45 protein-coding genes, 1 pseudogene and 1 riboswitch (2 of these 47 only partly in view) are annotated in these 57,671 nt (G+C 57.7%); of the genes and pseudogenes, 37 read left to right on the forward strand and 9 right to left on the reverse strand.

Annotated elements, in window-relative coordinates:
• From MSL71_RS13880 to MSL71_RS13940, 14 genes and pseudogenes are all read left to right on the forward strand, one after another.
• Positions 1-291, forward strand: the 3' portion of a protein-coding gene (locus tag MSL71_RS13880; protein ID WP_180141293.1) for a GspH/FimT family pseudopilin. The gene continues 210 nt to the left of window position 1, outside the view; only the last 291 of its 501 coding nucleotides appear in the window; its start codon lies beyond the left edge, outside the window; its stop codon occupies positions 289-291.
• A gap of 11 nt (positions 292-302) precedes the next feature.
• A complete protein-coding gene (locus MSL71_RS13885; RefSeq protein ID WP_180141295.1) occupies positions 303-1,004 on the forward strand; it encodes a prepilin-type N-terminal cleavage/methylation domain-containing protein in 702 nt (233 codons plus the stop codon).
• Positions 1,001-1,426, forward strand: coding sequence for a type IV pilus modification PilV family protein (locus tag MSL71_RS13890; protein ID WP_180141297.1), 426 nt, complete (start codon positions 1,001-1,003; stop codon positions 1,424-1,426). Before MSL71_RS13885 ends, MSL71_RS13890 begins: the two co-directional genes overlap by 4 nt.
• A gap of 44 nt (positions 1,427-1,470) precedes the next feature.
• Positions 1,471-2,115 (forward strand): PilX N-terminal domain-containing pilus assembly protein, encoded by a 645-nt coding sequence (locus MSL71_RS13895; protein ID WP_180141299.1) that lies wholly within the window; start codon positions 1,471-1,473, stop codon positions 2,113-2,115.
• 16 nt (positions 2,116-2,131) lie between these two features.
• Positions 2,132-5,080: a pilus assembly protein gene (locus MSL71_RS13900; protein WP_180141301.1), complete on the forward strand. Its 2,949-nt coding sequence runs from the start codon at positions 2,132-2,134 to the stop codon at positions 5,078-5,080.
• Positions 5,081-5,087: 7 nt separating this feature from the next.
• Positions 5,088-5,489: a hypothetical protein gene (locus MSL71_RS13905; protein ID WP_180141303.1), complete on the forward strand. Its 402-nt coding sequence runs from the start codon at positions 5,088-5,090 to the stop codon at positions 5,487-5,489.
• 211 nt (positions 5,490-5,700) lie between these two features.
• Positions 5,701-6,753, forward strand: coding sequence for a histidinol-phosphate transaminase (gene hisC / locus MSL71_RS13910; protein ID WP_180141305.1), 1,053 nt, complete (start codon positions 5,701-5,703; stop codon positions 6,751-6,753).
• Positions 6,754-7,966: 1,213 nt separating this feature from the next.
• Entirely contained in the window at positions 7,967-8,476 is a 510-nt protein-coding gene (locus MSL71_RS13915; protein ID WP_180141307.1) for a GspH/FimT family pseudopilin, read from the forward strand.
• A gap of 40 nt (positions 8,477-8,516) precedes the next feature.
• Entirely contained in the window at positions 8,517-9,152 is a 636-nt protein-coding gene (locus MSL71_RS13920; RefSeq protein WP_180141309.1) for a prepilin-type N-terminal cleavage/methylation domain-containing protein, read from the forward strand.
• 29 nt (positions 9,153-9,181) lie between these two features.
• A pseudogene (locus MSL71_RS26935) lies at positions 9,182-9,304 on the forward strand (type IV pilus modification PilV family protein); the annotation flags it as partial.
• Between the two features lie 9 nt (positions 9,305-9,313).
• Positions 9,314-9,592, forward strand: coding sequence for a type IV pilus modification PilV family protein (locus tag MSL71_RS13925; protein WP_246317793.1), 279 nt, complete (start codon positions 9,314-9,316; stop codon positions 9,590-9,592).
• Positions 9,593-9,662: 70 nt separating this feature from the next.
• Positions 9,663-10,175 carry a PilX N-terminal domain-containing pilus assembly protein gene (locus tag MSL71_RS13930; RefSeq protein WP_180141313.1) on the forward strand — a complete coding sequence of 171 codons (513 nt, stop codon included), beginning with the start codon at positions 9,663-9,665 and terminating at the stop codon, positions 10,173-10,175.
• 120 nt (positions 10,176-10,295) lie between these two features.
• The gene (locus MSL71_RS13935; RefSeq protein ID WP_180141315.1) at positions 10,296-14,399 is read left to right on the forward strand and encodes a PilC/PilY family type IV pilus protein; all 4,104 of its coding nucleotides are present in this window, start codon (positions 10,296-10,298) and stop codon (positions 14,397-14,399) included.
• Between the two features lie 74 nt (positions 14,400-14,473).
• Positions 14,474-14,815 carry a hypothetical protein gene (locus MSL71_RS13940; protein WP_180141317.1) on the forward strand — a complete coding sequence of 114 codons (342 nt, stop codon included), beginning with the start codon at positions 14,474-14,476 and terminating at the stop codon, positions 14,813-14,815.
• Positions 14,816-15,294: 479 nt separating this feature from the next.
• Here the strand turns inward: MSL71_RS13940 and MSL71_RS13945 are convergent, their stop codons facing one another.
• From MSL71_RS13945 to MSL71_RS13970, 6 genes are all read right to left on the reverse strand, one after another.
• Positions 15,295-16,506 (reverse strand): dicarboxylate/amino acid:cation symporter, encoded by a 1,212-nt coding sequence (locus tag MSL71_RS13945; RefSeq protein ID WP_180141319.1) that lies wholly within the window; start codon positions 16,504-16,506, stop codon positions 15,295-15,297.
• Between the two features lie 488 nt (positions 16,507-16,994).
• Positions 16,995-18,431 carry a sigma-54-dependent transcriptional regulator gene (locus MSL71_RS13950; protein WP_180141320.1) on the reverse strand — a complete coding sequence of 479 codons (1,437 nt, stop codon included), beginning with the start codon at positions 18,429-18,431 and terminating at the stop codon, positions 16,995-16,997.
• Positions 18,432-18,434: 3 nt separating this feature from the next.
• Positions 18,435-20,099, reverse strand: a complete 1,665-nt coding sequence (locus MSL71_RS13955; protein ID WP_218951033.1) for a transporter substrate-binding domain-containing protein — start codon at positions 20,097-20,099, stop codon at positions 18,435-18,437.
• Positions 20,099-21,418, reverse strand: a complete 1,320-nt coding sequence (gene mtaB / locus MSL71_RS13960; RefSeq protein WP_180141321.1) for a tRNA (N(6)-L-threonylcarbamoyladenosine(37)-C(2))-methylthiotransferase MtaB — start codon at positions 21,416-21,418, stop codon at positions 20,099-20,101. Before mtaB ends, MSL71_RS13955 begins: the two co-directional genes overlap by 1 nt.
• Before the next feature lie 154 nt (positions 21,419-21,572).
• Positions 21,573-22,676 (reverse strand): tRNA 2-thiouridine(34) synthase MnmA, encoded by a 1,104-nt coding sequence (gene mnmA, locus MSL71_RS13965; protein WP_180141322.1) that lies wholly within the window; start codon positions 22,674-22,676, stop codon positions 21,573-21,575.
• Positions 22,676-23,101, reverse strand: coding sequence for an NIL domain-containing protein (locus tag MSL71_RS13970; protein WP_180141323.1), 426 nt, complete (start codon positions 23,099-23,101; stop codon positions 22,676-22,678). Before MSL71_RS13970 ends, mnmA begins: the two co-directional genes overlap by 1 nt.
• A gap of 442 nt (positions 23,102-23,543) precedes the next feature.
• Between MSL71_RS13970 and MSL71_RS13975 the strand changes: the two genes are divergently transcribed.
• From MSL71_RS13975 to MSL71_RS14010, 8 genes are all read left to right on the forward strand, one after another.
• Positions 23,544-25,037, forward strand: a complete 1,494-nt coding sequence (locus tag MSL71_RS13975; RefSeq protein ID WP_180141324.1) for an ATP-binding protein — start codon at positions 23,544-23,546, stop codon at positions 25,035-25,037.
• The gene (locus tag MSL71_RS13980; RefSeq protein ID WP_180141325.1) at positions 25,024-26,403 is read left to right on the forward strand and encodes a sigma-54-dependent transcriptional regulator; all 1,380 of its coding nucleotides are present in this window, start codon (positions 25,024-25,026) and stop codon (positions 26,401-26,403) included. Before MSL71_RS13975 ends, MSL71_RS13980 begins: the two co-directional genes overlap by 14 nt.
• A gap of 268 nt (positions 26,404-26,671) precedes the next feature.
• The gene (locus MSL71_RS13985) at positions 26,672-28,000 is read left to right on the forward strand and encodes a short-chain fatty acid transporter (RefSeq protein ID WP_180141327.1); all 1,329 of its coding nucleotides are present in this window, start codon (positions 26,672-26,674) and stop codon (positions 27,998-28,000) included.
• A gap of 57 nt (positions 28,001-28,057) precedes the next feature.
• The gene (locus MSL71_RS13990) at positions 28,058-28,723 is read left to right on the forward strand and encodes a CoA transferase subunit A (RefSeq protein ID WP_180141329.1); all 666 of its coding nucleotides are present in this window, start codon (positions 28,058-28,060) and stop codon (positions 28,721-28,723) included.
• On the forward strand, positions 28,716-29,378 hold the full coding sequence (locus MSL71_RS13995; RefSeq protein ID WP_180141331.1) for a 3-oxoacid CoA-transferase subunit B: 663 nt from the start codon (positions 28,716-28,718) through the stop codon (positions 29,376-29,378). Before MSL71_RS13990 ends, MSL71_RS13995 begins: the two co-directional genes overlap by 8 nt.
• Before the next feature lie 281 nt (positions 29,379-29,659).
• The gene (locus MSL71_RS14000; RefSeq protein ID WP_180141334.1) at positions 29,660-29,869 is read left to right on the forward strand and encodes a hypothetical protein; all 210 of its coding nucleotides are present in this window, start codon (positions 29,660-29,662) and stop codon (positions 29,867-29,869) included.
• Positions 29,870-29,927: 58 nt separating this feature from the next.
• Entirely contained in the window at positions 29,928-30,854 is a 927-nt protein-coding gene (locus MSL71_RS14005) for a metal ABC transporter solute-binding protein, Zn/Mn family (protein WP_180141336.1), read from the forward strand.
• Positions 30,855-31,364: 510 nt separating this feature from the next.
• Positions 31,365-32,747 carry a sensor domain-containing diguanylate cyclase gene (locus MSL71_RS14010; RefSeq protein WP_180141338.1) on the forward strand — a complete coding sequence of 461 codons (1,383 nt, stop codon included), beginning with the start codon at positions 31,365-31,367 and terminating at the stop codon, positions 32,745-32,747.
• Positions 32,748-32,865: 118 nt separating this feature from the next.
• Here MSL71_RS14010 and MSL71_RS14015 read toward each other — a convergent pair whose 3' ends face one another.
• Together MSL71_RS14015 and fusA are read right to left on the reverse strand one after the other, a co-directional pair.
• The gene (locus tag MSL71_RS14015; RefSeq protein WP_180141340.1) at positions 32,866-33,552 is read right to left on the reverse strand and encodes an AAA family ATPase; all 687 of its coding nucleotides are present in this window, start codon (positions 33,550-33,552) and stop codon (positions 32,866-32,868) included.
• 122 nt (positions 33,553-33,674) lie between these two features.
• The gene (fusA, locus tag MSL71_RS14020; RefSeq protein ID WP_180141342.1) at positions 33,675-35,762 is read right to left on the reverse strand and encodes an elongation factor G; all 2,088 of its coding nucleotides are present in this window, start codon (positions 35,760-35,762) and stop codon (positions 33,675-33,677) included.
• Positions 35,763-36,434: 672 nt separating this feature from the next.
• A riboswitch (TPP riboswitch) is annotated at positions 36,435-36,537 on the forward strand.
• Positions 36,538-36,822: 285 nt separating this feature from the next.
• Between fusA and thiS the strand changes: the two genes are divergently transcribed.
• The 12 genes from thiS (at position 36,823) to MSL71_RS14080 (ending at position 50,648) form a co-directional block, all read left to right on the forward strand.
• Complete coding sequence (thiS, locus tag MSL71_RS14025; protein ID WP_180141344.1) at positions 36,823-37,023, forward strand: sulfur carrier protein ThiS; 201 nt, start codon at positions 36,823-36,825, stop codon at positions 37,021-37,023.
• Complete coding sequence (locus tag MSL71_RS14030) at positions 37,023-37,802, forward strand: thiazole synthase (protein WP_180141346.1); 780 nt, start codon at positions 37,023-37,025, stop codon at positions 37,800-37,802. The genes thiS and MSL71_RS14030 overlap by 1 nt, the downstream gene beginning before the upstream one ends.
• The gene (thiH, locus tag MSL71_RS14035; RefSeq protein WP_180141347.1) at positions 37,802-38,902 is read left to right on the forward strand and encodes a 2-iminoacetate synthase ThiH; all 1,101 of its coding nucleotides are present in this window, start codon (positions 37,802-37,804) and stop codon (positions 38,900-38,902) included. Before MSL71_RS14030 ends, thiH begins: the two co-directional genes overlap by 1 nt.
• Positions 38,902-39,522, forward strand: a complete 621-nt coding sequence (gene thiF, locus MSL71_RS14040; protein WP_180141348.1) for a sulfur carrier protein ThiS adenylyltransferase ThiF — start codon at positions 38,902-38,904, stop codon at positions 39,520-39,522. The genes thiH and thiF overlap by 1 nt, the downstream gene beginning before the upstream one ends.
• 81 nt (positions 39,523-39,603) lie before the next feature.
• A complete protein-coding gene (gene thiE / locus MSL71_RS14045) occupies positions 39,604-40,236 on the forward strand; it encodes a thiamine phosphate synthase (RefSeq protein ID WP_180141349.1) in 633 nt (210 codons plus the stop codon).
• Position 40,237: 1 nt separating this feature from the next.
• Positions 40,238-41,542, forward strand: a complete 1,305-nt coding sequence (gene thiC / locus MSL71_RS14050) for a phosphomethylpyrimidine synthase ThiC (protein ID WP_180141350.1) — start codon at positions 40,238-40,240, stop codon at positions 41,540-41,542.
• Positions 41,543-42,152: 610 nt separating this feature from the next.
• On the forward strand, positions 42,153-43,169 hold the full coding sequence (gene dctP / locus MSL71_RS14055; RefSeq protein ID WP_180141351.1) for a TRAP transporter substrate-binding protein DctP: 1,017 nt from the start codon (positions 42,153-42,155) through the stop codon (positions 43,167-43,169).
• 3 nt (positions 43,170-43,172) lie between these two features.
• Complete coding sequence (locus MSL71_RS14060) at positions 43,173-43,652, forward strand: TRAP transporter small permease (RefSeq protein WP_180141353.1); 480 nt, start codon at positions 43,173-43,175, stop codon at positions 43,650-43,652.
• Positions 43,653-43,654: 2 nt separating this feature from the next.
• Entirely contained in the window at positions 43,655-44,935 is a 1,281-nt protein-coding gene (locus MSL71_RS14065; RefSeq protein ID WP_180141355.1) for a TRAP transporter large permease, read from the forward strand.
• Positions 44,936-45,647: 712 nt separating this feature from the next.
• Complete coding sequence (locus MSL71_RS14070; RefSeq protein WP_180141357.1) at positions 45,648-48,818, forward strand: VPS10 domain-containing protein; 3,171 nt, start codon at positions 45,648-45,650, stop codon at positions 48,816-48,818.
• 89 nt (positions 48,819-48,907) lie between these two features.
• A complete protein-coding gene (locus MSL71_RS14075) occupies positions 48,908-49,390 on the forward strand; it encodes a PepSY domain-containing protein (protein ID WP_218951034.1) in 483 nt (160 codons plus the stop codon).
• A gap of 13 nt (positions 49,391-49,403) precedes the next feature.
• On the forward strand, positions 49,404-50,648 hold the full coding sequence (locus MSL71_RS14080; protein ID WP_180141361.1) for a carbohydrate porin: 1,245 nt from the start codon (positions 49,404-49,406) through the stop codon (positions 50,646-50,648).
• A 388-nt stretch (positions 50,649-51,036) separates the two neighbouring features.
• Here the strand turns inward: MSL71_RS14080 and MSL71_RS14085 are convergent, their stop codons facing one another.
• Positions 51,037-54,144, reverse strand: a complete 3,108-nt coding sequence (locus MSL71_RS14085; protein ID WP_180141364.1) for a DUF5714 domain-containing protein — start codon at positions 54,142-54,144, stop codon at positions 51,037-51,039.
• Positions 54,145-54,784: 640 nt separating this feature from the next.
• Here MSL71_RS14085 and MSL71_RS14090 point away from each other — a divergent pair.
• The 3 genes in view from MSL71_RS14090 to MSL71_RS14100 are tightly spaced (at most 34 nt apart) and all read left to right on the forward strand, a layout consistent with a single transcriptional unit that may run on beyond the window.
• On the forward strand, positions 54,785-56,686 hold the full coding sequence (locus tag MSL71_RS14090; protein WP_180141366.1) for a TolC family outer membrane protein: 1,902 nt from the start codon (positions 54,785-54,787) through the stop codon (positions 56,684-56,686).
• Positions 56,687-56,720: 34 nt separating this feature from the next.
• Complete coding sequence (locus MSL71_RS14095; protein ID WP_180141368.1) at positions 56,721-57,377, forward strand: transglutaminase-like cysteine peptidase; 657 nt, start codon at positions 56,721-56,723, stop codon at positions 57,375-57,377.
• Positions 57,374-57,671: the 5' portion of a bifunctional diguanylate cyclase/phosphodiesterase gene (locus MSL71_RS14100; RefSeq protein WP_180141370.1), read on the forward strand. Its footprint extends 1,646 nt past the window's final position; only the first 298 of its 1,944 coding nucleotides appear in the window; the start codon lies at positions 57,374-57,376; its stop codon lies beyond the right edge, outside the window. Before MSL71_RS14095 ends, MSL71_RS14100 begins: the two co-directional genes overlap by 4 nt.

A 57,671-nucleotide genomic window follows, 5' to 3' on the forward strand; every position in this document is an offset into this window, starting at 1 on the left:
GGAACGGGTCCCAGCGGGACTTACGCCGCCTTTGTGGATGAAGACGGGGACAGGGTCCAGGACACCGGCGAAAGGGTTATTGCCTCCGGGAGCCTGTCGAATCAGGTCACCATCGGCAGTGCCCGGTTTGATTTGGGGGGAACAGGAACCCTGGACAAACTGCAAACCCACTTTGACAGCCGTGGGCTCACCACCGGACGAAACGGTGAGGTCCGAATGACGAACGTTTACGGCAAAGCGGTGCGCGTGGTTCTCAACAGCGCCGGCAACAGCCGGGTTGAAATGATGTAAGGATGCACAGGATGAACGCGATGACCTGTCGGAAGGGCTTTACACTTCTCGAATTGCTCGTGGCTATGGCAATCTCCGTGATTATCGTTGCAGCGGCGTACTTTTTCTACAACACCCAGGTCCAAACCCGGTTGACCCAGGAACGGGTCCTCGACATTCAGCAGAATCTGAGGGCTGCCATGGTCATGATGGGCTCTGATATCCGTATGGCGGGCTACGACCCCGAGGGGACCACCGATGCGGGGATCACGGCTGCAACGGCCTCCACGTTGACCTTCACCACCTCGGTTGAGGCGGAAGCCAACGGCGTGGACGACGACGGGGACGGGGACACCGACGAAGCGGACGAAGCCTCCCGGCCCATGACCCTTGAAACCATCAGCTACACCCTGAACGACGAAGACGGAGACGGCGATCAGGATTTGGTGCGTGTGGTCGGAACGAGCCGGGTCGTTGTGGGGGAAAACATGGAAGCCCTGGAGTTCAACTACGTCCTTGACGACGGAAGCACTGTCTCCGTCCCAACGGATCGAGAACGTGTCATTGCCGTGCGCATGGCGCTTCTGGCGCGTAGCCGGACCAAAGATTCGGGTTTTTCCAACAGTGTAACGTACAGGGGCTACACCAGTACGTGGGGGCCATACAATGACGGGTATCGGCGTCGCCTTCTGAGGCGAACGGTGCGCTGCAGAAATCGGGGGATAGACGAATGACGAAACCGGTGCGCTGCACTTCCATTGGACACGACGAGGCGGGGATGACCCTCATTGAGGTGATGGTGGCTTCGGTGATTCTGCTGGTGGGGCTTCTGGGACTTGCCCTGATGCAGGTTCATGCCATGAAGGCAAATGCCCAGGCCCGCTCCATGACGGAAGCTGCCAATTATGCAAGCGATCGCGTGGAGCAGATCATGAGCGCTGTGTGGACGGAAGAGACCGTTGACAGCGATCTGGCCGCAAACGACCCGGATACACCGGAAGACATGCATACCGCCACCGCCGACGGGTACACCGTCAACTGGGTCGTGACCGATGCCTCGGACAAAATGAGCAAGACCGTCAACCTCACGGTGCTCTGGACGGAAGAGGGGAAAACACATCGGGTCTCCCAGGTGGTGGTGAGGACAATGCATTGAATATTCATATCATCCACAGGCCTCTGACGCGGAAAGGAGGGCCCATGACGCAGGACATAGAACGGGGCGCGTACCCCTCGGGAGAGGAGGGCAGTGCCCTGCTTGTGGTCCTGGTGCTTCTTGTGCTGGTGACCGTTATTTGCATATCGGCCATGAACAGCTCCGTCACGGAATTGAAGATTGCCGGCAACGACAGGGTGAGCAAACGCAATTTCTACAATGCGGAAGCGGGCCTCTTTGACGCCGTGGCCATGTTTGACCGGATCTATGCCAACGAGGCGGACTCGGAGGGGAACCGGCTCTACCTGAAGGATTCCACCCATCTGCCATTAAGGGACCGCGATCCGAGAAACGGCGGGGTCGAGTTTGCCTCTCCGGTGACAAACGATGCGGGGATTCCCGTGGCCTGGATCGAGGTGCGTGCCATTTTGCTGCTGGCCAACAAGCAGGCAAGCACGTTGTCGGCAGCCGCCGAAGACATTCCCTCTTTGGCCCATATCGGGCCAGCGCCCAAGGGGTCTGAAAAGGGCGTGTACCGAACGCGGCGGTATGCTGTTACCGCCACAGCCATCGATCCCACGGTTTACAGTGCCGCCAATCCCAAGGCGTCGCTGACGGGCGTGGTTCTTCAGTGCGGTGTGGATATGCAGGAAGAGCTGGTTAAAGTGGAACATTTGCAGGGAATTTGATCCCACGGAGGAAACAATGAAATTCAGGCATGCTCTCATCTTGTGTTGGCTGGTTCTCACCTGCCCCCTGACCGCCCTGGCCGACGATATTGCCATCTACGGCACCCAGTCCGTGACCATTGAACCCAACGTGCTGATTATTTTCGACACCTCGGGCAGTATGTCTGAAACCGTCGAAGGCAGTGCCCCCTCCGACGGCGTCAGCGATACCTATGATCCGGACACGGTCTACTCCGGTTCGCACCCGAGCAGGGCCGTGTATTACAAGTCCGGTTCTCGCTGGAAGTTGTACAGCAATGATGTGGACGACATCGGCAACGACGCCATTGAGGCAACCTTGTTGAGCGTCGGGTATGCAGAAGTGACCATGCGCTCGGGGCGGCGACAGTGGAAAACATGGATGCGCATCGGCAACTACAGGAATTTTCTGGAGCGGCCCGTGGCCTCTGACAGGACACGATTGGAAATTGCTCAGGATGTGGTAAAGGAGCTCCTCGCCGAGACCACCGGGGTCCGCTTCGGCCTGATGAAGCTGAACAGCTGCGACGGAGGTCGCCTCATCTCGTCCTGCGGCACGGACAATTCGGTCATCTCCTCCAAAGTCGATGACCTCACCGCCAATGGTGGTACCCCCCTTGCCGAAGCCCTTGCTGAAGCCGGGCTCTACTTTGCAGGAAAGACAGGCTATTTCAGCCATACCAGTTCAAATTATGTCAGCCCCATCGAGTACTCCTGCCAGAAGAACTACGTGATCCTTTTTACCGATGGAGAGGCCACCTGCGACGAATCCAGTCTCCTCTACGGAACAAACAAATACATGGGCAAGACCATCGGGGACTACGACGACGACGACAGGGATCTCAACGCCGACGGCAGTGTCCATCGTTACCCCTCGGACGACTCCTACTACGGGACCACCGATTTCCTGGATGACGTGGCCATGTTCCTTTACAACGAGGACCTGGTGAGCTCCATGGGGACGGGGACCTCTTTTGCCAAGCAGAATGTCATCACCCACACCATCGGGTTTACCCTGGATCACGACCTGCTCAACCGGGCGGCCATTGACGGTGGGGGAACCTACCATACGGCCTCCAGGGCTTCGGATTTGAAAGAAGCTTTTCAGCAGATCATGAGCACCATTGCCGAAGAGTCCTCCACCTTCGTGGCCCCGGTGGTGCCGGTAAACCGGGAGTACCGGACGGCAGAAGCCGACTCCATTTACCTTGCCTTTTTCAAACCCGTTCAGGCTGGCGACTGGAAGGGGAACCTTAAGAAGTACACCCTCTCCGAGTCGGGCGATGTCCTGGATGCCCTGGGCAACAACGCAGTCAACACCGACGGCACCATGAAAGAGAACAGCAGGTCCCTTTGGACACAGGCGTCCAGCGATGGTGCCGATGTGTTGAAAGGGGGGGCGGGTGAGCGAATTCAGGAACAGACTTCCCGCAATTTTTATACGTATACGGGGGGCAGTGAGAAGAGCCTGACAAACATTGCCAACCGGTTTGATGCCTCCAATTCTGATTTGCTGGACCTCGGGGTAACCACCGATGCCATTACCGCGGTGAAGGAGGGCGTTGGTGGGTGGCCCATCGGTTCCATTATTCATTCCGAACCGGTGGTGGTGCATTACTCCACCAGCTCGTCGGTGATCTATTTTGGCTCCAACGACGGGTTGTTCCGGGCCATCAACGACGCCAACGGGGAAGAGCTCTGGGCCTTTGTTCCACCCGGTCAGCTGGATCGGCTGGACCGGCTTTCTGATAACAATTACGATTACTATGTGGACGGTTCTCCTTCCGTCTCCTACGGTAGCCTCATGAGCGGTACCACCCTGTTCTCACCGGATACCCTTCTGGTGGGAGAACGCAGGGGCGGGTACAGGTATTACGCCCTGGATATCTCATCGTACAGTGAGCCCAAGTGGAAATATGAGGTGACAACGGCAGGGGGCGAAGCCCTGGGACAGACCTGGGGGCGGCCGGCCTACTGCCGTATCAAGTTGAGCTCCACCACCGATGCCAAGGTGTTTGTCATGCCCGGGGGCTACAATCAGGTTAAGCAGGAGGCGAGCTCTGGCGTCGGCACCGTTCCGGAAATGGGCCGGGCTCTGTTTGCCGTGAAAGCCTCGGACGGCAGCTTTACCGGGCTTAAGGTCAACCACGGTAACTTTAACAAGATGACCCACAGCATCGTGGATCTGTATACCGTGGATACCGATGCCGACGGCATCACCACTCGCGTCTATGCCGGGGATATGGCAGGGCAGGTGTTCGTGGTGGCCGACGATGTGCTGGACACCGTAAGAGACGGGAGCCGCGTGGTGGAGGCCAAGGCTCCGGATGGTACCTGGGCGTATCGGAACCGTTTGTTTTCATGCGATTCCGGAAAGCTTTTCTATGCGCCGGTACCGGCGGAGGTGTCCGGGGTGGAGACCCTCTATTTCGGCACCGGTAACCGGGCCAACCCCCTGGGCACCGAGTCCAACCGGTTCTATGGGGTTCGGAACACCCTCTGGGACAGTGATTTGACGGACAGCGACCTGGTCAATGTCACCGATGAGTCTGCTTCGTACGCAGATGTCTTGAAAACCAAAAAAGGGTGGTATTTCAACTTTCCCAATACCAACGAGAAAGTTGTTTCCAGGGCCCTTGTGAATTCGGGGGTCGTGTACTTCACGACCTATACGCCTACCTCGGAAAGCAGTTCCGATTCAGATGCGGATCCGTGTGCAGGGGCAGGGGCCCGCGGTGTCGGGCGACTTTACGCGGTGAGCGCCTTTGACGGCAAGGCCGTAACCACCTGGGGCGGATCCACGAAAAGCCGGTCCACCGAGCTTCCGGGGAACCTTCCCATCGCCAAACCCATATTTAACGGAACGAAGATCCAGGTGGGGCCCATGAACTGGGACGCAGCCAAAGATGACCGGGTTGATTATTTTTACTGGAAACAAACACGTTAGGAGGCGGATGATGCTGAAACAAATCGGAGTTGTTCTCCTGGCAGCGGTGATTGTAACTGCCGGTGCGGCCGCCGTTGCCTGGGCAGGGGATTCCCGTACCCTTGTTCTTGAGGTGCCTGCCTCAATGGACCGGGGGGCAAACTCCAGGGCATATGACGACAAGCGGGTGGTAGAAAAAATGGCGCAGGTGATGGAGGTCTCTGCCGACGGCACATGGATGCTCATCGGTGAGTCCACCTTTGTGATCGGTTCCTGGTTCCATGACGGCACCCGTACCAAAACGAAGCTCCTCGATGCGTCGGGGAATGCGGCGAAGCTTTCTCGCTTCAAGCGTCGGGACCGTGTCTATGTTAAAGGCGTGGCCCGCAAGGACGGCACTCTTTTTGCCTATGTGATCCAAAAGCGATAAGCCGTTTTGCTCTTTCAATCATGGGGGGCAGGGCCAGGGCAATGGACGGGCCGGGGCTTTTTGGTCATGCCCCCGTGGGGTTGCCTTGCCGGGACGTATGGTCGGTGCTATAAAGGATGCTCTAAAACGCACGAGACACCACCTGTTCCGTTGGCCAGACGGCTGACGGGGCAGGTTTTCGACCATGACGACAGATGGGAGCCCCACCAGAATGTACTCCGAACGTTTCACGAAGCTGACCCCTTATGTTCCCGGCGAACAGCCCCAGGATCGCAGTTACATCAAGCTCAATACCAACGAAAACCCCTATGCCCCGGCACCGGGTGTGGCCGAGGCGCTCCGATCCTATGATGTGGAGAACCTCCGACGATATCCCGATCCCAATGCAGACGCCCTGTGCCGTCTCATCGCAGAGACCCACGGTATCAAGCGGGAGCAGGTGATGGTGGGCAACGGGTCCGATGAGATCCTCTCCTTTGTCTTTTTCGCCTTCTTTGATTCGTCCAGGGGGCCCCTTCTTTTTCCTGAGCATACCTACAGCTTTTACCCCGTGTACTGCGACTACTACGGCATCGATTACAAAAAGGTGGCCCTGGATGGGGATTACCTCGTCAACATCGATCGTTTCCTGGCTGAGCAGGGGTGCGGGCTTATTTTTCCCAACCCCAACGCCCCCACTGGGATGCTTCTCTCCCTGGATGAGGTGACGCGCCTTATGGAGCGCTGGCCAGAGGATCGCGTGGTGGTGGTGGATGAGGCCTACATCGACTTCGGGGGCGAAAGCGCCGTTGCCCTAATCGACCGGTTCCCCAACCTCCTGGTGGTGCGGACCTACTCCAAGAGCTACTCCCTGGCCGGAAGCCGCCTGGGGTGGGCCATGGGCAGCGAGGAGCTGATCCAGGCCCTTTATGCGGTGAAGGACTCCTTCAACTCCTACCCCGTGGACACCCTGACCCAGAAAGCGGGCATGGCCGCCATGGCGGACCGGGAATGGTTTGACAAAACACGCAGCATGGTCATGGCCGAGCGGGAACGTGTCTCCGAGGCCCTCTCCGCTAAGGGGTGGAAGGTGCTGCCCTCTGAAGCCAACTTTGTCTTTGCAGGGGCCCCGGATCGCGACGGCAAAGCCGTCTACGAAGGCCTCAAAGCCCAGGGCGTGCTGGTGCGTTTCTTTAACAAAGAGGGGCTGACCCCCTTTGTGCGCATCACCATCGGCACGGCCGAGGAGAACACGGCACTTCTCCACGCTGTGGATTCCTTGTAAGCGTGCGTATGGGTGGCCTCCCGCCATCCTGCTGGGCAGGTTACGGCTCACCTCCGGGGAGGGCCGTGGAACCGATTTGCCTTCCCGCCTTACCTTTCAAAAAACCTTGCCTTTCAGCTGGTAGAAAGCTGCCGTAACTATTCAGGTCACGTTTGCCTCCGGCGGTCCAGCCGGGGGCAAAGCGTTTGACAAACAGGTTTGGGTTCATGTTGTGAGAATTTTTGCGAATGCTTTCACCTCGGGCCACGAAGGGAAAGCATTCGCAACCTGGCGGCGAAGGCAGGGCCGGTATGGCGAAACGATTCACATCAGGTTTTTTCGTGACAGCTAATATGGTGCACCCGTTCCCGCATGGGAGACGGGTTTTTTATTGGGCGGCATCACCAAGGGTTCAGGCCTATGTTTCAGGGCTTACCCACCGGGGGCGTGGCAGGTTCGCAGATCCCTGTCCCGGATATTCCATGAGAAAACAAGCAGCCAAGATAAAAGCTATATGATTTCAGAATGCTATAATAAAAAAACAGCTATTTTGAAAATGTAAAATGTAAATCAGGGTTTGCTGTTTGATTTTCTCACCCTTCAGGCGAGTCGGGTGTATTCATCTGCTGCGTTATCAGAGCCTTGAGGTAAAAAACTACATCTGCAGCTCCGATGCCTTGCACATGAGCCCACTCGACTCGTGAAATATCCGGGCTATGGGTATTGCCTTTCTTTATGGTGTTTTCTGCGCCTCTCCGGTTTTTTCCAAAAACGTCATGTTTGTCATTTTATTCCTGGGACCCTTCAGCCTTCGCCGGATTCCTTCCTTGATGATCTATGCGCGGGCAAGAAATAAGGCATTCCCCCGGGCCGCCTGTCTGATGCCCCTGAGTTTATCTCCCATCTTTTTTTTCTCTTTTTTTCTAACTGCGGAGAAGCAGGATATATGCGGCTCTTGATTCATTTACTGAATGAGACACTGTTTGAATAACCCCTCGCAACGTCTTCTGAGTAAAAAACATATTGTCAAACAAGTTGTTTGACTATAATAATGGTTTTAGAATTGTCGAATGGACGTATGGGTTTTTGAGCTATGGCAAGGAACAAAGTTTCTCTCAAGGTAACATCCTTTAGCGCTTAGTTTTCAGGCGTTTCGTGTGAAAAGCTGCTTTTATAATTGAAATAAATATAAGGCATGCCGTGTGAATACTTTCGGAATGGAGAGGCGTTTATAATGAATTCATGCAGATCAATCAAACATGAGGAAAGAACTGCTGGCGGAACCACTGGTTTTACTTTATTGGAGCTGATGGTCACCGTGGCGATTGTCTCTATTCTTGCTGCTTTGGCTGCACCGCAGTTCGCTGCATGGGTTGAAACCAGCCGATTGAAAAACGGCAGTGCCGATGTTCGCTCGGCGCTGGTGCTGGCCCGCTCCACGGCCATCGCGAAGAACGCATCTGTTGTCGTGGCGTTTACAACTGGGAGCAACAGTGGGTACACGGTGTTTGTCGATAACGGAAACTTGGTTCACGATTCAGGCGAGGACGTTGTGAAGCAGGGGAAGATGCCGTCCGGCATTACCGTTTCCGATACGGAATTGCCCGATGAAAAGGCCTGTTTTAACGCCCGAGGGCTTCCTGCCAGTTCGGGAATCATCTCCGTCACCAACACGGGGGGCGTCAAGATCCATAATGTGATCCTTGCAGCTGCCGGGGGGGTGAAAATTGAAGCGGGGTCCTGAAGAGAACGCGCGATGTCCTCAATCAACCGCAACCCTTTCAATGAACACCGGGCTTACGTTGCTGGAACTTCTCATTGCGCTGGCCATCGGCTCTGTGGTGATCTCGGCGGTCTATGCCGTTTATATCAGCCAATTGCACTCGGTAAATACCCAGGACAAAATTGTCGCCATGCGCCAGAACTGGCGGGCCGGGCATTATGTCCTGGGCAGGGAGCTGATGAAAGCAGGGTACTGCAGCGATATTGTCAGTGAATTTCAGCCCGGTTTTACGCGGGCAACCAAGAGTGCGCTGACCTTTACCTATGTTGAAGAAGGTACGGATAACCTGGTCTCCGTGGCGTTTGATCTCGTTGCAGACGACGGGGTAAAGCGCATTGTCCGCACCGTTTCAGGGGTCGCAGCACCCATTGCCGACGATATTGAAACCCTGCAGTTTATCTATGTACTGAAAAGCGGGAGCACCACCTGGGCACCCGAAGCCAAACACCTGAATGACATTCGAAGCATCAGGGTAACCATCGTGGCGAGAACGGAAAGCTCCGTGGAAGGCTACCCGACGCCCACTGCCTTTGCCCTTCCTTTTCCGGACGATCATACGGAAAATACCCTGAATTTCTCTTCTGACGGGGTCTATCGGCAAATGGTCACGGGGGTCTTCAATTGCCGGAATATGTAAAGACAAATAGAAAGGTGATGCGATCAATGATGGAGACGATACCGTGTCGGCCCACAAACGTGAGTTCTCATGGCTCTTCATGGGCTGCTGACGGGTTTACCCTTATCGAAGTAGTGGTTGCTCTGCTTATTCTCGCGGTGGGTATCCTGGGAGCGGCATCCATGCAGATTACTGCCATCAAAGGTAACGGGACGGCCTATAAAATCACCGAGGCCTCCATGGTCGCTTCCGAGCGTGCCGAACAGCTTCTGGCCCTTGACTTCGGCTCAGCCGACCTTGCGGACGGCTCAGAAAAGGTCGACGGGTTTGGGGTGGAGTGGGTTGTTGTTTCGCCGACAACCGATCCCGACAGGCGGGATATCACGGTGACCGTTGCATGGAAAGAGGGGGACAGGGACCACTCCTTCGATTATCGGTTTTTAAAGGCCCGGGGCATTTGACCCCTCCAAAAGCCATTGTGTGTCTGTGCCATCAAGCACATGGACCATTTATTTGAATCGGGAGAATTCGATGTGTTGCAGGTATGCCCATGGGGAAGGTGAGGAGGGATCGGTCCTTCTCATTGCGTTGGTCGTTCTTTTTCTGGTTGCTCTGTTGGGGGTCAATGCGCTGACAACAACCCAGACCGAGCTCAAGATTTCCGGCAACGATCAAAGCTACACCCGGAATTTCTACCGGGCGGAGTCGGCCATCAAAGAGGCCGCACTGGCCCTCGAACATGCAGATGACGTCGATCCGGCAACGGCCGGGTTGTCGTGGCTCTCCGACGGAATCAATGAGGAGACGTGTTTTAAGCCGGAACAGGACGCATGGCAAACCTCAGGATCGGATACCAACGCTGCGGTGTCCACATTCTATACGGACGGAAAAGCCGCATTCTGCGGTTTGCGCATGGGGGTGGCTTCTGGCTCCAGCCTGGATATGACCTCCCCGCTCAAATGGGAATACGTGATTTACGGACGTTCCGTGCTCTCCTCCGGCAAGGTCGAGATGGCGGCGGGCTATTGTAAAAAGACGAATTGACGGAGGGGATGCATGGGGCTCGCTGATATTTGGAAGGCTTGCAGGAAGATGGCTCAACGATGGTGTTTGCCGGTTGTTTTGGGGTGCCTGTTCCTTTGTGTGATGGGGGGGAGCGCTTCGGTGGAGGCTGAAACGGGCTTTGCCGATGTTATCGCCCATGCCCACGATCTGGGCACGTTGACCGATGCGGGTATCGTGAGGGATGGGGTTCTTGAGCCTCGTTACTGGCGTTTCGACAAGGATTATTATTCATTTTCCGTGAACACCCCCGGAACGGTCACGATATATGCTAAGGCCCCGGATTCTAATCCGAGTCTGGAGACCGTGGGGTATCTCTATAGTACGGACGACGATGATTTGATGCTGGAGAGTGACAATACCGGTGGAAAGAAGGGTAACTTTCGGATTGAATGGTATTTGGATACTGCCGGATCGTATTATACCATGCTTCGCGGGGTAAAAAAGAGAAAGAATATCGGTGCGTACCGGCTGGTTCTGGAGTTTGAACCGGATGAGCCGACGCATTATTGGGACGGCGATGGAGACGGATGGGGTGACCCGAACATCACCACGGCTTCCCCAGTCGGTGGCGGGTGGGTGACTCAGTCCGGTGATTGCAATGACACGAACCCCGCGATCCATCCGGGTGCCGAGGACAATCAGTGCGACAGCATGGATAATGACTGTGACGGCCTCACGGATGAGGACGCCCCGGATTCGGCCAAGGTCCTCTACTATGACGACATGGATGGTGACGGGTATGGTGATGCCGATAACACGCATCTTGCCTGCACCATACCCGAGGGGGCCGTGTGGGTGACCACGGCCGGTGATTGCGATGATTCGGATTCATCCGTCAACCCCGATGCCATCGATATCTGCGGGGATGGTGTCGATCAGGACTGCTCCAGCGCGGACAGGGTTTGTGGAACCAGCACGGTGTGCGTGGACATCGCCGATGCCCCGTTGACGACCCAGGTTGCGGCGGCACCCCCGCTGGTGATGTTTCTCTTAGACGACTCGGGGAGCATGGATTTTGATATTCTCTGCGATACCGGTTCCTTCAAGTTTATGAATAAAGGAGACGCCAAGAGTTCCGGGTATATCCTAGGTGACAATAATGTGGCCCGTGTCGACTCGTGGGCTCACGATGTGAGTACATGCTGGAAAACGCAGTGGTCGGGGTACAATAAAGTCTATTACAACCCGGAGGTGACCTACAAGCCCTGGCCCCTCTACACCAACGCCAATCCCCAGAGTACGAGAAAACATCCCTATTTTAATTATGGAACCCGTGACATGGATGCTGCCGGCGATTTCGCCGTGATTTATGGTGTGGATTTGAGTTATGCCCACTATTATCAGACATCCGGTGACAAGGTGTATCTCGTTAATCTGAGCGGGGGCGCGGCAGAGTACTATGAGGTGACGGACTCTGGGGACGAGCACTATTACGAGGTAGCGTCGTTGACGCTTCTCGACTCCGTGCCTTCGGCCATCGCCGTTACCGATTACCAGGCCGCCCTTCAGAACATGGCCAACTGGTATCAGTACAGCCGAAACCGGGAACTTGCCGCCAAGTCGGCGGTAGCCCAGGTGATCAGCGAGGTCAGCGGGGTCAAGGTGGGGCTTTATGCCATCAACAACGGGTCGGTGTCCGGGGTAAAATCGATTCATGTCGATGGAACTGACCTGACCGATACCCTGCTGCAAAAGCTCTATGCCATCGACTCCGAAGGGGGCACCCACCTGAGAAACGCCCTTTATAACATCGGGGCGTATTACGACAAGGCCTCAGGAGACGGAGGTATAGGGACGTCACCTTTTGACTCTGAAGAAAATGGCGGGACGTGCCAGAAAGCATTCACCATCGTGATGACCGATGGGTACTACAATGGAGATTTTGACTATTCCGTGGGCAACGCGGACAAAAACTCCACATCCGACACGTCCACCTGGGACGGGGTGCCGTATGCCGACGAATCGTCTGATACCCTTGCCGACATCGCCATGCATTTTTACGAGAGGGACCTGCGCACCGACCTGACTGACAACGTGCCGACTACCGTTAAGGATACCGCACAGCACCAGCACATGGTGACCTACACGGTTGCCTTCGGGGTTTCGGGCACCTTGAAAGACAGTAATTACGACTGTCCGAAGGACTGTCCGGGTATGAAGGATGAACTGGCATGGCCCGCTCCCACATCGGACAAGACTAAAATTGATGATTTGTTCCATGCAGCGGTCAACGGCCGGGGAAAATTCATGACAGCCGGGAACAGCGAGGCCCTTGCCAACGCCCTGGTGAGTGTGATCGGTGATATCCAGAACCAGGTCATGAGCGGGGCGAGCGTGAGCATGAACTCCCAGGAACTGAAACAGGATACCAAGTTGTACCAGGGGTATTTTGATTCGTCGAACTGGACCGGGAACCTGAAAGCCTTTGACCTGGGAACGGATTCAGCCGGGAAGCTGACCACGACCAAGGCCTGGGACGCCCAGGAGGTGATGGCGGCCAAGTCCCTGACCTGGTGGGACTCATCGCGATGCATCCTTACCAATGGGGAGAGCGGCGGCACGGCGTTTCGGTACGACAACCTGTCCGACGTGCAGAAGGAGAGCCTTTCCCAGGGCATTTTGGATTTTGTCCGGGGCGACTCCAGCGGGGAAAAGGCCAAAGGCGGAACATATCGCGACCGGGACGGGCTTGTGCTGGGTGATATCGTGAATTCGTCGCCGACGTATGAAAACGGCGTGGTCTACGTGGGGGCAAATGACGGCATGCTTCACGCCTTTGATTCTGCCGACGGCAACGAGCTCTTTGCCTATATTCCTTCCTTTGTCACCGAGAATCTGGCCTACCTCGCCGATTCCGAGTACACCCACACCTATTTTGTGGACAACACCGTTCAACTCCGAACCATCAAAAACGGCATCTCCGCAAAGACCTGGCTGGTGGGTGGGCTGGGCAAAGGGGGCAGGGGGTATTATGGCATGGACATCACCAACCCCACGAAAATTTCAGAACATCAGATCCCCGCAATCTGGGAGTATCCGGCGTATGGGGAGACGGATTCTGACATGGGCTTCAGCTACAGTGCGCCTGCCATCGTCAAGGCCAACACCGGTCAGTACATCATTCTGGTCGGCAACGGATACGACAGCCTGAACGGAAAGGCCGTTTTGTATGCGCTGAACATGAACGGTTCTCTGTTTACCGCCATTGGCACCAACGAGGGAAGCGCTGTGCCCGCCGATGGAAAATGCAATGGCCTGAGTTCTCCGGTGCCCATTGATACGGACTTTAACGGCACCGTGGATATCGTCTATGCAGGGGATATGCTGGGAAACCTGTGGAAGTTCGACCTTTCGTCCTCAAGTGCCGGGGCCTGGCATGTTGCCTACGGTGGTCACCCCCTGTTTACCGCAAAGAACAAGGACGGTGAGATACAGCCCATTTTGGGAAAACCGGCCGTCATGTCCCATTGTGACAGGAGTCGCAAAGGGGTCATGGTCATTTTCGGGACCGGTCGTTACCTTGCCAATGAAGATCCCTCCAATACGGACACTCAAAGCATCTACGGCATCTGGGACTGGGCGGATGAGTGGGAATCTCCGGATTCCCGATACCTGGGAACGTTGCAGCAGCCCACAAGCAACGCCGCCGAGCGGACCCTTTCGCATTTTACAGACGCCACTTTATTAAAGCAGTCCGTGACATCATCTGCTTCGTCGGCCTTGCTCCACTCAACCTCCCACGACATTGACTGGCTGGTGCCCGAAGAGTGGGTGAAGGCGGGAGCTTACGAGGGCGGGACCCATGTGGGGTGGTTCCTGGACCTGCCGTTGACCGGTGAGCGCGTGGTGACCAAGACCCAGTTGCTCGACGGCAAAGCCATCGTGGCCTCCATCGTTCCCAAGCTCTCTCCCTGCACGGCAGGGGGTGGGTCCGTGTTTTACACGCTCAATGCCTGCGATGGGTCTCAGCCGGACGAACCCTTTTTTGATTCCGATGGCGACGGGGATGTGGACGATGCCGACGGCACGCTTTCGGGCAGGCGGTTTAAAGATGATATCTATTACTCCCCTGCGATTCTCAACCGAAGAGGGGAGAGCACGGATGTTCTTATTTATGGTGAGGATGACGGCGACGGCACTGCCCAGTCTATGGCTATCCCGAACGAGGTTCTGGGGCTTTATTACTGGCGGTTTGTGGAGTGATGATGCCGATTTTACGGGGAAACAGAGCCCCATGCCATCACCAATGCAGAGGATTTTAAAAAGAGGATATGATCATGAAGAAATCGGTCGCTTACGTCATGGCCCTGGCGTTTTTTGTTGTGGGGTTTTATTCGAACGGGTTTTTTTCCCCGGGGCTGGCCTGGGCTCGGAAGTCACAGGGTGAGTACGTCATGGCCTACGTGAAAAGTATAAGCGGAGGATGGTACACAGGAAAAATTGATCACATCGATGCCTGGATTGTCACCATGGGTGATGTGAACCACTCCTTTGCCAAGGATGTCCTTTTTGTGTCAAAGGACGGATTTAAAGTTTCCAGGCGAAATTTTCATAAAGGGGATACAGTGAAAATGCTTCTGGACTCACATTTTGAATGCTCTATTTTGCTTAAACTATAAATCCTTTTTGGCCAGACCTTGCCTCCGGCAAGGGTGCCCTCTGAGTCTACCTCCTTGGTCAAATGGTAAGGTGCTCCCGTTTCAAACCGCGCCTGCCATTTGACCTCCCCACCTTATTCTTTACCTCTCTCTTTTCATTCATTTAGCCCGAATAGTTCACGAGAAAACCATGGGATCGAAGCAATGGCACCTTATTATAAATGAGGTGGTTATCGTGAAATATCCGGGTTAGAGAAAGGCCGCAAGGGTGCAAAAAAGAAAAGGGGCCTCCACCGGTTTCCCGGGAAGGCCCCTTTTCTCTTTCACTTCTCTATGGGGATAGAAGAAAGTGTGTCAGTGTTCTGAGATGTGTATGAAAAATCAGGAGGGGATAGTTCGATTCGTTGCGGGATGGGGACCCCGCAAGGTCTCGAAGTCCGGTCCGTGGAATGGGGACTCCGCGGGCCGGACGCTCCTGGGTTTTCCTTTTTGGGTTGAGGCTATACCGCCTCGGTGGCGTCGAAGATCTCCTTGTCGAACTCACCTTCGCTCTTGGCAACGATCAGGGAGGTCATGGCGTCGCCGGTGACGTTGACACTGGTACGTGCCATGTCGAGGATTCGGTCGATACCCGCGATGAGGGCGATCCCTTCCATGGGCAGGCCGATGGAGGAGAGGGTCACCGAGAGCATGATGAGACCCGCGCCGGGTACGCCGGCCGTTCCGATGGAGGCCAGGGTGGAGGCGAGGATCAGGGTGATGTAGTTGGACATGGTCAGGTCGATGCCGCTGGCCTGGGCCACGAAGAGAGCGGCCACGCCCTGGTAGATGGCGGTACCGTCCATGTTCACCGTGGCGCCCATGGGAAGAACGAAGCTTGAGACGCTCTTGGAGACGCCCAGGTTCTCCTGGGTGCAGCGGATGGTCACGGGAAGGGTGCCGGAGCTGCTCGTGGTGGTAAAGGCCACGGCCTGGGCGTCAACGATGCCCTTGAAGAACTTGGCGGGGCTCAGGCGTGCAACAAGGCCGACGCCGGAACCGTAGACAAAAATAACATGGACAATGGCGCCGATGTAGACGGCCAGGATCACCTTGAGCAGGGGCAGCAGCGTGGATGCGCCGTACTGTCCCACCACATAGGCCATCAATGCGAAGACGCCGTAGGGGGCGAATTCCATGACAATGGCGGTGAGGGTGTACATGATCTCTGCCACGGATTCGCAGAGTTTCTTGAAGGGCTCAGCCTTCTCGCCGGTGATGTTGATGGCGATGCCCAGGAAGATGGCAAAACAGATGACCTGAAGCACATGGCCGCTGGAGAGAGCGCCCAGGGGGTTCTTGGGAACGATGGACACCAGGGTGTCGATGAAGGGGGGCGCCTGCTTGGCGGAGACGGCCTGTCCCATGTCGATCATCATGCCCGCGCCGGGCTGGAGGATGGTGCTCACCAGGAGGCCGATGCAGACGGCAAAGGCTGTGGTGACAAGGTAGATGGCCAGGGTCTTGAGGCCGATGCGACCCAGCTGCTTGCTGTCCTTGAGGCTGGTCATGCCAACGATAAGGGACGAGAAGATAAGCGGGATGATAAGCATCTTGATGGCGTTGATAAAGAGCGTGCCGATGGGTTTTACCAGTGCCGCTTTTTCCTGAAAGATAAGTCCGGCCACAATACCTAAGCCCAGACCGATCATGATTTTCATCCAAAGTTTCATATGTCCCCCTGCCTGTTACACGTTACGAGTTCTGGCGACCCCCGGAAAGCAATGACACAACGGTGCACAAGTGAGCGCTTTCGAAATCCGAATTGATTTTAAGGGCAGCATTCCATCCTGATGACCGGAGAAACGGAAAACGCAAATAAACCGTGACTCCGGTGCTGAGTCAGTTTTTTTAAGAGCAAGGTCGATGCCAAGATGTACTAATTTTCGTAACAAACTGATTGGATGGATGAAATATCTTATTTTGCAGAGCTTGGGATATGCGTGAGGGGCTATAACCAAAGGAATAGATGGCGGTGTCAGATTGTGGAAAAGCTCAAAAAACAGGGGATGACTTTCTTATATAACAAAAGTTATGGCTATAATTTTGGTTATACCCCTTTTGGGCTGACCAGTAGAAAATACGTTTCGTTTCCTGTTTTTTGGCTCTTTCATTCTTTCCAGCTCGGATGCGATTGCCGCTGGGGCCCAGGGGCCATTGTCTACTCATCCTGCTTTTCCCTGAGCTGCTTCATGCGCTTGCTCAAGGCTGGCTGGGAGATTCCGAGGATTCGGGCGGCGATGCTCTGGTTGCCTTCGGCCCGGTCCATGGCCTCCATCACCAGGAGGCTGGAGGCATCGGCCAGGGTGGGCAGGGGGTCCAGGCCCGAAAAGGGGTTGCCGTCCGTTTGCCTGGAGACAGCCTGTGCGGCGGGGTGGTGCGGAGCATGTCCTTCCATGGCCTCTTTAAAGGATGCCATGGAGAGAGTGCCGCCTCCGTGGCGGGCCACGGCGTCAAAGACCATGGATTTTAGTTCCCGGATGTTGCCGGGGAAGTGGTAGGTGGCCAGGAGCACCGGCAGCTCCGGGGGATAGACCGGGATTTTTTTGCCGGTCTCTTCGGCGGCCATGGCAAGGAAGGTGTCCAGAAGGACAGGGATATCGTCTTTTCGCTCCCTTAAAGGGGGCATATGGATGTGGTGGGTCTGGAGACGGTAGAAGAGGTCCTTGCGGAAGCGACGCTCTTTGCTCTCTTTTCCTTTGATGGTGAGGTCCTGGTGGGTGGAGCAGACCACCCTGGCGTTGATTTTTTCCGAATGGTCGCTTCCCACCGGGTAGTAGTCCCCGTCCTGGAGCAGGCGAAGGAGCTTCACCTGGGAAGGGGCGGAGAGGTCGCCGATTTCGTCCAGGAAAAGGGTGCCCCCCGAGGCCTTTTCCACCATGCCTGCACGCCGTGCATCGGCTCCGGTAAAGGCGCCCCGCACATGGCCGAAGAGGGTGTCGGAAAAAATGGTGTCGTCCAGCCCGGCCACGTTCACCGCCACCATGGGGCCGGGTGGGTTGCAGACCCGGTGGATGGCCCGGGCCACGAGCTCCTTGCCCGTTCCGCTCTCTCCGGTGATGAGGACCGGCTGGCGCGAACTTGCAAGGGATTCGATGTAGCTGAAGATGGAGATCATGTACCGGTTGGCCGTGGCGATATGGCTGAAGGCCTCGGGGTTGCTCGGGGCCTTGCTGATGGTGGAGCGGATGGCCCGGTTCTCCCGTTTCAGCTCCCAGAGGTTCACGGCGTTTCTCACCGTGGCCACGATGCGTTCCTCAGCGCCGGTTTTGACGATGTAGTCGTTGGCGCCCATCTTCATGCACTGCACGGCAAGGCTGACCTGGTTCATGCCGCTGACCACCACAATCACCGTGTCCGGGGACTCTTCCCGGATTACGGAGATCAGCTCTTCACCGGGGATGTCGGGCATCATGAGGTCCAGGAGCACGATCCCGATCTCTTCGTCTGCCAGGATGTCGCGCACCTTGCGTCCGTCGCTGAGCTTGCGCAGGTTGGTGAATCCGGCGCGCTCCAGCAGGAGCCCTAGGCTGCGGAGCCACGAGGGCTCGTCATCAATGAGGAGAATGGGGAAATCATGGGTCAACACACCGGTCATGGGTTACTCCTTGTCCAGGGCGGGGAGTTCAAGTGTGGCGGTGGTGCCCCGGCCCGGCTGGGATTCGAAGGTCAGTTTGCCTTCATGGTTTCTGACAATGCCCGCCGAGACCGACAGCCCGAGGCCGGTGCCGCCCACCGACCGCTTGGTGGTGAAAAAGGGATCGGTGAGGTGGTCCAGATGCTCTGGGTCGATGCCCGAGCCCTCATCGGTCACCGACAAGGTGACGATGCCTTTGGCCGGGTCGCTGTCGGTTTTCAAGAGGATGGCGGATTCCGTGGATTCCAGGGCCTGGCAGGCATTGAGTAGCAGGTTGATGACCACCTGTTCGATGCGCTGGGGGTTTGCCTGGATGGGAGGGATGCCTTCACGGAGTTCCATGCCCAGGTGCCGTGTGGCCTTCTCCACGGTGGGACGGACAAGCCTCAGGGCGTTGACGGCGATGGTGTTGAGGTTGGTCTCTTCCCTTTCATCATCGCTCTGCCTGGAGAAATCCCGGAGGTCCTCCACAATGGTTTTGATGTGACGGGCGGCGTCGTTGGTCTCGTCCAGGATCAGGGGGATCTCGTCTCGCATGCGGGAGTAGGGAAGGCCTGCCACCTTGAAATCGCCGTGTTCCCTGTAGTGCTGCTCCAGCACGGGGTGCATCTCCTTGAAGGCGGCCACCAGCAAAGGGATGTTGAGAAGGAGCAGGCCGTTGGGGTTGTTGAGTTCGTGGGCGATGCCCGAGACCAGAAAACCCAGGGAGGCCATCTTGTCGGCCTGGAGGAGCTGTTTCTGTCGGGTCTCCAGCTCCCGGGTGCGCAGGGCAACCTCCCGTTTGAGAGTCCGGGACCAGAGGATGTTGCCCACCACCACCAGAATCATGAAGGAGAAGAGCAGGCCGGCGGCGATGACAAGTTTCCGTGTGGGGATCCCCGGGGAGAGGACACCGAGCCAGCGGTTGTGGATCTCCCGGAGGCGGCCGGTTTTTTTTAAGATGGCAAGGCCCTCGCTGATCTGTGCCATCAGCTCTGTGTTGTCCTTTAAAGTCGCGTAGCAGTAGAGCTGAACCGCCACCGGGTTTCCGCGTTTGCGGATGTTGGAGAGCTTGTGTTCCCGGATGTAATAGAGCCCGGGCAGGTTGGCCACGATGGCGTAGTCGTAGGTGCCGGACGCCACCATGCGCAGGGCGTCGGTCTGGTAGGGGACGGGCACCGGGGTGATGGACAGGGGGCTTTGCCTTAAGGTCTCGTGCATGATTCCGTCGTGCTGCACAAGGACCTCTTTGCCCGTAAGGTGGGAGAGGCTGCCCACGCCTAAGGTCTCTTCCCGGGTAAAGATGGAGTGGTGGATCAGGGTGTAGGCCTGGGAAAACTCATACCGGCGTGCCCGCTCGTCGGAGTAGGAGATGCCCTGCATCACATCCACCTCTCCTTTTTTAAAGGCCTCCATGATCTCTTCCCAGGGCCCCAAGCGAATCTCGATCTCCATGCCCATGACCTCGGCAAGGGCCCGGGTCAGCTCCACGGTAAAGCCCGTGGGGTTCCCGTCCTGATCCAGGAACTCGTAGGGTGGGTACTGGGCGTCTCCCCCGAAGACGATGCGCTCCGGGGGGGCTGCCTGGGCCGGGGCTCCGGCCAGGAGCAGGGCAAGACACGCCATGAGAAAGAGACCGCGCCGAATCATCAGCTCTCCTCTCGTCTCCCCGTGAGGTGACCGTCGGGGGTGACGGAGTCCAGGATCACCGGCACCAGCTGGTTCATGAGGCTGTCGTCTCCTTCAAACTGCACCGGGATGTAGTTTGAGGTCACCCCTTTGAGAAGACCCGTGTGATGATCACGTTCCCGCTCCACAAGGACCTCGGCGCGGGTTCCCACCGCCGCGTCCATGAACCGTTTTTTTGCGGTCTGGCCGATGGCGCGCACCCGTGCGGTGCGGTGCTTCATGGTCTCCTTGTCGAGGCGTCCGTCAAAGGTGGCCGCAGGGGTCTTTGCCCGCGGGGAGAAGGGAAAGACGTGGAGATAGGCCAGGGGCAGGGACTCCAGGAACGCGCAGGTGTTCTCGAACTGCTCTTCGGTTTCACCGGGAAAGCCGATGATGACGTCCGCCCCGATGGCTGCCGACGGAGAGAGGGCATGGATCCGGGTTACCAGCTCGCGGAAGCGTTCGGTGGTGTAAGGGCGCTTCATGCGGGAGAGCACGGTGTCGTCCCCGCTTTGAAGGGGAATGTGGACGTGGTCGCAATAGAAGGGGGACCCGGTGATGATGTCGATGACCTCGTCGGTGATCTCCATGGGCTCCATAGAGCTCAGGCGGACCCGCTTCACCGCTTTTTCCTCTGCCAGGCGCTTGAGCAGGGCGGAAAAGCTGGTGGGCGGGGTGAGGTCCTGTCCGTAGCAGCCGATGTGGATGCCGGTGAGCACCACCTCCTGGTACCCGCGAGCCCCAAGGGACGCCAGCCGGGAAACGGCCTCGGCCATGGGCATGCTGCGGGAGCGGCCCCGGGTGTGGGGCACGATGCAGTAGGAGCAGAAAGCGTTGCAGCCGTCCTGGACCTTCAGCAAGGGGCGGGTGCGGGTGCCCAGGGCGTCCACATCAATGCCCTTGAACTCGGTTTCTCGGCAGCTCTTGTTCCGGTCCTCGGAGAAGTGGGCCTCTCCTTTTTCATAGAGCGCGATGATCAGCTCGGGGAGCTTGTGTTTTTCCGTGTGGCTGATGACGGCATCCACGCCGTCGATCTTTTCGATCTCTTCGGCTTCGGTCTGGGCGTAGCATCCGGTGACCACCATCTTGGCGGAGGGGTTTTTTCTGATGGTCTGGCGGATGTGGTTCCGCGACTCCACCGAAGCCTTGCCGGTGACGGTGCAGGTGTTGATGATGCAGACGTCTGCGGCTGCGGGCTGTTGGGTTTCCTGCCAGCCCCGGGAGCTAAGGGCCATGCCCACGGCGTCGGATTCAAACCGGTTCACCTTGCAGCCCAGGGTGTTGATGAAATAGCGTGGCATAATATCGACCTGTGATGGTCGCCATGGAGCCCATGGCGATGTGGTTTGGGTGTACATAAAACGCACGTGATCCCGTGCCGTGTCTTTCGCCTTGGAAAGGGCGCAGGGCATCACGTGATCAAGGCATGGGGAAGGCGGTGAGGCCCTTTGGACCCTATCGGGTAATCCAGCCGCCGCCGAGGACCTCGTCCCCTGCGTAGAACACGGCCCCCTGGCCCGGGGTGACCGCAGATTGCGGGGCATCGAACATAACGGTGGCACCTTCCCGGCTCGGATCCAGCTCAATGCGGCAGGGGCTTCCCCTGTGGCTGTAGCGGATCTTGCAGGTGGCCTCAAAGGAGTCTTCGGTGGGGGGGCGGACCCAGTTGAGTCGGGTCACTGTGCAGGCCTCGGACAAGAGATCCTCTTTTTTGCCCACCACCAGGCGGTTTGCCTCGGGCTCCAGGGCCAGGACGTAGTAGGGGTAAGGGCCCGGGCAGTTGATGCCCCGGCGCTGCCCCACGGTAAACCCGTGGAGGCCCAGGTGCCGTCCGACCTCGGTGCCGTCCGGGGTCACGATGGGGCCCGGCTCCATGGCAAAGCCGGGGCGGGACTGGAGAAAGGCTTTGTAATCGCCGTCCTGGATAAAGCAGATGTCCTGGCTCTCTCCCTTGGCAAAGGAGGTGAGTCCTTCCCGGGCGGCCTCTTTCTTGATCTCTTCCTTGCGCAGGCCTCCCAAGGGAAACACGGCCTTTGCGAGGCGCTCCGGCGGTACCATGGCGAGGAAATAGGACTGGTCCTTGAAAGGGTCTTCGCCTTTTAAAATGTGAAGGCCGCCATTCTCGTCGGTGCGGGTGCGGACATAATGCCCTGTGGCAAGGTCCCGGGCGCCTAAAGATTCGGCCACGTCCAGAAGGTAACCGAATTTGACCGTGGGGTTGCAGAGAAGGCAGGGGTTGGGGGTGAGCCCGTCCCGGTACGCCTTTTCAAAGTGGGAGACCACCTCTGCCTCGAACCGATCTCTGATGTCGATGATGTGGATGGGGATGTCGAGCTGCTCCGCCACATGGTTCATGGCGGGAATAGCCACCCGGCAGCTTTCCGAATGAAGGGTCAGCCGCGGGGACGGGCTTACGGCCTGGTGCGCCGCCCTTACGGGCTCGTAGCCGGTGATAAAATGGATGCCGACCACCTTGTGGCCTGCCTTTTTAAGAAGCCAGGCCGCATACAGGGAGTCGATGCCCCCGCTTACTGCGACGGCTGTGGTGTGGCTGTTCATCAGAAGAAATTCTTGTCCTTGGGATTGGCCTTCATGGCGTGGGACGGGCAGGTGGGAACACAGAGTTCACAGGCGCTGCATTTTTCAAGGTCGAAGATCACCTCCATGGAGGGACGTTCGATGGCCAGTGCCCCGGTGGGACAGACGGCGGTGCAGGCCCCGCAGTGGGTGCATCGCGCCTCGTCGCGGGTCACTTCCTGATCCGAGCGGCTCACCTTGATGCCCTTGCTTTTCAGGTATTCCAATCCGTTTTTGAAGTTTTCCCGGGTGCCCTTCAGCTCAAGAACCATGATCCCTTCCCGACGGGGGAAGATGTTGGCATGCAGGATGGCAAAGGTCAGTTCATAGTCTCTGGCAAGGTAACAGACCACCGGCTCGGGGGAGGCCTCCTTGGGGAACTTAAGAATCAGTATTTTTGATTGCACGGGTCGGGTCTCCGAGGTTGTTGCTCTGGTAAAAAAGTTCACCGGCGAATCGAGTTCGGTTCACACCGGCTCATGGGGACACGACAATTCCTGCAGGCGACCTGGGCGTCAGGCCCTTGGGATGCCCAGGGTAAGGGGTCGGTCCCTGATTGTAAAGCTCTCTATCGTACCGGGTCTGGTGGGGGGTGTCAATATCGCCACGGTTTCCCTGTCTCGGCTCAATGTTCATATGGCCATCTGCATGTTGATTTTTGTGCTCATTGTTTTTACAGGGAAACAACCTCTGATATTTATAGGGTAAATATCGGCCATGGGGGTGTGAAAAGTGTTTACAAGCACAGGCCCCTTGGGTTTAATAGAAACGAGGTGCCGTTTTTGACCGCGGCTCCAGGCTGAAGCGTCCCAACCGGCAACCCCCCATCATCCCAACGGCTGTGTTTGCATGAGACGTATACCCATCCGGATTTTCATCTTTCTTTTTGTCTCCATTATCATTGCGATCTCTTCCATCGGCACCGGGTTTGTCCTGATGCGTGAGGCAGAGTACTCCCTGCTTCAGGAAAAGCAGCGCAAGCTCTTTGCCCTGACGCGCATGCTGGACGCCAGCCTGGCCGGATCCTTCGAATCCATCCTTGAGGCCGATGGCCTGACCAAGGTTTCCCGGGCCGCCCGCATCGGTGCGTTGAACCGACGGCTCAGGGAGATCACGGATCGGGTGGCCCTGTCCGAGCCCGGCGTGGGGGTGGGGTACTACTCGCGGGACCTGGACGCCATCATCACCTATGGTCCCAGCAAAACCCTGGGGCACAAAGTGGGGCAGAGCATCAGTGCGGATCACAAGGGGCGGTTCGTCATGGCCACGGGCATGGCACGGGTACAGACAGCCGCCCTGGTCCGCGGTGAGATCATGAACTGCATGCTCCCCATCAACAGGGACGGTGAGATCATCGGCTACATCTGGGCCAACGAGCTCATGGACGACATCAACGACCAGATCCGCAAGATGCTCTATCGTTTTTATGTGGCCATTGCCGCCGGTATCATTTTTTCCTTTGCCGGCACGGGCTTCATCGCCCATGCCGTGGGGCTGAGGATCCGGGAGATCAAGCGGGGCATAAAGACCATTGAAACCGATGTGACTCACCGCATCGCCCCCATGGGCGGGGAGCTGGGGGAGGTGGCCGTCTCGGTCAACGAGTTTGCCGAGGTGCTGGAGTCCAGGCGGCGCCTGGAAGAGCAGATGCAGAGAACCGACCGGCTGGCAGCCCTGGGAGAGATTGCAGCAGGTGTGGCCCACGAGATCCGAAACCCCATGACCTCCATCAAAGGGTTTGTCCAGCTCATCGAAACCGGGCTGGAGCCGGATGACACCAGGCGCAAATACACGGGCATTGTCACGGCGGAGGTGGATCGCCTCAACAAGATGGTCCGGGAGCTTCTCTACTATGCCCGCCCGTCCGAATCCCTGAAGCTTGCCGTGGACATCAACGGCATCCTGGCCGATACCCTGCTTCTGGTGAACCTCAACGCCAGCCGACAGGATGTGCAGATAGAAACCGTTTACGGAGAGGGGCTGCCGCAGGTGGTGGTGGACCAGGAGCAGATGAAGCAGGTCTTTCTCAATATTTTGATCAACGCGGTGCAGGCGGTGGAAACCCGGGGCCATGTCCGTGTGGAGAGCATGGCCGTTGACCGGGGGGTCGCCGTGGTGGTGGAAGACGACGGAAAGGGCATCGAGCCCTCACAGGTCCCGCGGCTGTTCGACCCCTTTTTTACGACACGGAGTAACGGCACTGGCCTGGGTCTTGCAGTCGTTCAGAAGATTGTGGACCTTCATCACGGGGTGGTGGAGGTGGAGAGCCGACCGGGAAACGGGACCCGGTTTACGGTGGTGTTGCCGGTGACGACCAGAGGGGAGGCCCATGGGAACGGATAAGAAACGCGTGCTGGTGGTGGATGATGAGGCCCATGTCCGGATTCTCCTGTGCGAGGTCCTTAAAATGGAGGGGTTTGCCTGTGTGGATGCGGTCAATGGCAAGGATGCCCTGGCGCGCATGGAGTCGGAGTCGGTGGATCTTGTGCTCATGGACATCCGCATGCCGGAGATGGACGGCATGGAGGCCTTTCGGGTGATGCGGGACTCCTGGCCCGAGGTGCCGGTGATCATGACCACGGCCTTTGCCGGGGTGGACACCGCCGTGGAGGCCATGAAGCTGGGGGCGTACAACTACATCTCCAAGCCCTTCAACAACGAGGAGATCATCCTCAACGTCCGGCGCGCCCTGGAGATCCAGAGCCTGACCCGTGAGGTGGAAGACCTGAGGCGGGTGGTGAGGACCCGGTACTCCATCAACAACATCATCGGCACATCGACCGGTATGCAGGAGGTGTTTAAAAACATCGGCCGGGTGGCTCCCACCAACTCCACGGTGCTCATCCAGGGCGAGAGCGGTACGGGTAAGGAGCTGGTGGCACGGGCCATTCACTACAACAGCCGTCGGAGCCAGGGGCCCCTGGTCAACCTCAACTGCGCCGCCATCCCCGAAGGGCTCCTTGAGAGCGAGCTCTTCGGCCATGAAAAGGGCGCCTTCACAGGGGCGGTGGGACCCCATCCCGGCAAATTCGAACTGGCGGCGGGCGGGACCATTTTTCTTGATGAAATCAGTGAGATGAGTCCGAACCTTCAGGCAAAGCTTTTACGTGTTCTCCAGGACCGGACCTTTCAGCGCGTGGGGGGAACCCGGACCCTTGACGCCGATGTCCGCGTGATCGCAGCCTCCAACAAGGACCTTGCCGAGGCCATCCGCCAGGGGAGCTTCCGGGAAGACCTCTACTACCGCCTCAACGTGGTTCTGCTGGATATCCCGCCGCTGCGGGATCGGCGGGAAGACATCCCCCTTCTTGTGGATCATTTCATTGCCCGGTCCAACAAGGAGACGGGGAAACAGGTCCAGCAGATCTCCCACGGGGCCCTGGACCAGCTCATGGCCTATCCCTGGCCCGGGAACGTGCGTGAGCTCGAAAATGCCGTGGAGCGGGCCGTGGTCATGGGGCAGGGTGGGGTGATCATGGCCGAAGACCTGCCTGTCTCGCTCCGGGGCGGAGCCCCCGGCACGGCAGGGCCCGGGCTGCCGGGGCAGGGAAGCTCCCTGAAGGAGAAGATGGACGCCGTGGAGGCGGACATCCTGCAACGCGCCCTGGACGACACCGGCTGGAACCGGGTAAAAACAGCCGATATGCTGAAAATGAGCCGCAAGGCATTGATTTATAAAATTGATAAGTACGGATTGACACAACACTGACGGTTCATCTCTTTTCGATCTCCTCTGCTTGACAGGGCTGTGTAAACCTTACACAGCCCTCTCCCGAAGTTTGCACACCTTATCCATCTATCCTCCTGATCAGACACCTGGGCTATGCCTGTATCCTTTATTAAACAGGGCTGTTGTGGCTGAAGTCCACGGCTTGGCATGCATGGTGCTAACCCTGTGGCAAGAGTTGGGTTTAACCGTGGGTGCGGCACCGTCACAAGGGTGTTTCGGGCCGCATCACAACAAGGGAGGAATCACCATGATAAGAGGTCTCGCTGCCTTTTTCAGCAAAATCGTCCGTCGCTGGCTGCCGGATGCGTTTCTGTTTGCCGCCATCCTCACATTTCTCGTGTTTATTTTCGGCATGATCTTTCAGGGCCAGTCCCCTGTCTCCATGGTCAAGTACTGGGGGGAGGGGTTCTGGAAACTCCTCGCCTTTGCCATGCAGATGGTGCTGGTGCTGGTCACCGGCCACACCCTGGCACGGACTCAGCTGGTGGAGTCGTTTTTGAAGGCCATCGCAGGGGTGGCCAAAACACCGTCCCAGGCCATCACGGTGACCACCTTCGTGGCCCTGGTGGCCTGCTGGGTCAACTGGGGGTTTGGTTTGATCGTGGGCGCACTCCTGGCCCGTGAGATGGTCAAGAAGGTCAAGGGGGTCCATTACGGTCTTCTCGTGGCCTCGGCCTATACCGGTTTCATTGTCTGGCACGCCGGGCTCTCCGGGTCCATTCCCCTGAAGGTGGCCGATGCCAAGGGCTTTATGGCGCAGATCACCGGCGGCATGCAGATCCCCGTATCCGAGACGATCTTTTCCTGGCAGAGTCTTTTGATCTGCGTGATCCTTCTTGCCTCCCTTCCCATCATCAACCGGATGATGATGCCCAAGGCCGAGGACGTGGTGGAGGTCGATCCCGCCCTTTTCGCCGATGAGGACGAGGAAGAGCCCCTGAAGCCCCGATCCGAAATGACGCCTGCCGAACGGCTGGAAAACTCCATGGTGATATCCATGCTCCTGGGCGCCATGGGTTTCGGGTACATCATCTACTACTTTGTCACCGGCGGCAAGCTGGGGCTCAACAGCGTAAACCTCATCTTTCTCTTTGCCGGTATCATCCTGCACAAGACCCCGGCCAAGTACCTTCGCGTGATGAACGACGCCATCAAGAACACCGGCGGCATCGTGCTGCAGTTCCCCCTGTACGCAGGTATCATGGGGATGATGGTCCATTCGGGCCTGGCCGCCTCTATCTCCCAGTGGTTTGTGGAGGTCTCCACGGTCACCACCTTCCCCTTCTTCACGTACCTTTCCGCAGGCATCGTCAACTTCTTCGTGCCCTCCGGCGGCGGTCAGTGGGCCGTCCAGGGTCCCATTGTGATGCCTGCTGCACAAGAGCTGGGGGTTCCCCTGGGGAAAGCGGCCATGGCCATTGCCTGGGGTGATGCCTGGACCAACATGATTCAGCCTTTCTGGGCCCTGCCCCTCCTGGGGATCGCCGGGCTCACCATCCGGGACATCATGGGCTACTGCACCGTGGCCCTGCTCTGGGGAGGTCTTGTCACCTCGGTGGTGCTGATGTTCCTTTAACAACGCTTACGCTTCAAGACTTTGAGGACATATCTAACGGCCTTTGGAGGCATAACGATGAACAAGGTAAAGACGCTGGACCAGGCGGTCCGGAGCATAAAAAACGATGATGTGATTATGGTCGGCGGGTTTATGACCGTCGGCACCCCTGAGCTGCTCGTGGACGCGGTGGTGGCCAAAAACCTGACCGGCCTGACCATCGTCTGCAATGACGCCGGCGTCCCCGGGGAGGGGGCGGGCAAGTTCGTGCGCCAGGGGTCGGTGAAGACCTTTTACGCCTCCCACGTGGGGCTCAACCCCGAGTTCGGCAAAGCCATGACCGAAGGCCGCATTGAGGCCGTCCTCGTGCCCCAGGGCACGCTGGCGGAGCGGATTCGTGCAGCCGGTGTGGGCCTCGGTGGTATCCTGACCCCCACGGGGGTGGGTACCGAGGTGGAGAACGGAAAGAAAAAAATCGAGGTGGACGGGCGAGCCTATCTTCTGGAGCCCCCCATCAAAGGGGACGTGGCTCTGATCAAGGCCCACAGGGCGGATCGGGCCGGCAACGTGATCTTTCGCAAGTCGGCCCAGAACTTCAACCCCCTGATGGCCATGGCCTGTGAGTATGTAGTTGTGGAAGCCGAGCACATTGAGGACACCGGGACCATGGATCCCGACCATGTCATGCTTCCGGGGATTTTTGTGGACGCCGTTGTACAGGCAGGGGAGGTGAAACATGGCTGATAAACCCACAGGCAGAGAACTCATTGCCCGGCGCATTGCCCGGGAGTTCAAGGATGGCGACATCGTGAACCTCGGCATCGGCATGCCCACCCTGGTGGCCAACTACATTCCCGACGGGGTGGAGGTGCTTCTGCAATCCGAAAACGGGTTCATCGGCATCGGCCCGGCACCGGCGGAAGGGGAGGCAGACCCGGATCTCATCAACGCCGGGAACCAGCCTGTCACCATTCTGCCCGGTGGTTGCTTTTTTGACAGCGCCACCTCCTTCGGCATCATCCGGGGCGGGCACATTGATGCCACGGTTCTCGGGACCCTGGAGGTGGATCAGGAGGGCAACATCGCCAACTACATCATCCCCGGGAAAATGGTCCCCGGCATGGGGGGCGCAATGGACCTGTGCACCGGGGCAAAAAAGGTGATCATTGCAACGGATCACACCAATCGCAAAGGAGAGTCAAAGATCCTCATGCGGTGCAACCTGCCGCTCACAGCGGTTAAGGAAGCCAACCTGATCGTCACGGAGCTGGCCGTCATGGAGGTTGTCGAAGGCGGCCTCCTGCTCAAAGAGACCGCTCCGGGGGTCAGTGTGGAAGAGGTGCTCGCAAAGACCGAGGCCGTGCTGATTGTCCCGGATACCGTGGGGTCCATGGCCTGAGGACTCCCAGTCTCCCACCGGTAGGTCTCTGAAATAGGGGGAGCCCCAGGAGCGGGCTCCCCCTCCCATCCTCTCTGTTTTTGTTCTTTCACCACTGTTTTTCCATCCTGACTTTCTGTTGACATTTCGCTATGAACGGATCATTTTGCAATGGCACACTCTGTTATGGGGTGCGGTCAGTTGCGGTCAGTGCCGTCCCCGGTTTTAAAGGGGCTGTGTCCGCTTCGGTGACAGTCCTGCGCCTGCCTTTTTCCGCCAACTCTTTGGAAAGGATGTCGAACATGGTGAAGAAGCTTGTGGTGATTATGGCTGCTGCGTGTGTGGTGGCCCTTTTTGTTGCCTGCTCCGGTGACGGGAAGAAGGAGGAGGACACCCGGATGTACGATGCGCAGCGAGATGCCCTTGAGCAAGCCCGGGAGGTGGAGTCTGTGCTGCAGGAGGCCGAAGAGAAAAGGCGCCAGGAGATCAAAGAGATGGAAGACACCCACTGACGGCAACTTTCTGAAGTAAGGGGCAGTCGTAAAAAGAAGCAGACCTTGAGGAGGGAAGATGAAAACGTGGATGAAATGGGCTGTTGGTGTGATGTTTTTGAGTATTCCCTTAAATGCGGCGGCAGCCGATAAGGCGGTGACGGCCTTTGTCAGTATTCCGCCTCAGAAGGCGTTTGTGGAGCGTATCGGCGGAGAACGGGTTGAGGTGAAGGTGCTGCTTACCCCCGGGGAGAGTCCTGCCATGTACCGCCCCAAACCATCCGTGATAGCCGGGCTTGGTGGTGCCGATCTTTTTTTCCGAATGGGCCTTCCCTATGAAACCCACCTTATGCCCAAGATCAGGAGCATGGCCGGAAACCTTCAGGTGGTGGATACCCGAAAAGGGGTGCCCCTGCTGGCCATGGCCCATGACCATCACCACCACCATCATGACCATGACAGCGATGCGCATCACCATGAAGGAGACGGGCACGACGAAGGGTACGAAGGCATGGACCCCCATATCTGGCTGGATCCCGGTCGGGTCGCGATTCAGGCCGTGACCATGCGGGACGCCCTTATTGCCCGGGACCCGTCCGGCCGCCCGGTTTACGAGGCCGGCTGCAGCGCACTGCTTCAGGAGCTTGACTCCCTGGACGCCGAGATTGCCCGGGCCCTGGCCCCCCTTGCAGGGGAGACCCTTTACGTGTTTCACCCGGCCTTCGGATACTTTGCCGATGCGTACGGGCTGGTTCAAAAGGCTGTGGAGGTGGAGGGAAAGAGTCCCAAGGGCAAGGCCCTTTCACGGTACATTGCACAGGCAAGAGCAGATGGGGTGCGCGTGATTTTTGTTCAGCCCCAGTTTGATCGCCACACCGCTGAAAAGGTGGCGGCCGCCCTTGACGGAGCGGTGGTTCCCCTGGACCCCCTGGCGGAGGATTACTTTGGAAACCTCGGTAAAATTGCCGATGCCGTGTCCCTGGGGTTGAAAAAACAGGGTGAGTAAGGGCTATGCCCTAAAATAATAATACATAACGATACTCCTTCTTAAATTCGTTATGTATCGAAGCAACAATCAAAAAATCCTGCTGAGGACTTATGGGATGATCCCGTCATGTGTCATTTATTCTTGGCATGGCCCTAAGCGGGATCATCGCCATGCTTCATGACAGGCGGGGTCCCATGGCAGGTCCCATGAATTCACTGTGTTGCATGGCAGGAATGCTTTTGCGGCCGGGAGGGCAGACCGGCAGGGGGCGGTGCTCATTTTGCTTGAGCATCGCCCTCTTTGTTTATGCTCTCTTTGCCATGGGGCAGTTATTGTGGTAGGTCTTTTTCTGGTTTGGGTGGTTTTTGAACAGGGAACGTTCAAACAGACACGTTGAGCGACTGCCGGTCTTTCCGGGGGAGTGTTAATCCCGGTTTTATTTCTCAAGATAATTGGGCGGGACCGCTCGGGGCTCGGGGGGGGGTGTACCCGGGCTTACACAGGCGGGGCCTGGTCTGGAGGGAAAGGGTGCTTGATAAATGGCTTGTAAAGGAAGGCGGATGCTGCTCCGGTGACTCTCACCAGGCCATGGGAAGAAGGGAGGGGAAGGGCGCCATGCCTGCTCACCTCCTGCTCCAGGCCAAAGCGGGGATTGCGAGCATCGGGCTGGAGCCCGACGGAACGGTTTCTCAGTGGGAGGCATCGGCCGAGGCATTGTTCGGTTATGATGCGTCTCGGATGATCGGCCGTGAGGTGACCTCCCTGGTTCCGTCCCCGGAGGAGGGGGATACCCTCAAGGGATTTTTTAAGGCGTGCCTCCGGGGCGCATGCGTCTCGGACGTGTCCACGGCCTGCGTGACCCGGCAGGGGGATATGTGTTTCTGTCGCTGGTATGCGGTGCCCGCACTCCGGGAGTCCGGTGAAACCGGCCTGGCCGTCATGGTCAAGGATGTTACGGCGCAGACCCTTGCCGTCAATGAGCTCAACCGGGCCAGGAGTCAGGCCAGGAGCCTCTTCAGCAGTTCCCCCATCGGTATCTTCCAGGCAGACATCAAAGGCCGCATTCTCGTGGTCAACCCCGAGCTCTCCTGGATGCTTGGTTACGAATCCCCCGCACAGCTGACAGAGAGCCTTCAGAATGTCTCCTGTCTCTTTTCCGATCCGCGCCAGGCTGAATCGTTTCTTTTTCAACTCTATGAAGGGGAGCAGCTCAACCGGTTTCGCTGCCAGCTGCGCAGGCGGGAGGGGGGGCTGACCTGGGCCTTGTGCTACGGTCAGGTGACCCGCAACGCCAAGGAGCGCGTGAACGGATTTTATGGGTTCTGCATCAATATCTCCATGACCGTGCGCGTGGAGCAGGAACTCAAGCGCGTCAACGAAGAGTTGCGCAGGGCGTCCATCATGGATGCCACCACCGGTATTGCCAACCGGGGGCACTTCGACGAGTGCATTGTGACGGAATGGAATCGACACGTCCGTGAGCAATCGGACCTCTCCCTGATCCTCTGCGACATCGATCACTTCAAACGCTACAACGACACGTACGGCCATCAGGCCGGTGACCATTGCCTGGCCCGGGTGGCCGAGGCCCTTGTCTCCTGTGCCCGTCGACCCGGAGATCTCGTGGCGCGTTACGGGGGAGAGGAGTTTGTGGTGATTCTGCCCAGTACCGACCTCAATGGGGCACGGCACCTGGCCGAAACCATGAGGTGCTGTATTGAGGGGCTGGCTGTGACAAATGAACGGGCCGACCTCGTAACCCACGTCACCCTGAGCCTGGGCGTGGCTGCCATGGTTCCCCACGGTGGGACCCGGGAGGCAGAGCTTGTGCACATGGCTGACGAAGCACTATACAGGGCCAAAGAACTCGGTCGGAATTGCTGTGTGGTCTGGGGGGAAGCGGAGGGATAGGAACTGTTTCCCTGATGGGAAAGAGGCACGGATGGCATGAAAATAAAAAAGGCACCCCGGTTCGGGGTGCCTTTTTTGCGTCCGTAATCCAAGAACAATCCCCTTAAAGGGGATTGGCTTAGCGGATAATCATCGTCTCAGGGTCGAGGACGGCGGACTCTTTGTCTGCCTTGGAGCCTTTGACAGCTTTGACGTAGATGGTGTTGTTCTCCGGAACGATCTGGAGCAGGGTGGAGAAGATATCGTCCACGCCGCCGAGCTGAACGGGCAGGCCGTTTTCAGCAAGGGCTTCGTGGCGGTGAGTCTTGACGGTGAAGAGAGCAAAGTAACCCATGCGTGAGGCAAGGGCCTTGAGCTCTTCCATGTCTTCGCGACCCTTCTCTTCAAAGGGGTACCCGTCGATGATCATCATGTCGGGGTTGAACAGGTCCTGCTCGACGAGGTCGTTGATGCGTTCTTCCAGGCGGGCCATGGAGAAGCCATCCACATTCATGGTCAGGATCATGCGGTTGGGAAGGATCTCGTCGTAGGCAGACTGAGGCTCTTCCACACGGTTCAGGTCCGCCAGGTTGGCGAACATTTCGTTGTACCAGACGCTGACCTTGTTGACGGGTTCCTCCAGGCTGACGTGGAGAACTTTCTTGCCGCAAGCCATGGCGTGGAGCGCCATCTGAACAACCAGGGAGGTCTTGCCGAGACCGGCACGGGCCATAACGGCACCGAGCTCTCCTCCGTTGATCATGTCATCGCAATCGATGCCCAGTGCACCGAAGGGGTTCCTGAAGATCAATTCTTTTTTTGTCATAGTATCCTCTCTCGTCGCTGAGGTTCGAACTCAAAAATGACCCCATGGTGTCAACCCGGCAGTCTCCTCCAACCAAAAATCGGATGTTCGGATATGCTGCCGGGTGATGTGTTCCATCAAGGCTATTTTTTGGCAGCTTTCTCTTCGTTCACTTTCTTAACGATGTCTTCCGACACGGAGGCGGGCACGGTCTTGTACGTGCTGAACTCCATGGTGTACTGGGCCTTGCCCTGGGTGGAAGAACGCAGAACGGTAGAGAAACCGAACATCTCAGCAAGGGGAACCTGAGCTTCGATACGGCTCATGGTCCCTTCGTCCTGAGAACCAAGGATAATACCACGGCGCTGGTTAATCAAGCCCATACATGGTCCCTGGAACTCATTGGGGCTTTCGATCTCAACCTTCATGATGGGTTCCTGGATAACAGGCTTGGCTTTTTCATAGGCCTGCTTGAAGGCACCCTTGGCTGCAGCCTGGAAGGCCATCTCCGAGGAGTCAACCGCGTGGAAGCCGCCGTCCTCAAGGGTAACGGCAATACCGGTGACGGGGAATTCAAGCTTGGGCCCTTTGGCCATGCAGCTTTCGAAGCCCTTCTCACAAGAGGGGATGAACTGGGTGGGGATACGACCGCCCACAACCTTGCTCTCGAAGGAGAACTGCTCGTCTTCGAGGGGCTCGATGTAACCCATAACCTTACCGAACTGACCGGAACCACCGGTCTGCTTCTTGTGGGTGTAGTCGAACTCAGCGCGGCGCGTGATGGTCTCACGGTAGGCAACGCGGGGCTGACCGGTTTCCACTTCGGCGTTATACTCACGCTTCATACGCTCGACGTATACTTCGAGGTGAAGCTCGCCCATGCCTTCGATGATGGTCTCGTTGGTCTCGTCATCGATGAAGGAGCGGAAGGTGGGGTCCTCTTTGGTGAAGCGGTTGAGGGCCTTGCTCATGTTGATCTGAGCTTTGTTGTCCTTGGGCGTGATGGACAGGGAGATAACGGGCTCGGGCACGAACATACTCATCATGGAGTAGTTGACGGCGGAGTCAACAAAGGTGTCGCCGGAGGCGCAGTCCACGCCGAAGAGGGCGCCGATGTAACCAGCCGGGATCTCGTTGATGTCCTCCATGTCCGAGGCGTGCATACGGACCAGACGACCGATTTTGATCTTGCGGCCGTTCTTGGCGTTGTTTACGGTGTCGCCTTTTTTCAGGGAGCCCTGGTACACACGGATGTATGTCAGCTGCCCGTACTGGCCGTCTTCAAGTTTGAAGGCCAGAGCCACGGTGGGCTTTTCGGAATCCCCTTCGAGAATCACGGGAGCCTCTTCGTTGTCGAGGTCAAGGGCTTCGTTGGTGATGTCGTCGGGAGTAGGCAGGTAACGGGTTACCGCGTCCAGAAGGGGCTGAATCGCTTTGTTCTTGTAAGCGGAGCCCATGAAAACGGGGGTGATCTGACGCTCGATGGTGCCGATGCGAACCGCGTCAACGATCATCTCGTCGGTGATCTCAGCCTCTTCGAGGATGGCGTCGGTGAGGGCCTCGGAGAAGAGGGAAGCCTGGTCGATGAGCTCTTCACGCTTGGCCTGTGCCTCGTCGAGGAGCTCAGCGGGGATCTCTTCCACGCGGATGTTTTCACCGTTGTCGCCGTCGAAGTAGTAGGCTTTCATGGCGATGAGGTCCACCACGCCCTGGAGGTTGTCCTCAAGGCCGATGGGAATCTGCATGGCAACGGCGTTGTGACCGAGCTTCTCGTTGAGCTGGTCGATAACGCGGAAGGGGTTGGCACCACTTCGGTCGCACTTGTTAACGAAGGCGATACAGGGAACCTTGTAGCGCTTCATCTGGGCATCAACGGTGATGGACTGTGACTGGACACCGGCCACAGAGCAGAGAACCAGGATGGCACCGTCAAGAACACGCAGGGAGCGCTCTACTTCGATGGTGAAGTCGACGTGGCCGGGGGTGTCGATGATGTTGACCTCGTGGCCCTTCCATTCACAGTAGGTGGCAGCCGAGGCAATGGTAATGCCCCTCTCCTTTTCGAGTTCCATGGAGTCCATGGTGGCGCCGACGCCGTCTTTGCCCTTTACGTCATGGATGGCATGAATCCTGTCGGTGTAAAAGAGAATGCGCTCGGTCAGGGTGGTCTTCCCGGAGTCGATGTGGGCGCTGATGCCTATGTTTCTAACTTTCTGCAAGTCGGTCTTCATTGTCACGTATCCTTCTTGAAAAAACGATCGAGGCAGCACATGACAACCCAAAAGGGAATGAAGACGTATCATTCCCTGTCCGGTGGGTGTAAGTCACACGTTACCCCGGTTTAACGAGCCTTTCCAGATTTTGCTCATGGTGGTTTGTTTGCTTAGACCAGACAAAAGGCCGGCGTCAGGAGCAATCAAGGGCACCGAATATATACAAAAGCATGTGATTGTCAATCTTAAATTCTCATGAGGGAACCTTTTTTTCTCCGAAAACGGGTGCTGCAAGGGGAAAAGTGGACGCAAAAGGGAACGGAGAAGGCGCTGAAAACGAGAGATTTTGAGGTTTCCGGTGCAGGGATTCGAGGGGGTGAGAAGGTGCTTTGGAAAATCGTGGTAAGAGGTCCCAAGTCTTGGAATCTTCAATAGTTATACTGGAATGGTACCTCCGGGTCAATGGGGGAAAGCAGGGGTGGTTTCGAAAGCCCGATCCGGCAGCCGCCCATCCGGAAGGCGGCGGTGCCTGAAAATCATGGGCCCGTTTGGACACCGAGCCGTGAAAACAGGGCCCGGGCGACCCCCAGACGTTCCCGGGAGGTGTTGTGGAACCCTTTGTCCACAGCCTCGTCGGTTTTCCTTGCGCGGGCGGGGCGGATGATGCTAAAAGAATCCCACAATCAGTTGTAACTTTGCTGGGGGTGCCCTTAACCGGGCTGAGACGGAGATATTCCAACCCTTTGAACCTGACGCAGTTTGTACTGCCGTAGGGAAGCCACATACACGATTCTTGTCGCGGCGCTTCAAAGCCCCCCGACACCTCACGTATCAGGCTGCCTGCGGGCGGCCTTTTTTTTTGGCCGCTCGCGGTCCGGTACCTGGCCCAGGCTCACAGGCCTCGGTGCCGCTCCGGAATCATCGGTCCTGCGCCCTGGAATCCCTTTCCTTGGTATCTCCCCTTCATACAAGAATACCTGTCCTCCAGCTTATGGCCCTGGTTCGGTGTGCCTGTGGCGCGGTTTTTGTCTGCGTTTGCGGTCCATACGCGTTTCCGGGGTTTCCAGGAGGTGTGTCTATGATGGTCAACGGCAGCGAAGAGAGCCTGTCCCAAGGTGACATGACCTTGGAGCGGTTCCTGGAGCACAAAGGGCTTCACCCCGGCAGTGTCGTGGTGGAGCGAAACGGTGAGGTGGTTGAGCGGTCCCGGTTCGGGGCAGTGACACTGAGCGAAACCGACAAACTTGAGATCCTGCGATTTGTGGGAGGGGGGTGCTGATGGATGATTGTTTTCAAATTGGGGGAAGAGAGTTTTCAAGCCGGCTTTTTATCGGGACCGGGAAATACCCGGCCGATGGCCTGATCCCAGATGTGTGTGAGGCTTCCGGCGCCCAGGTGATCACCGTGGCCCTGCGCCGTGTGGACTTTGCCTCGGAGACCGACAACGTGATGAAGCACATTCCCGAGAACATGGTGCTCCTTCCCAACACCTCCGGCGCACGAAACGCAGAAGAAGCGGTGCGCATCGCCCGCCTTGCCCGGGCCGCCGGATGCGGGGACTGGATCAAGATCGAGGTGATCAGCGATCAGCGCTACCTGCTCCCGGACAACCTGGAGACCACAAAAGCCACGGAGATCCTTGCCGCAGAAGGGTTTCATGTTTTTCCGTACATGAACCCGGACCTCATGGATGCCCGGCGCATGGTGGATGCCGGGGCCGCCGCGGTCATGCCCCTGGGCGCTCCCATCGGCACCAACCGGGGGATCCGTACCCGTGAGATGATACGGATCCTCATCGATGAGATCTCCCTTCCCATTATTGTGGATGCGGGCATCGGAAAGCCTTCCCAGGCGTGCGAAGCCATGGAGATGGGGGCTGCTGCCTGCCTCGTCAACACGGCCATTGCCTCTTCCAGTGATCCTGTGTCCATGGGGCGTGCCTTTGGCCGGGCCGTTGACGCCGGACGTGCCGCGTACCTTGCAGGCCTTGGTTCGACACGCAAAGAGGCATCGGCTTCGTCCCCCCTTACCGGGTTCCTCGGGCAGGGGAGGGCGTGATGGGTTTTTTCGATGTTTGGAAAACACTGGACCCGGACGAGACCCTTGCCCGCATCAACGGAGCCACGGAGCATGACGTGCGAGCCGCCCTGGACGCACACAAATGTTCGGTAGATCATTTAATGGCCCTTTTGTCTCCGGCGGCGGTGCCTTTCCTTGAGGATATGGCCCGGAAAGCCCACGAGTCGACCCTGCGCCATTTTGGCCGCCAGATCCTGTTGTTTACTCCCATTTATATCTCCAACCACTGCATCAACCAGTGCGTCTACTGCGGGTTCAACGCCAAAAACAAGATCCACCGGCGCCAGCTGACCCTGGAAGAGGTGGAGTTCGAGGCCGCGGCCATTGCCGAGACCGGGCTCAAACACATTCTCCTGTTGACCGGCGAGGCGCCCAACGTGGCGACTCCGGCCTACATCGAGGAGAGCCTGGCCATCATTTCCAAGTATTTTACGTCCGTGGGCATCGAGATCTACCCCGTGGACGAGGATGGGTATGCACGGTTCGTGAATGCCGGGGCCGACAGCCTCACCGTGTATCAGGAGACGTACAACGAAGATCTGTACAAGACCCTGCACCCGGCCGGACCCAAACGTGATTTCAGGTTTCGGCTGGAGGCCCTGGAGCGCGGGGCCCGGGCCAGGATGCGCGGGATCAACCTCGGCGGGCTCCTGGGGCTGGACCACTGGCGACGCGAGGCCTTTTTCACGGCCATGCACGCCGACTGGATCATGACCACCTTCCCCGAGGTGGAGCTGGGCCTTTCCCTTCCTCGCATGCGGCCCCACGCCGGATGTTATGAACCCGCCCATATCGTATCGGATACCGATATCGTGCAGGCCATGACCGCCTTCCGGCTCTTTTTGCCCCGGGCCGGGATCACCCTGTCCACCCGGGAGAGCGCTGCTTTTCGGGACAACGTGCTTCCCCTGGGCATCACCCGCCTGTCGGCAGGCTCCTGCACATCCGTGGGCAGCCACACCGAAGAGGAGGGCTCCGGCCAGTTCGATATCAATGACGAGCGGAGCGTCGTGGAGATGGATGCCAACTTAAGGGGGCGCGGGTATCAGCCCGTCTATCAGGACTGGAGGATGCACTGATGGACACCCTCGGAGGGTCCCTTGTGAGCCGCGTGGGTAAAGATCCCATGGAGCGTGTCTCTTCAGCCTGCATCGGTATTGCAGGGGCCGGGGGCCTGGGGTCCAACTGCGCCATGCACCTGGTGCGCATGGGGTTCCGGCGCCTTGTCATCGCCGATTTTGACCGGGTGGAGCCTTCCAACCTCAACCGGCAGTTTTTTTTCGCCCGCCAGGTGGGGGAGAGCAAGGTGGCTGCCCTGAAAGAGAATCTGGTTGCCATCGAACCGGAGGTGGTGGTGGACACCCATTGCGTCCAGGTCACCGACGAGAACATCGGGGGGCTCTTTGACGGCTGCGATGCCGTGGTGGAGGCCTTTGACCGGGTGGAAGCCAAGCAGCTCCTGGTGGAGCGATACCTGGCGCGCGGGACCTTTCTCGTGGCCGCCTCCGGCATCGGCGGCTGGGGAGATGCCGATCGCATCGTGACCCGGAAGATCAGCCCCACTTGCTATGTGGTGGGGGACGGGGTCACCGAAGCGGATGATGCAGCTCCTCCCATGTCCGCGGTGGTCTCCATTGCGGCGGCCAAGCAGGCGGATTTGGTATTTGGTTGGGTGGTGAATGGGGGAAGTAAAGGCTAAAGGCGAAGGGCTAAAGGCTAAAGGCTAAAGGTAAAATCCCCTGGCCGCCGGGGGGCGTTTTTTACAGGAGAATAAGAAACCATGAGATCCATTGCAGGTGCCGATATTTACGGCATCACCGGGGAGGAACACTCCCTGGGCCGGGACAACATCACGGTGGTGAAGGCGATGATCGACGCCGGTATCACCCTGATCCAGTACCGGGAAAAAGAGAAATCCATGCTGGAGCGATACCGGCAGTGCGAGGTGGTGCGCAGGCTGACACAGGACGCCGGGGTTACTTTCATCGTCAACGATCATGTGGACCTTGCCCTTGCGGTTGAAGCAGACGGCCTCCACGTGGGCCAGGACGACCTGCCCATTCCCGTGGTGCGAAAGCTTGCGGGGGAATCCATGATCATCGGGCTCTCCACCCACAGCCCTGCCCAGGCGGCTGCTGCCGTTGCGGCGGGGGCCGATTACATCGGTGTCGGCCCCATCTTCACCACCCAGACCAAAAAGGATGTCTGCGACGCCGTGGGGCTGACCTACCTCGATCATGTGGTGAAAAACGAAAAAATCCCCTTTGTGGCCATCGGGGGGATCAAGGAACACAACATTGCCGAGGTGAAAGCCCACGGCGCGGAAACCATTGCTCTGGTGACGGAGATCGTCGGAGCCAAAGATATTTCAAAGCGGGTCAAAGCCATCCGCAAAGCCATGGAGAGAAATTAAAATGAGCTACACAACCCAGATGAACGCGGCCCGAAAGGGTATCGTTACCGGCGCCATGGAGACCGTGGCCAAAAAAGAGAACATGCCCATCGAAACCCTCATGGAGCGCATGGCCAAGGGCACCATCGCTGTTCCGGTGAACAAGAACCACACCGTCATCGATCCCGAAGGCGTGGGGGAAGGGCTCCGCACCAAGGTGAACGTCAACCTGGGGATCTCCAAGGACTGCTGCGACCTGGAGGTGGAGATGGCCAAGGTCCGGGCCGCCGTTGCCATGAAGGCAGAAGCCATCATGGACCTCAGCTGCTTCGGCAAGACCCGTGAGTTCCGCACCCGTGTCATCTCCGAATGTCCCGCCATGGTCGGTACGGTGCCCATGTATGACGCCGTGGGCTTCTACGACAAGAACATCAAGGACATCACCGTGGATGAGTTCTTCAAGGTGGTGGAGCGCCACGCCGAGGACGGGGTGGATTTTGCCACCATCCACGCCGGGCTCAACCGGGCCACCGCCGAGAAGATCAAGCGCAACGACCGCCTCACCGGTGTTGTCTCCCGCGGCGGTTCCCTTCTCTACACCTGGATGATGCTCAATGACGCCGAAAACCCCTTTTACGAGCACTACGACCGGCTCCTGGAGATCTGCACCAAGTACGACCTCACCCTGAGCCTCGGCGACGGCTGCCGCCCGGGGAGCATCAACGACTCCACGGACGCGGCCCAGGTGGAGGAGCTCATCACCCTGGGCGAGCTCACCAAGCGCGCCTGGGAGCAGGATGTCCAGGTGATGATCGAAGGGCCGGGTCACATGGCCATGGATGAGATCACCGGCAACATGATGATGGAAAAACGCCTCTGCCACGGCGCGCCCTTTTACGTCCTGGGGCCCCTGGTCACCGACGTGGCTCCCGGCTACGACCACATCACCAGCGCCATCGGCGGGGCCATTGCAGCGGCCAACGGCGCGGATTTTCTCTGCTACGTCACCCCGGCCGAGCACCTGCGTCTCCCCGACCTGGAGGACATGAAAGAGGGCGTTATCGCCACGCGTATTGCAGCCCATGCCGCCGACATTGCCAAGAAGATCCCCGGCGCCCGGAGCTGGGATAACGCCATGAGCAAGGCCCGCGCCGACCTCGATTGGGAAAAGATGTTCTCCCTGGCCATGGATCCCGTAAAAGCCAGGAGCTACAGGGAAAGCTCCAAACCCGAGTTTGAGGACAGCTGCACCATGTGCGGCAAGATGTGCGCGGTGCGTAACATGAAGCGGGTCCATGAGGGCAAGGATATTCAGTTGAATGACTAAAAAGCAGGTGCAAAGCAGGTAATAGGAAAGACAGGGCATAGGTCGGTGGGAATCGGTGACCGGGTGTGGAGCGTTTTATCCATGTGGACCTGATCATGTTGCGGTCTTGCTTTGCCCTGCCTGACGTGTTTGGCCTGCGGTCCTTAATTAATGAAATATAAAAAAGTGCCGCTCGTTTTCATTAAAAGATGAAGATGAGCGGCATTTTTTTTTAGATATTTTTGATTGCGGAGGGCCTGCCATGAAAGGGGTGGTTTGCCCTTTCGGCGTGGGAGGGGAGGGGACGCCAGTCATGGCGATTCTGGTGAGTGGTATGGTTTTATATAGCTGATATCATGAGTATTTAAGGCTTGTGGGGCTCGGTTGGGCGGGTGGGTTACACCAGGGGCGTATGGGTGATTGAGGATCCTTGAAAGGGAACGCCCCTTCGGGGCGAAACGGCGGAGAGGGCCTGTGGGCGGTGGGATAGAGCCTGCTGGTGACTTGACAGCCCGGAATGGCCCCGGCTAAGAAAGAAACCGCAATCCTTGAAAAATGTGATGGGGTGGGCAGGCTCGTCAAAGCCGCCGGGCCCCTTTTTTTGTAACCGGATACGTTAAGGACACGTGTGATGATGACAGCGCTTAAAAAATGGACGATCGCGGTTGTGTGCCTTTTGATGCTCCCGGCTCTTTCCGAGGCGGGGTATAAAAAGGAATACAAATTAAGCTGTGTGGTGGGACCCAAGATGCCCTGGGGCGAAGGGGCGACCCTGTTTGCCGATCTGGTGCGGGAGCGCACCGAGGGCCGGGTCAACATCAAGGTCTACACGGCAGGTTCTCTCATGGCGGGCAAGCAGACCAACGAGTTCCTGCTGCTCAAGCGCGGCGTGGCCGATTTTGCCTTTGCCTCCCCCATCAACTGGTCGTCTACCCTGAAGCCTTTGAACCTGTTTAACCTTCCCTTCTTTTTTGAAGATTACGAGGCCCTGGACAAGGTGACCTCAGGGGAGGCTGGGAAAGCCATTGAAGCCCTGATCGCCAAAAAAGGGGTTAAGGTCCTGGGCTGGGGAGAGAACGGGTACCGCGAGATCACCAACTCCAAGCGGGCCATTCGGACCCCGGAAGACTTAAAGGGCTTGAAAGTCCGCGTGGTGGGTACCCCCATCTTCATCGACATCATGAAGTCCATGGGTGCCAACCCTGTGAACATGAACTGGGGCGAGGCCAAGATCGCTTTTCAGCAGGGGGTTGTGGACGCCCAGGAGAACCCGGCCGTGGGCATCGAGATTCCTCTGAAGATCTGGCAGTTCCATAATCACGTGTCTTTCTGGGGGTATGTCATCGATCCCCTCATGTTCACCGTGAACCAGAAGACCTGGAAAAAATTCTCGGAAAAAGACCGTGAGATCATCCGTCAGGCGGCGGTGGACGCCGGTCGCATGCAGAAGGGTGTCGTAAGAAAGGGCCTGGTGGCCCCGGACCTTTCCGCCCACGAGCTGATGCGGGAAAACGGCATGGAAGTGACGGTGCTCACCCCCGAAGAGAAAAAGGCGTTTCGTGTGCTCACCGAGCCCGTGTACAAAAAATGGGTCCCCCGCATCGGTGAGGAGCTGGTGGAGAAGGCCAAAGCGGACATGGGGAATTAAACCTTGAACACCCTGAAACATATTGTGCGCAATTTTGAGGAAGTCTTCGGAGCCCTGCTTCTGGGCTCCATGTTTGTCCTGGGGCTGGCCAACGTCGTTACCCGCTACTTTTTCGAGTTTTCCCTGGCCTTCACCGAGGAGCTGGAGGTGGCTGGCCTGGTCTGGCTCACCATGCTCGGTACCAGCGCGGCCTTTAAAAAGAGCCATCACCTGAACCTGCAGTATTACGAAAAAAAGCTCTCCCCACGGGCGGCCACACTGGTCCGCATGGGTGGGCTTGTGCTGGCCATTGTGCTCTTTGCTACCCTTGCGGGCCTCAGCTGGTTTCATATTTATGATCTCATCGATCTTGAGATCACCACCGAAGCCCTGGAGCTTCCGGAGTGGATCTATGCCCTGGCCATTCCGGCGGGGTCCGTTCTTGTCATTGTGCGGATTATTCAGGTGCTCATCGCCGAAAAGGCGAAACTCAAAGGAGTATGACCATGGGATTGCTGCTGTTTTTTCTGTTCATGGTGCTGCTCCTCTCCGGCGTGCCCATTGCCGTTGCCATCGGGCTCTCCTCGGTGGTTGTCATCTGGCTGGCGGACTTGGGTATTGCCGTGGTCTCCCCCAACTTTTATTCGGGCATCGCCAAATTTCAGCTCCTGGCCATCCCGCTCTTTATCTTTGCCGGGTTTCTGTTTGAGCGGTGCGGCATCTCAGAGCGGCTGGTGCGTTTTGCCAACCTCCTTGTGGGGCGCAAAAAAGGGAGCCTGGCCATTGTGGCGGTGCTGGTGTGCGTCTTTTTCGGCGGCATCTCCGGCTCGGGTCCGGCCGATGCCGCGGCCATCGGCGCCATCTTGATTCCCGCCATGATCCGGGACGGGTACGACCGTGGCTTTGTGGCCGCCCTCATTGCCGGGGCAGGCTCCACCGCCATCATTGTGCCCGTGAGCATTGCCCTGATCATCTACGGAGCCCTCACCAACACCTCCATTACCACCCTGTTTGCTGCAGGCGCCATTCCCGGTGCTCTGGCAGGGCTTTGCCTGATCCTGCCCGCCTGGTGGATCTCCAAAAAGAGGGGGTACGGCAGCAGGACTGCCATGGCGTCGGACATGGGCCTGTTCCAGGCATTCCGTGAGGCGTTCTGGGGGCTCATGGCCCCGGGGATTATCCTGGGGGGGCTTTACGGCGGGGTGTTTACACCAACGGAAGCGGCTGTGGTGGCTGTTTTCTACGGTCTGATCCTGGGTTTTTTCCTCTACCGGACCCTCACGTTAAAGGCTCTGTACGAGATTTTGGTGGAGGCCTCCAATGCCTCGGCCGTGGTGATGCTTATCATCACCTTTGCCGGGCTGTTTTCATGGACGGCAAGCACCCTGGGGGCCATGGACGCCATTTCCGCATCGCTCCTGGCCATCAGCGACAATCCGTATGTGGTGCTTCTGGTCATCAACCTCATCTTGTTCTGTGCCGGGATGCTCATTGATGCCATCTCCATTTTTTACATCTTTATCCCCATCTTTCTGCCCATCATGGCGCAGTTCGGGTGGGACCCCATCTGGTTCGGCATCATGATGACCTTTAACCTTGCCATCGGTCAGTTTACGCCCCCGGTTGCCGTGAACCTTTACGTGACCACCCATCTGGCGGAGATCCCCGTGGAGGAGACCTTCAAGGCCGTGATCCCCTTTATCCTGGCCATGCTTGCCGGGCTCGTGATCCTGGCCCTTTTCCCAAGCATAACTCTGTTTCTTCCACGCCTTTTCGGTATGATTTAAGGGCCTAAAAAAAGCAATGCCTCCAGCGGCAAGGTGTGTCACCTTGACAGCTGGCTTCCGCTGGGGCATTGCTTGGGCCACCAGGGTGTTGTTGATGACACCGTCCCAAAAGTCCGTCAGCCCGTAGGGTGCACTCTGTGCACCGTGTCCGGCTCACCCAGGGCTTTGATTTGGGGGCACGGAGTGCTCCCGCCACATCGCTTTCCTGAAGAACAAAAAATGGCTTGTATGAAAATTGTCGCTTTGGTAAGCTTCGAAAATTAAAGCGTATAATGAGTTCTTGCCTTTTTTGCCAAGTCCAAAAGACAATCATACCTTACAAGATGTTGATATCCGGTGTGCCGGGCGATTAAATCGCCATAAATAACCCGTGGTATCTTTGTTGCTCGTATTTTTGTCGTATTGGTGCGCGCGTTTGGAGCCGATGTCAAAACGCAGAGCATCTTGTCACTCCCCTTTACCTTATCCCTTTCGTTCACATATCCACGGACTCTGTTCAAGGCATCAGAGCTTTCAGAAAGCGTTGGTTTATAAAAGCTCTGATAACGCAGTAGATGGGGTCTCTCGGGTCGCCAGAAGGGTGAATAAATCAACCCAAAACGGTGACTTGTGTTTTTGTGATGTCTTAACTTTTCTCGCTAACTCATCGTAATAACAGTTTATTGTTTGCTGTTTCGAATGTGCCCGCTAAACTCAAAATAAGGAGTGCGGTATGAAAAAGCGCGTGGTTACCATTGCAACAGCTGTATGCGTCATGGTCTGGTCCGGGATGGCCCTTGCCGAGTGGCGGCCCGGAGAGGCACCGGAGCCTGTGGCTCCCGGAGTATTCGCTCAAAAAGCTGACCTGGAAGTGGACCGGGAGATGCGATCCCTGGAATGGCGATGTGTGGGGCCCTTTGTGGGCGTTCGCGGCTGCGGCGTGGCCGTGCACCCCACGGACAAGAACCGGTTCTATCACGCCCATTCATCGGGCGGGGTGTGGATGTCCGATGACAATGGCACCTATTGGCATCCCATCACCGACGGGCAGATTAACGTGGGGCCGGTGGGGGCCATTGCCCTGGCACCCAGCAACCCGGATATCATCTATATCGGGACGGGGGAGCCCCAACTTCGCGATTGCTCCACCTGGGGTGACGGGGCTTACAAATCCACGGACGGGGGCAAGACCTGGACACACATCGGGCTGGCAAAGACAAAACGCATCTCACGGGTGCGAGTGCACCCGACCAACCCGGACCTGGTCTACATGGCCGCCATCGGCAGCCCCTTCGGGCCGAGTCAGCACCGCGGCGTATACCGCAGCAAGGACGGAGGGGCTTCCTGGGAAAGGATTTTCTTCAAGCATGAACAGGCCGGCGTCATCGACCTGGTGTTGTGCGAACACGATCCGAATATTTTGTATGCGGCGACATTTGAAGTGTTCCGGCGCTCCTGGGTGCTGAAAGCAGGAGGTCCCAATACCGGCATTTTCAAGTCAACGGACGGCGGTGAGACCTGGTCCGAAATCACCAGGAACCCGGGCATGGCCACCGATGACCTGGGCCGCATCGGCCTTGCACACTCCAAGAAAAACCCCGAACGAATCAGTGCCCTTGTGGATTCCAAAGAGCAGCCAGGTCTTTATCAGTCCGAGGACGGCGGCAAGACGTGGGCCTTTGTCTCCGATAACGTCAACATTATTCAGCGGCCCTTCTATTACATGCATCTCCACGCCAGTCCCCACAACGGGGATGAGCTGTGGGTGCTTTCCAACAAGCTCTGGCAGTCCCTGGACGGAGGGAAAACCTGGACCCAGCGCTCCGGGACCAAGGATGATTTTCATGACATGGCCTTTGACCCGGAAGACCCGGATCGCATGATCATCACCCATGACGGCGGCGCCATGGTGACCCGTAACGGCGGGGTTACCTGGTCCGGTCCCTACACCCAGCCCAATCAGCAGGTGTATCGGCTCAATGTGGACAATGAGTTTCCTTACAATCTCTACGGCAACAACCAGGACCTTATCGGCTACAAGGTCCCTTCCGCGTCCATCTACGGCGGTATTTCGCAGGCAGATGTAACGGTCATCGGCAGCGGGGAGTCCGGTGCCTCGGTACCGGATCCCAATGACCCGAATACCATTTATCACCTGGCGCAGAGCACCTTTGCCGCCGGTGGATGCCCGATCCAGCGGGTCAACCTGAAAACGGGGCAGTGGGAGCAGGTCAATGTCTGGCCCGTGATTACCTTCGGAAGAGGGCAGAACGAGGCAAAGTACCGCTTTAACTGGCATGCCCCTGTCCTTTTCGACCCCTTTCGGCCGAAGGTTCTGTACACGGCTGGCGAGGTGGTGTTCCGCAGTAAAGACAGGGGGCAGAGCTGGAAGGTTGTCAGCCCGGTGTTGACCCGTGATGACCCGGAAAAACAGCAGACGGGGGGCTCACCGTCTTCTCTGGAGACATCGGGCCAGGAGGCCTACAACACCATTCACCGCATGGCCGCATCCGGAGTCAAAAAGGGGGTGTTCTGGACGGGCAGTGATGACGGCCTGATTCATGTGACCAGAAACAATTGCCGGAAATGGACCAACGTTACCCCGCCCGGGCTTCCCGAAGACTCGGATGTCCTTGAGATCGAGGCCTCACCCCACGACGCAGGAACGGCGTATGTGGCCATCAGTCGGTACCGGACCGCCAATGATTTTCTTCCGTACCTCTACAAGACGTCGGACTACGGAGAAACCTGGACGGATTTAAGCAAACAGTTTCCGCAGACGGAGATAACGCGGACCATCCGTGAAGATACGGTGCGCAAGGGCCTGCTCTTCGTGGGAACCGAGACAGGCGTGTTCGCCTCCCTGGACGACGGGGCCACCTGGAAGCGGTTGAACCTCAACCTGCCCGCGGTTCCGGTGCACGACATGAAAATCAAGGATGAGGACCTGTGTATCGCCACCTTTGGGCGCAGTTTCTGGATTTTGGATGACATCAGCCCCCTGAGGCAGACCTCGGACGACATTCAGGCCAAGACGGCCCACCTGTTCAAACCGCGCACCCATACGCGTCTGGGCATCAACTGGTGGGCTCTCTACGGCGGGGGCGTGGGCGGTGGCCAGAAGAATTACTTTGTCCAGAACGGGCGCATGGGGCACACCTTCATCGAACTCGGGGTCGTCAACGGGGAGCGCAAGCGCAGGTTCATCGACGCCGGAGGTGCCCGGCCCCGCGGAGCCATTATTTACTACCTGATCGGGGAGGACGCCAAGGAGGTCAGCCTGAGTATCCTCGACGGCAAGGGCGAGCTGATAAAGACTTACGAGGGCGAGATCCTGAGCCGGGAGGTGGGCCTGAACCGAATGGTCTGGGATATGAATTACCCGGATGTGCTCTCTGTGCCGGGCAAGCCGCCTGCAGGTATCGTCGTGGAAGCCAGGCCCGGTACCTACACCGCCAGGCTGACGGTTGACGGGCAGTCCCAGGACCAGGCGTTTGAGTTGCGCATGAACCCCAATGAGACCTGGGGACAGAAAGATGCGGATGCTCGATTTGAATTGTGGTGGCGCATTCGCGATATCTTCGAGAGAACCAACAAAACCATCATTGCTGCCATGGAAATGTCCGAGGAGGCCGGTGAGGATTCGGACATTGCCCAAGAGGCCTCGGCGTTTATCGGAAAGCTGGTACCCATGGGGGCCAACCTGTCACAGATCGCCAACGAGCCGTCCAAGCTGCTGTCCAAGTTGCAAACGGTCCACTGGGTGTTGTTTCAGAGCGAAGGGCGACCGCCCCAGTCCGCCTACGATGTGGTGGACATGCTGGAAAAAGAGATCGACGCCGAACTCACGGCATGGGCGGATTTTCTGCAAAACGGAGATCGATCGGTGGCACAGGCGCAGTAGCTGACCAGAAGGCGAAGGGGCCATGCGGACGCTTCGGTGGATCCATGGCCCCACTGCAAGGGGGATGACGCAACATGAGAGCTGTGGCGATGAACAGGAAGATACACCGATGGGCCGCCATTGCAACGGCCTTGCCGGTCCTTGTGGTGGTCCTCAGTGGTGGTGTTCTTCTGATGAAAAAGAAGCTGGAGTGGATACAGCCTGCGACCCAGAAGGGGGTGGGCCACGAGTTGATACTCAGCTTTGATGAGATCCTGGCCATTGCCGTCTCCGTTGGGCACGTGGGGATCCAGGGCTGGGAGGATATCGATCGCCTGGATGTTCGACCCGGAAAAGGCCTGGTGAAGGTTCAGGCCAAGAACCATTGGGAAATCCAGGTCGATACGAAAACCGGTGAGGTTCTGCAGGTGGCTGTGCGGCGCTCTGACCTCATCGAAAGCATCCATGACGGCAGCTTTTTCCATGAACATGTCAAGCTCTGGGTTCTTCTGCCCACCGCCGTTCTCCTGGCCGGTGTCTGGGCAACAGGTGTCTATCTGTTTTTCTTTCCTTACGTGAAAAAACGAGGTTGAAGCCGAGGAGGCCATGAAAACAAAACCGTGCATTGTCATGATGATCGTTTCTGTGGGTCTTTTTCTGGGCTTAGGAGTCTCCGTTGCATCAACCGGGGGCAAACTCAGGCCCAGGCTGTCACCTGATGAGGTTGAGAACCAGATCGCAATGGACCAGAAGGCCGACCCACTCTACGAATCGCAGCTGCTCTCTCCGCTACGGGACTGGCGGGATGGCGTGGCAGAACAGATGGGGTTGCATCTGGCGGCCGACTATTCAGCCCTTTTCATGCACGTGAGCGACAGCCCGGGGGAAGATAACGCCTCCAGCGGGATTGCGCGTTTTTATGGCTACTGGGACCTGGTGAACCGCGGGGGGCCCAACAAGGGCAGCTTGAACTGGAAAATTGAGAACCGCCATAAGTATTCGGATATTCCACCCAGCGCCCTGGGTTTTGAAAGCGGGTATGCGGGCATCATCGAACCCCCGTTCAGCAACCAGAAGGCGCGCCTGACAAACCTCTACTGGAAACAATATGTCTCCGAAGGCAAGGGCGTGTTCGTGGGAGGCTTTCTGGACACCACGGATTTTATTGATGTCTACCTGCTCTCCAGTCCGTGGACGGGCTTTGCCAATTTCGTCTTTTCAACGGGCTCCGCTTCCATGGACCTGCCCAATGATGCCACCCTCGGGGCGGCAGCCGGTGCCATGCTCAACAGTTCTCTTTACATTCAGGCTGGAATCGCCGATGCCAACGCCGACCCAAGGGATCCGTTTGAAGGGTTTGAGTCCGTCATCGACGACAGTGATTTTTTCAGATGGGTTGAGATCGGCTGGACTCCCGGCAAGGACAAGATCTACTTCGATAACACCCACATCACATTCTGGCAGATTGATGAGCGTGCAAACGGAACGGACGACGGCTGGGGGCTGAATCTCTCCTGGCAACGATGGATCGACGACACATGGCTGCCCTTTATCCGGGGAGGATACACAGATGACAGCGGCAGCCTCCTTGAACGATCGGTATCGGCGGGCATTGGCTGTCAGCCGGTGCCCATGCGCGGTGTCATCGGGGTCGGGTTCAACTGGGGACGTCCCAACGATGTCTCGTTCAAAGGAGCCGATGACCAGTACACCACCGAAGTGTTCTGGCGCTATCAGCTGACAAAGGAGGTGGCCGTGACCCCGTCCCTCCAATACATAAAAGACCCAGCCCTCACCATCGATGAGGATACCTTGTGGGTCCTGGGGTGTCGGCTCCGTGTGGCCCTGTAGCCCGAAGGGTGAGAAAATCGAGCAGAAAACCGTGAATTACATTTTCCATTATTACAACCGGGTCGTTTTCTCATGAAATATCCGGGATAGCGAGATTGAGTAGACGCCCATGATTGCTTTTTGCTATGTTGAATGAGGCATGAAGCCGCCGCCTGGCGGCTGTTCGGTTTTCACGCGAGATTGGGCTGGGGGAACCATGAAAAGACGATACGCGGTGATTCTCTTTGTTTTTACCGTCATCACGGTGTCGGCGTGTTTGCGGTTGATTCATGCCTTATATATAAGGTGAAGGCCGTTGCTTTTGCTGACGATTCCAGCTCCGGCCTCCGGCGATGTTGATGCGTCAGAGTGATATCGCCCGGCGCAACGCGTTGCGATATTTCTGGATTTATCCTTTCACCTTCAGCCACTCCCCCTTGATGTCGCTTTTTCCCGCCACGTACCAGGGACACCCGGACCTGATGCACTCCTTATTGATATTGAACTGAAAGCAGTGGGTGGTGCCGTTTGCCTGCAAGGGGATGGGCAACAGGTCCGCGGAGAGGCCGGAAGCGATCTTGAAGGCGGTTAGGGTTTCCCTGCGGCAGCAGCGGGCCGCTTCCAGCTCACCTAAGGCCGTGATGATCCGGCCGGTGACCTTCTGGATGATCTGCCGCTCCGTGGCTTTCACCGGGGTGCTCTTCAGGATGATGCCGAAGGCGATCCCTGTCCCCAGGGCCGCGCCGCAGCCTCCCCAGAACGCACAGGTTCCGCCGGGAATATCCGCGCCGCGTCGGATGGCCGAGAGGATCTCCTCGTCTCCGACGGCGCCTCCGGCGTTGCGGTACGCCGCGGTGATCACACCCGGAACGATAAAGTGGTGCTCCGGTCCGTGGAGGGGGACAGCCGGGTGCTTTTTTATCTTGTCGAAAAGGGTGATGATGTCAGTCTCCCTGGTGGTCAGGCAGAGGTGCTTGACCACGGAGAGGGCGTCCTCGCTGTGGCAGAGGTCGCAGACGAAATGGCCGTTCTCGCAGAGGGCGTTGGCCATGGCGGACTCTCCGCAGAAGCTGCAGGTCTCTTCCTGCTCCATGTCCAGGTAGGTAAGGGGTTTGCCGCAACGCATGCATCCCGACGCTTTTTTCCCTGTGCTCAGGATGGTGGCACCCGCGGGCTGAGCTGGCTTCTGCTCCTTTTCCACCGGCTGGTAGCAGGCACAGCTGTTTTCCGCGTCCTGATTGGTGATGTTGCCGTCGTTGTCCATGACAAAGGCGGACGGGTCGGAGTGTGTGGCCTCAGGCCAGGGGGCCTCCAGGATTCCGCCCCGGGGAATGACCTCACCCTGGTCGGTGATAACCCCTGCAAAGGGGCCGGGATAGAGAACCTGTGCGCGGGTCTCATCGGGCTTGACGGCCTGGTAGGTGAGGGAATAAAAGGTGTGCCCCTGGACCTCGCGATAAAAGAAACGTTTGATGATCCGGATGTTGGTAAAGCCGGTGGCCTCCAGCATGGCCATGAGGCGGGACTGCACCATGGCCCCGCCGATGCATTCTCCCCGAAGGGTCGGGTCGTTTTGGATGGAGGCGGGGAAGGGGGCGTCGGTGGTCACATCGGAGATGACGGCTCGTCCCCCGGGCTTCAGGATGCGGAAAATTTCTGCAAAGGTCTTTGGCTTGTCCTCGGAGAGGTTTACCACGCAGTTTGAGATCACCACGTCGGCGGTCTCCCGGTCCAGGGGGATGCTTTCCAGGTATCCCTTTTTAAACTCCACGTTCCGGTAACCCAGCCGTCTTCCCACCTCGTCCGTTGCATTACGGGCCCGCGAGAGCATGTCATCAAGCATGTCGATACCGTAGACGCTTCCTGCCGCACCGGTGATCTTGGCGGCGATAAAGCACTCCACCCCGGCCCCGGAGCCTAAGTCCACAAGGGTTTCCCCCTGGTTAAGGTCCGCATCCTGCACCGGGCTTCCGCATCCGTAGGAACGCACCCGGGCAGACTCCGGGATGTGGTGGATCAATTCTTCTTCGTAACAGACCGGGTTGGTGATGTCGGTGTTGGGGGCGTCGGCCGCATCTGCGTAAAAGGCGCCCACCGTGCCCCGGGTCCCGGCAAGGGAGAGCACGCAGTTGGAGTGGGTGAGTGCCACGTCGCCTTCGGCGTGGCTGCACTCGGTGAGGCGGTCGCCCATCTGGATTCGCATGCCGGGCACGCCGTGGGCGTCGGCAACCGTGCCCGCCGCCTTTTCAATAAGGTGAACGGCGATGGCTTCGTAGAGTTCCATGTAGGGATCGTGGCCGATGTAGTGTTGGCCTGCGTAGTAGCTGTGGTCGATATCGCCGCCCCCCACGATGTAGCGAAAAGGGCTTGTGCGGCAGGTTTCGTCATTCACAACAGATAGTCCGCGCAGGTGGCTGAGCGCTTTGCTGTGTCTCCATACCTTTTCGATGCCGTCCCGCATGTGGCCGCAGCATGCGGGTTTGTTGCCGATGAGGGCCGGGGTGGGGTAGATGTGCCCGTCCGGCCCCACGGCAAGGGATTCCCACCCGGCGTTGCCCAGGTCGTGGCGGATGCCCGGAGAGGAGAAGACCCGGGCCTCCATGCTCTTGAGGTTGTCGATGGTGATTCCCAATGGTGCGGCGGCTTTTTCAGCCTCCATAAGGTTGGAGAAAAGCTGTTCCGGGGGGACATGGGCGGTATCTCGTGCCTTTCCGGCGGCAAAGAGCCAGAGGTAATGAACGTCGGCAATGCCGAACCGACCGGCAAGGGTGACGATATCGGCCATCTGGTGGACGTTACCTTTGTGAACGGCCATGGCAAGGGAGGTGTTGAGCCCCGCCTGGGACAGCATGTCAAAAACGGTCAGTAACGTGCTGAATACCCCCTGGCCTCGCATGGCGTCGTGGTTCTCCTCAAGGCCATCCACGCTGATCTGGAAGTGGAGTCGGTCTGTGGGGAGCGTGGTAAGAAAATCCAGGTGCTTCGGGATGAGCAATCCGTTGGTGAGGATGGCAAGGCGGGTGTTTTCCTTGCTCAGGAGAAGGCGGCAGATGCGTTGAAAGTCAGGGTGGAGCAGGGGTTCGCCCCCGGTGATGTAATAGGTCTCTGTGCCTAAGGGCTCGGTTGCCCGGTACAATGCCTCGATCTCCTCAAAATTGAGGCTTTGCCTTGTTTTGGGGGAGCAGGAGAAGAGGCAGTGACGGCATGACAGGTTGCAGTGATCCGTCAGGTGAATCCAGCATTCGGCCAGGCGGTTTAAGGAGAGAATCTCACCGCGCCCGGAGTAGGGGGCGGAATTGCTCCGGGGCATAAGGGATAAAAACTGTTTTGTCCTGAGCTGCTCCAGGGGTCCCTTTGTCTCGTTGCCGTGCGGGGCGCTTTTCGTCGCGGCCAGCTCCTGAAGCAAACGGTCCCCGGCCGTGTTGGGGACGCACCAGTGAGGAGAGTCCGGAAAAACATATATGGGTACCTCGGCGCCGGAAAGACGTGTGAACGTATCTGGAAAGGTCGTGGACATGGTTCATTACCTTCTCGTTTGCAGGTGGTTGGGGGAGGCTTTTTTTAAGCATCTGTAAAGATGGCGGGATTGCGGAGATGCGGTCGATTTTTATCTACTTTACATGCCGACCGAGGGAATGTCAAAACCTCACGCGGGTCCATAAGATATGACAGGTCTGTTGAAAGGGGCATCTCAAAAAATCCATGGTCTGTCGCCAGCGCGACGCAGCCGGATATGCCCGATATGGGGCCTGACGGATAAGCATATCCCGGCACTTTCCGGTGTTGCTGTGGGTTGGCAGGCGCCTGTAACGGGTGGCCGGTCGCTCTGATGCGACGTGGCCCATTTGCCGCGGCAGTGGTTTTGTTGTGAGGTTCCTGTTTAGATGACTCTTTGTCTTGAGTATTTTGTGTGAAATTGGTAAAAGGATATTTCTAATACTATAGAAAAACAAAGAAAGGCCCGGGGGGTTACGTAAGTCGTGTAAACGTGTCTATTGACAGGTGCTGTTTTATTGAATATGTGTTCGCTGGCTTTAAAACTAGCGAAACTCCGTGATGATTTGGTGCGGGGTACGATGGTTTTAAAATCAACAAGTTAAATCGTGGTGGGAGAATATTCAGGCATGTGCAACAGGTTGTTCCGTCGGGTGATCCCGATGGCTGTTTTTGTTTTATCGGTGACAACCGTCGCTTTGGCAGAAGGCGAACGGGTTGTCTCAGAGTCCATGACACTGCGTCAGGCACTCGAAATCGTCACAAACACAAATCCGGAAATTTTGGAGGCCAGGCAGAGGTACGAAAGCGTTCTTGCTGAGCGATCCATCGCAAAAAGCGGGTATCGTCCAACCATCGGCGCAGAACTTGCTGCGGGACCGGAAGTAACGGACGGCGAAGATACCAACGATGAGCGCGAGGAGTTGACGGCTGCAACGGCAACGGTCTATGCGCGGATGAATTTATTCAACGGCGGCAGAACACGGGCCACCGTGCGGGAGACCGACGCCCGGATCCTCTCCGCCGCTTACGAAGTGCTCAATGTCAGCAACCGGGTCTATCTGGATACGGCCGAAGCTTACCTCGGTGTGCTCCAGGCCAAAGAGATGCTGGCCCTGGCGAAAAAGAACGTGGCCACCCAGAAGCAGATTCTCCGCCAGGTAAGGGAAAAGGCCGAGTCCGGGTTCAACAGGGTCTCCGACCTCAAAAACTCCGAGGCCCGGTTTGCCCTGGCCCAGAGCAACTACATCTCCAGGCAGCAGAACCTGAATCAGGCGGTGGTCAAGTTCCACAGGCAGTTCGGCCGTTTTGTCTCCCCTGATCGCATGGTGCGTCCTGCCCCGTCCTTTTTCGTTCCCGAGACCGTCGAGGGTACGGTGGATATCGCGTTGAAAAATCATCCGGCCCTGTGGGTCTCCCAGTCCAATATCCAGGTTCGAAAGCAGGCCGTGGAAAAAGCAAAGGCCGCGTACTGGCCCTCCCTGGACCTTGAGCTCAAGGCCCAGCGTCGTTCCGATACCGGGGGAGACGAAGGGGACACAGACCAGGCCTCGGCCATGCTGAAGCTGAACTACACGTTCTTTGACGGCGGCGTAAGAAAAGGGGAAACCCTGAAGAGCAACAGGAACCTTCATGGGGAAAATTACAGGGCTTACCTCGAACGGCGAAACGTCAATGAGTCCGTGAGGCTGGCCTGGAATATCCTTCAGGCTGAAAAACAGCGGGAAAAATACCTCGGTGACCATGTTCGGCTCTCCCTGGACACCCTGTCCGCCTTTAAAGAGGAGTACCACTTAGGTCGCCGCACCCTCCTTGACCTGCTCAACATGGAAAACGAATACAACTCGGCGGAAACCGCCTTGGTGGAGTCCGTGTACTCCTGTCTGACGGCCACCTACAGGATCGCAGGCACAACCGGGCTGATGCTGCGGGAATACGATCCGGGCCTTCGCAAGGCCATGGGGCTTCCCCTGGAGGCATCCCTGGAGTGCGCCGGGGACGACGACCTGGAGCACAACCGGGACCAGGACTCCGTGGACGATCCCTGTGACCAGTGCGACAACTCCGTTCCGAAGAGCAGCACACCTGCATCGGGTTGCGCCGGGGACGCCATGCAGACCGTGGGATTCGAGGAGACAGACGTCGTGGCCCCGTACATCGTGACCGGGACACCGGACGCCTTTGACCTGAAGATCGATACCTCCCGGAAGGAGCAGACCATCGCCCTTGAGGGGATCAGCTTCAAGCGCAACTCGGGTTCACTGACCAAAGAGGCTGAAAAGCAGCTCACCTACGTTGCGGACCAGCTCAAGGCCACAGAGGGGTTTTCCGTTGAAGTGGTGGGGCATACCGATTCCGACGGCTCCAAGGCTTACAACCTCAAACTCTCCCGGAAAAGAGCCCGTAGTGTGTGTGACGCCCTTGTGGGACTGGGTGTGAATCGTGAGATCCTCTCCTGGTCCGGCAAAGGGGAGAGCGAGCCCGTGGCGGACAACGCCACCGGGGACGGCAAACGAAAAAATCGACGGACCGAGTTCAAGCTGACCAGAAAGGTCCGTTCGTAAATTGGCGGGGAGTCCTTTCCCCACCGGAGGCTTCGTGCGTCGAGCCTTTTTGATACTTCTGGTGTGTTCACAGCTTGTGGCTGCACGGGAGGCCAATCGTTTCTATGTGCCCGAGAATGCAGCCGCACGCTACAGGGAGACCTACGGAGAGCAGGCCACCAAACGCCTCAACGGCCTTCTTGCCCTTATGGAAAGCCTGGTGAACGCCACTGAAGAGCAGAAGGTGGCCGAGATCAACCGGTTTTTCAACCAGGTAACCTACGCCACGGACAGGACCGTGTGGAACCGGGACGATTACTGGGCAAGCCGCCTTGAGTTTTTGGGCAAGGGGCGGGGCGACTGTGAGGATTTCGCGGTGGCCAAGTACCTGACCATGGTCCAGGTGGGGGTGCCCGAGGAGAAGGTATTTCTCACCTATGTCAAGGCCATCGGCTACCCGGACGCTGCTCACCTCGTTGTGACCTACTACGCTGCGCCCGGCGCCGTTCCCCTCGTTTTGGACAACTACAAGACCACCATCGAACCCGCCACCGAACGTCCCGATTTGATCCCGGTCTACAGTTTTACAGCCGATGACCTGTACCTTCAGAAACAGCAGGGCCTGGGCAAGCGGATAAACAGGAAACCCTTGAAAAACCAGAAGAAGCTGAAAGCCGTTGATCCGGAGATCCGTGAAAGGGGAAGGTCATGAGTCTTTTCAAACAGATACAGGTGTTGATAACCGTGGTCCTTGTGGTGATGCTGAGCATTGTCATGAAGATCAACTTTGACCGTGCCCGTGATTTTACCGGGATGCAGCTTTACACCGGCGCGAAAAACACCGCCAATGTCTTGGCCCTGTCCCTGAGTTCCGCACCTGCCGACGCGGGGTTTACGAAGTCGGCTGTGAACGCCATGTTTGACGGGGGGTATTACGAACGCATCGAGCTCGTCCGTTCAAACGGCGTACCGGTCTACGAGCGGCACGAGGCCGTGCGCGTGGAAG

It is taken from the genome of Desulfoluna butyratoxydans (assembly GCF_900699765.1).
GTDB lineage: Bacteria > Desulfobacterota > Desulfobacteria > Desulfobacterales > Desulfolunaceae > Desulfoluna > Desulfoluna butyratoxydans.

What these genes read in the sequence shown, in the direction of transcription:
- dctP (WP_180141351.1), top strand. Translation starts at nt 42,153, where the DNA reads ATGATGACAGCGCTTAAAAAATGGACGATCGCGGTTGTGTGCCTTTTG.
- MSL71_RS13980 (WP_180141325.1), top strand. Translation starts at nt 25,024, where the DNA reads ATGGGAACGGATAAGAAACGCGTGCTGGTGGTGGATGATGAGGCCCAT.
- hisC (WP_180141305.1), top strand. Translation starts at nt 5,701, where the DNA reads ATGTACTCCGAACGTTTCACGAAGCTGACCCCTTATGTTCCCGGCGAA.
- MSL71_RS13920 (WP_180141309.1), top strand. Translation starts at nt 8,517, where the DNA reads ATGAACACCGGGCTTACGTTGCTGGAACTTCTCATTGCGCTGGCCATC.
- MSL71_RS13915 (WP_180141307.1), top strand. Translation starts at nt 7,967, where the DNA reads ATGAATTCATGCAGATCAATCAAACATGAGGAAAGAACTGCTGGCGGA.
- MSL71_RS13995 (WP_180141331.1), top strand. Translation starts at nt 28,716, where the DNA reads ATGGCTGATAAACCCACAGGCAGAGAACTCATTGCCCGGCGCATTGCC.
- thiE (WP_180141349.1), top strand. Translation starts at nt 39,604, where the DNA reads ATGAGATCCATTGCAGGTGCCGATATTTACGGCATCACCGGGGAGGAA.
- MSL71_RS13885 (WP_180141295.1), top strand. Translation starts at nt 303, where the DNA reads ATGAACGCGATGACCTGTCGGAAGGGCTTTACACTTCTCGAATTGCTC.
- thiH (WP_180141347.1), top strand. Translation starts at nt 37,802, where the DNA reads ATGGGTTTTTTCGATGTTTGGAAAACACTGGACCCGGACGAGACCCTT.
- thiS (WP_180141344.1), top strand. Translation starts at nt 36,823, where the DNA reads ATGATGGTCAACGGCAGCGAAGAGAGCCTGTCCCAAGGTGACATGACC.
- MSL71_RS13930 (WP_180141313.1), top strand. Translation starts at nt 9,663, where the DNA reads ATGTGTTGCAGGTATGCCCATGGGGAAGGTGAGGAGGGATCGGTCCTT.
- MSL71_RS13985 (WP_180141327.1), top strand. Translation starts at nt 26,672, where the DNA reads ATGATAAGAGGTCTCGCTGCCTTTTTCAGCAAAATCGTCCGTCGCTGG.
- mtaB (WP_180141321.1), bottom strand. Translation starts at nt 21,418, where the DNA reads ATGCCACGCTATTTCATCAACACCCTGGGCTGCAAGGTGAACCGGTTT.
- MSL71_RS14070 (WP_180141357.1), top strand. Translation starts at nt 45,648, where the DNA reads ATGAAAAAGCGCGTGGTTACCATTGCAACAGCTGTATGCGTCATGGTC.
- MSL71_RS14065 (WP_180141355.1), top strand. Translation starts at nt 43,655, where the DNA reads ATGGGATTGCTGCTGTTTTTTCTGTTCATGGTGCTGCTCCTCTCCGGC.
- thiF (WP_180141348.1), top strand. Translation starts at nt 38,902, where the DNA reads ATGGACACCCTCGGAGGGTCCCTTGTGAGCCGCGTGGGTAAAGATCCC.
- MSL71_RS14015 (WP_180141340.1), bottom strand. Translation starts at nt 33,552, where the DNA reads ATGACAAAAAAAGAATTGATCTTCAGGAACCCCTTCGGTGCACTGGGC.
- MSL71_RS13925 (WP_246317793.1), top strand. Translation starts at nt 9,314, where the DNA reads ATGCAGATTACTGCCATCAAAGGTAACGGGACGGCCTATAAAATCACC.
- MSL71_RS14075 (WP_218951034.1), top strand. Translation starts at nt 48,908, where the DNA reads ATGAACAGGAAGATACACCGATGGGCCGCCATTGCAACGGCCTTGCCG.
- MSL71_RS13945 (WP_180141319.1), bottom strand. Translation starts at nt 16,506, where the DNA reads ATGAAACTTTGGATGAAAATCATGATCGGTCTGGGCTTAGGTATTGTG.
- MSL71_RS13955 (WP_218951033.1), bottom strand. Translation starts at nt 20,099, where the DNA reads ATGATTCGGCGCGGTCTCTTTCTCATGGCGTGTCTTGCCCTGCTCCTG.
- MSL71_RS14085 (WP_180141364.1), bottom strand. Translation starts at nt 54,144, where the DNA reads ATGTCCACGACCTTTCCAGATACGTTCACACGTCTTTCCGGCGCCGAG.
- MSL71_RS14005 (WP_180141336.1), top strand. Translation starts at nt 29,928, where the DNA reads ATGAAAACGTGGATGAAATGGGCTGTTGGTGTGATGTTTTTGAGTATT.
- MSL71_RS13890 (WP_180141297.1), top strand. Translation starts at nt 1,001, where the DNA reads ATGACGAAACCGGTGCGCTGCACTTCCATTGGACACGACGAGGCGGGG.
- MSL71_RS13950 (WP_180141320.1), bottom strand. Translation starts at nt 18,431, where the DNA reads ATGACCGGTGTGTTGACCCATGATTTCCCCATTCTCCTCATTGATGAC.
- mnmA (WP_180141322.1), bottom strand. Translation starts at nt 22,676, where the DNA reads ATGAACAGCCACACCACAGCCGTCGCAGTAAGCGGGGGCATCGACTCC.
- fusA (WP_180141342.1), bottom strand. Translation starts at nt 35,762, where the DNA reads ATGAAGACCGACTTGCAGAAAGTTAGAAACATAGGCATCAGCGCCCAC.
- MSL71_RS13990 (WP_180141329.1), top strand. Translation starts at nt 28,058, where the DNA reads ATGAACAAGGTAAAGACGCTGGACCAGGCGGTCCGGAGCATAAAAAAC.
- MSL71_RS13905 (WP_180141303.1), top strand. Translation starts at nt 5,088, where the DNA reads ATGATGCTGAAACAAATCGGAGTTGTTCTCCTGGCAGCGGTGATTGTA.
- MSL71_RS13975 (WP_180141324.1), top strand. Translation starts at nt 23,544, where the DNA reads ATGAGACGTATACCCATCCGGATTTTCATCTTTCTTTTTGTCTCCATT.
- MSL71_RS14090 (WP_180141366.1), top strand. Translation starts at nt 54,785, where the DNA reads ATGGCTGTTTTTGTTTTATCGGTGACAACCGTCGCTTTGGCAGAAGGC.
- MSL71_RS13895 (WP_180141299.1), top strand. Translation starts at nt 1,471, where the DNA reads ATGACGCAGGACATAGAACGGGGCGCGTACCCCTCGGGAGAGGAGGGC.
- MSL71_RS14080 (WP_180141361.1), top strand. Translation starts at nt 49,404, where the DNA reads ATGAAAACAAAACCGTGCATTGTCATGATGATCGTTTCTGTGGGTCTT.
- MSL71_RS13940 (WP_180141317.1), top strand. Translation starts at nt 14,474, where the DNA reads ATGAAGAAATCGGTCGCTTACGTCATGGCCCTGGCGTTTTTTGTTGTG.
- MSL71_RS13900 (WP_180141301.1), top strand. Translation starts at nt 2,132, where the DNA reads ATGAAATTCAGGCATGCTCTCATCTTGTGTTGGCTGGTTCTCACCTGC.
- MSL71_RS14000 (WP_180141334.1), top strand. Translation starts at nt 29,660, where the DNA reads ATGGTGAAGAAGCTTGTGGTGATTATGGCTGCTGCGTGTGTGGTGGCC.
- thiC (WP_180141350.1), top strand. Translation starts at nt 40,238, where the DNA reads ATGAGCTACACAACCCAGATGAACGCGGCCCGAAAGGGTATCGTTACC.
- MSL71_RS14030 (WP_180141346.1), top strand. Translation starts at nt 37,023, where the DNA reads ATGGATGATTGTTTTCAAATTGGGGGAAGAGAGTTTTCAAGCCGGCTT.